35 protein-coding genes and 1 pseudogene (1 of these 36 cut by a window edge) are annotated in these 57,671 nt (G+C 48.1%); 13 read left to right on the forward strand and 23 right to left on the reverse strand.

The annotated features are described in order from the left end of the window. From FC99_RS06925 to FC99_RS06935, 3 genes are all read left to right on the forward strand, one after another. A partial coding sequence (locus FC99_RS06925; RefSeq protein WP_082617807.1) for a carbohydrate ABC transporter permease occupies window positions 1-876 on the forward strand: 876 nt, incomplete at its 5' end. Continuing rightward, window positions 876-1,706 carry a carbohydrate ABC transporter permease gene (locus tag FC99_RS06930; RefSeq protein WP_048732908.1) on the forward strand — a complete coding sequence of 277 codons (831 nt, stop codon included), beginning with the start codon at window positions 876-878 and terminating at the stop codon, window positions 1,704-1,706. The genes FC99_RS06925 and FC99_RS06930, both read left to right, overlap by 1 nt. Further along, complete coding sequence (locus FC99_RS06935) at window positions 1,703-2,944, forward strand: ABC transporter substrate-binding protein (RefSeq protein ID WP_048732909.1); 1,242 nt, start codon at window positions 1,703-1,705, stop codon at window positions 2,942-2,944. The genes FC99_RS06930 and FC99_RS06935 overlap by 4 nt, the downstream gene beginning before the upstream one ends. A 95-nt stretch (window positions 2,945-3,039) precedes the next feature. Here the strand turns inward: FC99_RS06935 and FC99_RS06940 are convergent, their stop codons facing one another. The 5 genes from FC99_RS06940 to FC99_RS06960 form a co-directional block, all read right to left on the reverse strand. Beyond that, complete coding sequence (locus tag FC99_RS06940; protein WP_048732910.1) at window positions 3,040-3,570, reverse strand: hypothetical protein; 531 nt, start codon at window positions 3,568-3,570, stop codon at window positions 3,040-3,042. 21 nt (window positions 3,571-3,591) lie between these two features. Continuing rightward, window positions 3,592-4,299: a hypothetical protein gene (locus tag FC99_RS06945; RefSeq protein ID WP_156166892.1), complete on the reverse strand. Its 708-nt coding sequence runs from the start codon at window positions 4,297-4,299 to the stop codon at window positions 3,592-3,594. Window positions 4,300-4,316: 17 nt separating this feature from the next. Then, window positions 4,317-4,865, reverse strand: coding sequence for a hypothetical protein (locus tag FC99_RS06950; RefSeq protein WP_048732912.1), 549 nt, complete (start codon window positions 4,863-4,865; stop codon window positions 4,317-4,319). A 147-nt stretch (window positions 4,866-5,012) separates the two neighbouring features. After that, complete coding sequence (locus tag FC99_RS06955) at window positions 5,013-5,957, reverse strand: helix-turn-helix transcriptional regulator (RefSeq protein WP_235805878.1); 945 nt, start codon at window positions 5,955-5,957, stop codon at window positions 5,013-5,015. A 72-nt stretch (window positions 5,958-6,029) separates the two neighbouring features. Beyond that, window positions 6,030-7,031: an NADP-dependent oxidoreductase gene (locus FC99_RS06960; RefSeq protein WP_048732914.1), complete on the reverse strand. Its 1,002-nt coding sequence runs from the start codon at window positions 7,029-7,031 to the stop codon at window positions 6,030-6,032. Window positions 7,032-7,189: 158 nt separating this feature from the next. Here FC99_RS06960 and FC99_RS06965 point away from each other — a divergent pair, with 158 nt between their 5' ends. Beyond that, window positions 7,190-7,741 carry a TetR/AcrR family transcriptional regulator gene (locus FC99_RS06965; RefSeq protein ID WP_048732916.1) on the forward strand — a complete coding sequence of 184 codons (552 nt, stop codon included), beginning with the start codon at window positions 7,190-7,192 and terminating at the stop codon, window positions 7,739-7,741. Between the two features lie 59 nt (window positions 7,742-7,800). Here the strand turns inward: FC99_RS06965 and FC99_RS06970 are convergent, their stop codons facing one another. From FC99_RS06970 to FC99_RS06980, 3 genes are all read right to left on the reverse strand, one after another. Beyond that, on the reverse strand, window positions 7,801-8,553 hold the full coding sequence (locus tag FC99_RS06970) for a PBECR4 domain-containing protein (protein WP_048732918.1): 753 nt from the start codon (window positions 8,551-8,553) through the stop codon (window positions 7,801-7,803). 448 nt (window positions 8,554-9,001) lie between these two features. Then, the gene (locus FC99_RS06975) at window positions 9,002-11,461 is read right to left on the reverse strand and encodes a phosphoketolase family protein (protein WP_048732920.1); all 2,460 of its coding nucleotides are present in this window, start codon (window positions 11,459-11,461) and stop codon (window positions 9,002-9,004) included. 829 nt (window positions 11,462-12,290) lie between these two features. Next, entirely contained in the window at window positions 12,291-13,511 is a 1,221-nt protein-coding gene (locus tag FC99_RS06980; protein ID WP_048732922.1) for an RNA-guided endonuclease TnpB family protein, read from the reverse strand. Window positions 13,512-13,772: 261 nt separating this feature from the next. On the opposite strand from FC99_RS06980, the pseudogene FC99_RS14410 reads away from it, so the two are divergent. Next, window positions 13,773-14,404: pseudogene (locus FC99_RS14410) on the forward strand (glutathione S-transferase C-terminal domain-containing protein). Between the two features lie 262 nt (window positions 14,405-14,666). Here FC99_RS14410 and FC99_RS06990 read toward each other — a convergent pair. Together FC99_RS06990 and FC99_RS06995 are read right to left on the reverse strand one after the other, a co-directional pair. Continuing rightward, window positions 14,667-24,476 (reverse strand): MBG domain-containing protein, encoded by a 9,810-nt coding sequence (locus tag FC99_RS06990; protein WP_048732924.1) that lies wholly within the window; start codon window positions 24,474-24,476, stop codon window positions 14,667-14,669. A 67-nt stretch (window positions 24,477-24,543) separates the two neighbouring features. Next, a complete protein-coding gene (locus FC99_RS06995) occupies window positions 24,544-24,978 on the reverse strand; it encodes a hypothetical protein (RefSeq protein ID WP_048732926.1) in 435 nt (144 codons plus the stop codon). Window positions 24,979-26,179: 1,201 nt separating this feature from the next. Here FC99_RS06995 and FC99_RS07005 point away from each other — a divergent pair. Then, window positions 26,180-27,109 carry a tyrosine-protein phosphatase gene (locus FC99_RS07005; protein WP_048732930.1) on the forward strand — a complete coding sequence of 310 codons (930 nt, stop codon included), beginning with the start codon at window positions 26,180-26,182 and terminating at the stop codon, window positions 27,107-27,109. Window positions 27,110-27,233: 124 nt separating this feature from the next. On the opposite strand, the gene FC99_RS07010 is transcribed toward FC99_RS07005, so the two are convergent. From FC99_RS07010 to FC99_RS07030, 5 genes are all read right to left on the reverse strand, one after another. After that, window positions 27,234-28,733 (reverse strand): hypothetical protein, encoded by a 1,500-nt coding sequence (locus tag FC99_RS07010; RefSeq protein WP_048732932.1) that lies wholly within the window; start codon window positions 28,731-28,733, stop codon window positions 27,234-27,236. Between the two features lie 14 nt (window positions 28,734-28,747). Then, the gene (locus tag FC99_RS07015) at window positions 28,748-29,692 is read right to left on the reverse strand and encodes a hypothetical protein (protein ID WP_156166893.1); all 945 of its coding nucleotides are present in this window, start codon (window positions 29,690-29,692) and stop codon (window positions 28,748-28,750) included. A gap of 30 nt (window positions 29,693-29,722) precedes the next feature. Continuing rightward, window positions 29,723-30,400, reverse strand: a complete 678-nt coding sequence (locus FC99_RS07020; protein WP_048732936.1) for an SWIM zinc finger family protein — start codon at window positions 30,398-30,400, stop codon at window positions 29,723-29,725. 133 nt (window positions 30,401-30,533) lie between these two features. Continuing rightward, the gene (locus tag FC99_RS07025) at window positions 30,534-30,821 is read right to left on the reverse strand and encodes a VOC family protein (RefSeq protein WP_235805880.1); all 288 of its coding nucleotides are present in this window, start codon (window positions 30,819-30,821) and stop codon (window positions 30,534-30,536) included. A gap of 139 nt (window positions 30,822-30,960) precedes the next feature. Then, window positions 30,961-32,181 carry an RNA-guided endonuclease InsQ/TnpB family protein gene (locus FC99_RS07030; RefSeq protein WP_056986502.1) on the reverse strand — a complete coding sequence of 407 codons (1,221 nt, stop codon included), beginning with the start codon at window positions 32,179-32,181 and terminating at the stop codon, window positions 30,961-30,963. 428 nt (window positions 32,182-32,609) lie between these two features. Between FC99_RS07030 and FC99_RS07035 the strand changes: the two genes are divergently transcribed. The 3 genes from FC99_RS07035 to FC99_RS07045 all read left to right on the forward strand — a co-directional run bounded on the left by FC99_RS07035 (window position 32,610) and on the right by FC99_RS07045 (window position 35,198). Continuing rightward, complete coding sequence (locus FC99_RS07035) at window positions 32,610-33,560, forward strand: tyrosine-protein phosphatase (protein WP_048732942.1); 951 nt, start codon at window positions 32,610-32,612, stop codon at window positions 33,558-33,560. Window positions 33,561-33,737: 177 nt separating this feature from the next. Beyond that, window positions 33,738-34,097, forward strand: a complete 360-nt coding sequence (locus tag FC99_RS07040; RefSeq protein WP_048732944.1) for a hypothetical protein — start codon at window positions 33,738-33,740, stop codon at window positions 34,095-34,097. Between the two features lie 243 nt (window positions 34,098-34,340). Beyond that, the gene (locus tag FC99_RS07045) at window positions 34,341-35,198 is read left to right on the forward strand and encodes a hypothetical protein (RefSeq protein WP_048732945.1); all 858 of its coding nucleotides are present in this window, start codon (window positions 34,341-34,343) and stop codon (window positions 35,196-35,198) included. 221 nt (window positions 35,199-35,419) lie between these two features. Here the strand turns inward: FC99_RS07045 and FC99_RS07050 are convergent, their stop codons facing one another. The 4 genes from FC99_RS07050 to FC99_RS07065 all read right to left on the reverse strand — a co-directional run bounded on the left by FC99_RS07050 (window position 35,420) and on the right by FC99_RS07065 (window position 38,527). After that, on the reverse strand, window positions 35,420-35,983 hold the full coding sequence (locus tag FC99_RS07050) for a hypothetical protein (protein WP_048732947.1): 564 nt from the start codon (window positions 35,981-35,983) through the stop codon (window positions 35,420-35,422). Between the two features lie 30 nt (window positions 35,984-36,013). Then, window positions 36,014-36,580 carry a hypothetical protein gene (locus FC99_RS07055; RefSeq protein ID WP_048732948.1) on the reverse strand — a complete coding sequence of 189 codons (567 nt, stop codon included), beginning with the start codon at window positions 36,578-36,580 and terminating at the stop codon, window positions 36,014-36,016. Between the two features lie 221 nt (window positions 36,581-36,801). After that, window positions 36,802-37,575, reverse strand: a complete 774-nt coding sequence (locus FC99_RS07060) for an ABC transporter permease (RefSeq protein ID WP_048732950.1) — start codon at window positions 37,573-37,575, stop codon at window positions 36,802-36,804. Window positions 37,576-37,591: 16 nt separating this feature from the next. Next, a complete protein-coding gene (locus tag FC99_RS07065; RefSeq protein ID WP_048732952.1) occupies window positions 37,592-38,527 on the reverse strand; it encodes an ATP-binding cassette domain-containing protein in 936 nt (311 codons plus the stop codon). A gap of 152 nt (window positions 38,528-38,679) precedes the next feature. On the opposite strand from FC99_RS07065, the gene FC99_RS07070 reads away from it, so the two are divergent. Further along, entirely contained in the window at window positions 38,680-39,198 is a 519-nt protein-coding gene (locus FC99_RS07070) for a MarR family winged helix-turn-helix transcriptional regulator (RefSeq protein ID WP_048732953.1), read from the forward strand. Window positions 39,199-39,588: 390 nt separating this feature from the next. Here the strand turns inward: FC99_RS07070 and FC99_RS07075 are convergent, their stop codons facing one another. Beyond that, window positions 39,589-50,517: an MBG domain-containing protein gene (locus FC99_RS07075; protein ID WP_156166894.1), complete on the reverse strand. Its 10,929-nt coding sequence runs from the start codon at window positions 50,515-50,517 to the stop codon at window positions 39,589-39,591. Window positions 50,518-51,512: 995 nt separating this feature from the next. On the opposite strand from FC99_RS07075, the gene FC99_RS07080 reads away from it, so the two are divergent. Then, the gene (locus FC99_RS07080; protein WP_048732956.1) at window positions 51,513-51,797 is read left to right on the forward strand and encodes a hypothetical protein; all 285 of its coding nucleotides are present in this window, start codon (window positions 51,513-51,515) and stop codon (window positions 51,795-51,797) included. A 362-nt stretch (window positions 51,798-52,159) separates the two neighbouring features. On the opposite strand, the gene FC99_RS07085 is transcribed toward FC99_RS07080, so the two are convergent. After that, entirely contained in the window at window positions 52,160-52,804 is a 645-nt protein-coding gene (locus FC99_RS07085) for an FMN-dependent NADH-azoreductase (RefSeq protein ID WP_082153185.1), read from the reverse strand. 101 nt (window positions 52,805-52,905) lie between these two features. On the opposite strand from FC99_RS07085, the gene FC99_RS07090 reads away from it, so the two are divergent. Beyond that, complete coding sequence (locus FC99_RS07090; RefSeq protein WP_048732957.1) at window positions 52,906-53,832, forward strand: helix-turn-helix transcriptional regulator; 927 nt, start codon at window positions 52,906-52,908, stop codon at window positions 53,830-53,832. Window positions 53,833-54,037: 205 nt separating this feature from the next. Here FC99_RS07090 and FC99_RS07095 read toward each other — a convergent pair whose 3' ends face one another. Both FC99_RS07095 and FC99_RS14020 read right to left on the reverse strand, forming a co-directional pair. Further along, window positions 54,038-56,584, reverse strand: coding sequence for an AAA family ATPase (locus tag FC99_RS07095; RefSeq protein WP_048732959.1), 2,547 nt, complete (start codon window positions 56,582-56,584; stop codon window positions 54,038-54,040). 443 nt (window positions 56,585-57,027) lie between these two features. Further along, window positions 57,028-57,396, reverse strand: coding sequence for a hypothetical protein (locus FC99_RS14020; protein ID WP_048732961.1), 369 nt, complete (start codon window positions 57,394-57,396; stop codon window positions 57,028-57,030). Between FC99_RS14020 and FC99_RS14025 the strand changes: the two genes are divergently transcribed. After that, window positions 57,368-57,671, forward strand: partial view of a hypothetical protein gene (locus FC99_RS14025; protein WP_048732963.1) — the 5' portion only. It continues 200 nt past the right edge of the window; the window shows 304 of its 504 coding nt (coding positions 1-304); the start codon lies at window positions 57,368-57,370; its stop codon lies off the right edge, out of view. The genes FC99_RS14020 and FC99_RS14025 overlap by 29 nt on opposite strands.

Below are 57,671 nucleotides of genomic sequence, written 5' to 3' on the forward strand. Positions count from 1 at the left end.
GTCAAGGCCGTCCTTTATCTGGCGCCGTTACTGCTAATCACCCTGCTGTTCACCGTCTGGCCGTTAGTCAATGCCTTTCTGATGAGCAGCTATACCAAATATAATTACTATACCAATCAGGTCCGCGCGTTGGGGTGGGCCAATTTTACCTACCTCTGGCACGACCCACTTTTTCATCTGGCCGTCCGCAATACCTTGGTGCTGGTACTGCTGGTCATGCCGATCACGGTCGCTCTATCCCTGTTGATTGCGCTCGGCCTGAACCACAGTCACCGACTAGCTGGTCTGTTACGGACAATCTACTTTCTCCCATTCGTCACATCGACCGTCGCCATTGGTCTGGTCTGGAACTGGATCTTTCGCCTCGATGGCGGCCTGTTAAATGCCGGCTTAGGTAAATTTGGTCTACACGCCGTCGATTGGCTCAACGATCCCCACTACGCGCTACTGGCGCTCAGCATCGTCTGCGTGTGGCAGGGACTAGGTGTCAATATCATTTTATTTTTAGCCGGACTCAACCACATCGACCAACGCTATGCGACCGTGGCCGAACTGGATGGCGCTAACGCTTGGCAACGCTTTACTCACGTGACGTGGCCCTTGCTACTCCCAATGACCATCCTGATTGTGGTCAACACCAGTGTCACCAATTTTAAAGTGTTCGACCAGGTCTACGCGCTCTTTCACGGCTCGGCTGGCCCCGGCAACGCCGATTTGACCATGATGTACTACCTCTACCAGAAGTTTTACGTTGAAAATCAGGTCACCATCGCTGCAGCCAGTGGAATCGTGCTGTTCGTCTTCGTCGGTGGATTGACACTACTGACCTATACCATTTATCGGCACCGGCAACACCAGTTAGGCGGGTGGTCATAATGTCGAAACGCCTTCTAAATGGCATCCGTACGTTCTGCCTGTTACTGGGCGCGGGACTCATGCTCCTGCCCTTCATCTGGATGCTGCTGACCAGCCTCCAACCGGCCAGCACCACGCTCAGTGTGCCGACCAATTGGCTACCACAATCCCTGCAGTGGCACAACTACCTCAACGTTTGGCAAGCGGCTCCCTTTGCAAGCTACTGTCTAAATTCACTGCTAGTCACCAGTGTTACGACGATCGGTCAACTGCTCACCAGCATTCTGGCGGCGTTTGCCTTTACCCATCTTCAATTCTACGGCCGCCGTATCCTCTTCGGCCTGCTGCTAGCCCTGATGTTGGTGCCGGGTGAGCTCCTGCTGATCCCAAATTTTGTTACGCTGGCCCACCTGCACTGGATCAACACCTACGCCGCCCTTATCATTCCATGGCTGGCTAGCATCTTCATGTTCATCACGCTCCATCAAGCCTTCCGCGCTCAGCCTAAAACGCTGTATTACGCGGCGCACATCGACGGTGCCAGCGACTGGCAATACCTGTGGCACGTCCTGGTTCCCACCAATCGGCCCATCATTACGGCCGTGGCGTTGCTACAGGTCATCAGCTCATGGAACGCCTTCATGTGGCCTTTAATCGTCACCAACGACGACCGGCTACGCACGTTACCCGTGGGCCTCATGGTGTTCACCAGCGAACAGGGCACCAACTATCCGCTGTTAATGACCGCGACCGTCTGCGTTATTTTACCCTTGATTCTGCTCTACTTTGGGCTTCAAAAATATCTGATTCTGGGAATCACCACGTCCCCATCGAAAGGCAAGTCACTATGAAATTATTCCGTTACTTTTTAACCAGCCTCAGCGCCGTCCTGTTGCTGGGAACATTAAGCGCCTGTTCCCAACCCCAAAAGGCCGCCAGTAACCGTGTCATCATCACGTTTTGGCACGGGATGACCGGTGACCACCAACAAGCACTTAACAAAATGATTCAGGACTTCAACCACTCTCAATCGACCTATCAGGTGGTCGGGAGCTCGCAGGGAAACTTTGGCAACGTCCAGCAAAAGATCACGGCGGCCGCAAAATCCCACACGCTACCCACGATGGCCCAGACGACCTACACCAACGTCCCCGACTACGTTCACGGCAACTTCATCGTCCCGTTGAACGCCTACGTTGACTCGACCAAGCTCAACCAGGTGGTCCCGAGCCTGCGCCAATCCAGCCAGTATCAAGGGAAAACGTACGCCTGGCCATTTTCCAAGTCAGCCCGGATTCTCTTCTACAATCGTGACCTGCTCAAGAAGACCGGTCTGAGTGTCCCTCGAACCTGGGGCGACCTGCAACGCGAAAGTGTCCAGGCCAAGACTCAGGGACTGAACGGACTCGCCCTCGATCAGGGGTTCACGGCGGAGCTGAACAATTTAGCCACGCAAGCGGGCACACCGTTAATGACACCGCATCCCCAACTGACCAGTCCCAAAATGATTGCGGCCACCCATGTGATCACGGACATGCTCAAACAGAAAACGGCCACGACGGCGGGCACGGACGGCTTCGGCAACGTCAAATCTTTCAAGGGTAAGACCCTCTTCTATAGCGGCTCATCCGCGGCACTCGGCATCATGACCGCCAGCACGCCCAAGGGCCTTCACTGGGAAACGGCTGTCCTGCCGAGCTATCACGGAAGGTCCGCGACTAGCATTTCCGGCAACGACCTCGTACTCTTCAAGTCGGCGTCTAAAGCCCAACGCAAGGGCGCGGCGGCCTTCATGAAATTCCTGTTGACTGAGCGAGAAACCGTAAAGTGGGCCAAGGCCACGGGCTATTTGCCACTGACGAAGACGGCGTTGAAGAGCCAAGACTATCGCCAATATTTGGCCAAGAATCCAACGGCTAAAGCGGCGATCAAGTCCCTTCCCATCGGCTTTCAAGACAAAGCGTTCTATGGCTACAGCACGCAACTGAATGCGGTCAATCAGACTGTCAGCCAGCTGAGCACGCTGGAAGTCACACCGGAGAAGGGATTGGCCCAACTCAAAGCCCAATTAAATCGCGAACTGAAATAATAAAAAATCAGGACAAGCCTCCCGCATGAAGGTTTGTCCTGATTTTTTTAGGATCACCGTGTAAGTCGATTGCTTAGAGCGACGTTATGGTGGTGTTATTTATCCGCCCACAATACAGTTCCCTTAGGATTAAAGTATTTGGCCATCTTCTTCGAGGAGTAAGAGTATCCCCAGCGTAATGGGGCTGAATTTGAGTAAATTTCTTTAAGTGCCTTAACTTTTCTACCTTTGTAGGTCTTCGTTACTAATTGCTGGCCTTTCATGCTGCCCATGTCATTGACACTTGTCCAGCCAGTCTCTAATCCCCACCAAGGGCCCGTGCCGATAACACCCTTGCTGGTCTTAAAAGCATAAACCCAGTTTTGATTTTTCTTAGTCACCTTAGGCCACTTTTTGTTGGGGTTAAAGTAATGTAGCTTGTCGCCATCATTAGTCTTGGCCGTAATCTTTTCCTTGATGTAATGGCCCTTCTCGTAACGATACCAGGTCCGCCGCATATTTTTAGGATACGATTTCAGCAGTGTCTGTTTTGACGCTTGGGCAGTGGTCGCAGGCGCCACGGCTACTAATGCTACACCAAAAGTGGTCGCCGCAAGTAAAATGCTGGCTGTTTTTAGTAGTTCCATTGATTTTCTCCTTACTTCTGGCTAGGCTAGAGTCTGAATTAGACTTCCTAGAGTGGATCCAAATGTCTCCATTTTAGTCACTGACAGTTGCCAGTTATCCTCAGTAACTTGCCAATTTTCCAGTTGATTGGCCATTGCAGCCAAATCTGCATTCTGAGACTTGCTAAACCGGCCCTCAAAAAGATTGTAAACCTTTAGCAGTGCTGTTCTGTCCATCTTAATTTCATCTACTTCATCGCCGTACTCAAATCCAGCCTGTAGTCGACCACCCATATCCTTGTAACCATCGTAGGGACCTACTGCTCCATCCTGCAGCTGCGTACTAGCTGACATCATAGCCCGGTTAAACGAAACAGAATCATTGGCTAAAATCTTCGCCTTATTCACCGGTGCCTTACCCGCCGTCAGATACTTCTTGTAGATCCAACCAGACTTTTTGCCAGACTTGATATAGGCCAAGGTGCCCTTCTTGCCATTGTTCTTAATGACAGCTTGCTTCGTCACGTACCAGGTCGTGTACTTGTAATGCTTCATCACATAGTGGCGTTTGCTCAGCTTGGCACTCGTGTAGATGTTTCCCTTTTTCCCGTGATAGGCCTGCTTAGCCACACTAGTCGTTGAAATGACCTTCACCCGGCGCTTGGCACTAGCCGGTGTCGTTGCGGCTGGAATAACTAGGGATAAACTTAATGTAGCTAAGACGCTTGCTTTAATAAATTTTTTCATCATATTTTCTCTCCCATATTTTAGTTATTTTCAGCCCACAGCACAGTCCCTTTAGGATTGAAGTGCTTGGCCATCTTCTTCGATGAATAAGAATATCTCCAGTTAACAGGTCTCGAGTTCGCGTTAAGCTCCTTAAGCACCTTAACCTTCTTGCCTTTATAGGTCTTGGTCGTCACCTTTTGATTGAGCACAGCACCCATATCATTTACCGTCTTCCAGCTGTCTAACATCCACCAAGGACTAGAACCAACAACCCCATTACCCATCTTAAAGGCAAAGGCCCAATCTTGATTTGTCTTGGTAATCGTAGGCCATTTTTTATTCGGGTTAAAGTAATGTAGGACGTCACCAGTGTTCTTCTTAGCGGTAATCTTCGTCCGCGCATAATGACCCTTTTCGTAGCGATACCAAGTCCGCCGCATATTCTTGGGATATGACTTCAACAGCGTCTTCTTTGCCGATTGAACCTTGGTTGCTGCTTGGGCGCTAGTCGTTGGTGTCGTGACGATTGCCACGGCCCCCATTGCTCCGGCCACTAACAGTGAGCCAATCAATTTTGACAATTTCATCCATAAATCTCCTCCTAATGCTTCTATTAATAATTGGTGCCAGCTCATAGACCTCATTATACAAAACAGGGGCGACATAATATGTCATTTCAAGCGCCGCTACGAAAAAAAACGCCTAATAGTTTAATAACTACTAAGCGTTTTGTCCTATTCATATTGTTCTAAGGTGGCTTGCAGCATCGCCCGCATCCGGTCCACCAGTGAAACTGGCGACAAGACCCGCAGTCCGGCACCCTGACTGAGGAGCCACAGGACGGCCCCGTCAATTTTTACGTAAGCTTCAATGACGCAACTGCCGTCCGGATAGTCTCTAATCACGCGTGACCCCGGAAAATGGTCGAGGGCCGTCTGGACGTAATTGTAATACCGAAACCGAATCCGCGTGAGCGACCCAGAGTCCAATAGGTACGCGTAATTGCGATGTTCCTGTAGGGAATAGCGTTCGTCATAGTCGAGCTTTTCGCCTGGCAGTTTCTCCTGAATCGCCTGGATTCGGTCCAAGCGGTAAAGCCAATACCCGGCGTGTTCTTCGCTCAACATCGCCACGTAGAAGTAGTAGGTCTCGAAAAACAACGCCACTGGCTGGGCATGGTGTACCCGCGCATGCGTCTCGCCCGGTCGACTACTCCGGTAGGTGAACACCATCCGCTGATTCTGCGTGATACAGCTAGCCACCTCCCGCAACACGTGCAAGAGCGGTTTACTGCGGGATAGCGGAACGTAACTCCCCCGTGAAAGGGTCAACTGCTGGTGCATAGCGGTCTGCATGGCCGGCGACAGCCCGGAACTGAGGTAATCGAGGGTCCCCGACAGCTCCGTTTGCGTCAGCGCACGCGACCCTAACAGAATGTTACTCATCGCCAACACCATTCCGGCATCGGTCTCCTCACTCCGTCGTGACAAACGGTAAGTTCCGTGCTCTTCAATTAGGTCCCCGGCTGTGTATTCCGACAACGCGCGGCGAATGTAGGCAAAGTCCCGTTGGCTGGTCCGCGCGCTAACGGCGTATTTGGCGGCGATTTTCTCCGCTCGCAACGTCTTTCCCGCCATCAACTGGACCATTAATTCCGCAATTCGCTGATTACTCTGCACGCTATTCACCCCGCTCATCAATTTACACAATATATCAGTAATTATGGGGCGAAAACGGGTAAAAGTAAACCGCTAAAAGTGAATCAGGACTTTCCCCTTGGGGTGACCGGTGGCAACCAGCTTCAGTGCCTCATTGATGTCGGCTAATTTAAAGGGCGTCGGGTCGACTGCTGGCATGATCTGCGCCTCTTCTACCAATCGAGTGATGGTCCGTAACTGCTTGCCATCACTTCTGACAAAGATAAACCGGTACTGGCCGCCAACCTGTCTGGCCTGCCGATCGAGTTTCAGGCCAGCGAGGGTAAAGAGCGTTGTCTTCCAGAACGATAAACGATGGTCCTTAGCGAATTGCCGGTTAGGTCCCATCCGCAGGGATAGTAGCCGGCCACCGCGCTTCAGTACTTGCAGTTCATGGGCGTATTCGCTAGGGCCAATGGTGTCGATCACGTAATCCACGGGGGCAAGTTTTTCCCAGTAGTTTTCTTTGTGATAGTCAAAATAGGTCGTGACACCTTGCGCCAAAAGTTGTTCTTTGGCCCGGGCGTTGCCACTAACACTGACTTTCATGCCCATCGCCTTGGCCATTGGAATCGCCATTTGACCAAACGAGCCGGACCCACCGGGAATCATCACCGATTGACCGGGCCGGGCACCCAACTCCTCGTGCAAGCCCTGGTAAGCCGTCAAACCGGTTAAGGGAATTGCGGCACTGTGGTCGAAGTCCATTCCCGCTGGCATCGGCGCCAACGCCTGCTGGTCGACCGCCACGTATTCGGCAAAGGCGCCGATTTTACTGAGCGGCAAGCGCGCATAGACTTTGTCACCGACTTTAAAATCAGTCACCTGTGATCCCACGGCCGCCACGACGCCGGACAGTTCGTTACCCATGGTGACTGGCCGGGCGTAATCTTGAATCAGCTTAACGCTACCAGTCCCAATCAACATCTCCAGGGGATTGACGGCAGCCGCTTTGACCTGGACGAGGACCTCGGAATCGGTAATCTCCGGCGTTGGCACTTCCCGGACGACGAGTTTGAAATCTTGTTGGTACCTGTCTAATTGCGCTGCTTGCATAGTTAAATGATCCCCCTTGGATGTGGTGGTAACTTATTTTAATTTTCGTAACTTTTGTCAAAGTGTAATTCATTTAGTAACAAAAGTCAAATAAAGTTACTTTTGGCCATTTTGTGCTACACTAGATAGAGAGCTATTCAAGGAGGTTACCAACACCTATGGCACAACTGACTCGCACTAAAATTATCGCCGTCGCTGAAGACCTCATCACGCAAACCGGCGACGCTGCCGTCACCTTAGACCAAATCGCGCAGGAATTGGGCATCACCCACGCCGCCCTCTACAAGCATTTTCAGAACAAACGGGATCTGTGGGAAGCCGTCTCCGCGACCTGGTTCCAACGGACCATCATCGCTGAGATCACTGTCGATGCCATGCTACCGCCCGCGGAACAGTTACACGCGTGGCTCTGGGCCTTCGTGAACGCCAAGAAACGGGCGTATAACACGAATCCCCAGATGTTTACGCTCAATACCCGTTACATTGACAACAACCCCACCGCCCTCCGTACAGTGCTGACCAGCGCCTATCAGGTTATCAACGGTATCTTAGGCTACCACGATGCCAACTTTGAACGCGCGGAAACGATTCTAGCCGCCTTCTCGACCTTCACCCTGCCAAATTTCAAGGAAAGCTGGAACGCGCCGGACTATGAACACCGCTTTGAGCTGGCTTGGAAGTTAATTGCACCGGGGTTGAAAACATTTTAATTGATCATCATAAAAAGTGCGCTCGGAAGACTTCCGGACGCACTTTTTTTGCTATCTAACTAAAGGTTGAGGCGTCCCCCACAGTAGGTGAAATTCCTGTCAACCGCAGTGCGACCGACACCAAATTTATGCTTCTGAAATGTGCCCTGTTCCCTAGCTATATAATGAATATAGTCATCTTCTGCATTTTCTGGTAATAACTGGGTAAATTCGCCCGTCATTAAATCCATATCAACAATTGCAATAACATCAAAAAGCTTAGTCCCAAGGTTATTGAATTTCCCTTGCTGATTTTGCAAGTTAAGTAATGAGAGCGGAGTATAGTGATAATCTGTCTCAGTAAGAGCGATTCCCATAATATCTTTTCTAGTCCTTAACAAATGGTCATAGTGCAGTTTAAGAAAAACACCACTACTCGTCAATTCTAGCTTCGACTTGTTTAGTTCCCGAATGGCCGTAATAACCTTTAGTTTTTGAAAGGTTGACCCATCATTCTTGACCTCTATAAAATCCATTGATAGTTTATTACTGATAGCTTTCTCCCAGAATCGCTTGGCACCACCCTGATACTTAATACCACAGAGGTGCATGAAATTATTTTTTCCAAATCTAACATCCAGCCACTTAACCTGCTTACCAGTCTCATAAAAGAAGAATCGTGACTTCCCAATTAGATTTTCTAAAATGAATTGTTGTGCTTGATATATTTTAGGCAATTCATTAATAAATTGCCTCTTTTCTTTTAATGTTAATCGATGCGTTCGAACCACGTCTGCTTTTTTCTCCAATTTAAAGGACTCTCTCTTAGCCATTTTTCTCCTCATAAGAAAAGACCATTGACATCCAGTTAATCTGATGTCAACGGCCCCATTAAGAACAGGTTTTTTGTCCCCAGCGGACGGGGTCAGTAGCAGAACTACTGACAAAATTATCTGGTTTTTTTGTCCCCAGCGGACGGGGCTAGTAGCTGAACCACTAGCAAATTTATCTGGTTTTTAGGTTGCCTGACCAACCAGAAACTAAAAAATTTCTCTTAGTCTCTATGTGAAATATACAGTATTTGATTCGAAAAGTAAACCAAATCGCACATTTTTAATGACTTCTACTACGTTTCAATTAATACCTCTGATTGGGATGGCATTTGATACGGGACTGTCTGGAATTAGATGGCGAACTAGATTCAAACTCCAGTTACAAAAAAAGAGGCCAGCTCATTTCTGAGCTGGCCTCCCGAGTTTTAATTAACGTTGAATTAAAGAATTACTTCTTTAATGGCGTCCATTGCCACTTCGTAAATTCTTCGATATCGCGACCTTCGTCACGAGTGATCTTCATGTGCTTAGCTAAGATGGTGTCCATCTTGGCGTCGAAGGCTTTACCGGCGGCTTCGTCGATAACACCCTTGGCGATCAAGGTGTTAACAGCGTCCTTGGCTTGGTGGAACCGGTCAAGTTCGGAGTAAACACGCATGTCGTAAGCAGTGGTGATGTCACCGTCTTCACGGTAACCATGAACGTGTAAGCCTAAGTGTTGACGTTCGTAGAACATTGATTCGATCAAGTCTTCGTAACCGTGGAAACCAAAGACAACAGGAGTCCCGGATTGGCCGAAGAATGAGCTGAATTCAGCGTCGCTCAAGGCACGGTCATCGTTAAGAGGCCCGTTCTTCTTTTGCAGACGTTCTAATTCAACAACGTTTACGTAACGCATCTTAACGGCTGGGAAAGCATCGTTGATCAAGTCAACAGCTGCCAACGTTTCGATGGTTGGTTCAACACCAGCGGAAGCAAAGACGATATCAGCATCTTCGCCTTCAGCAACAGTGGAAGCCCAGTCGATAGTCTTCAAACCGGTGTTAGCCAGTTCTTCGGCTTCGGCAACGGAGAACCATTGTTGACGAGGTTGCTTGGAAGCAACGATGTGGTTAACCTTTTGACGGTCCTTGAAGGCACGGTCAAAGACAGCTAACAACGTGTTCCCATCAGCTGGCAGGTATTGGCGGATGAAGTCAGACTTCTTTTCAGCCAAATGAGTTAACATACCTGGGTCTTGGTGGGTGTAACCGTTATGGTCTTGTTGGAATACAGTTGAAGTTGAAACCAGGTTCAATGATGGGTAATCATTACGCCATGGTTCAGCAGCAGCCTGACGGATCCACTTGAAGTGTTGCGTCGTCATTGAGTCGACAACCCGCAAGAATGATTCGTAAGACGTGAACACACCGGTACGACCAGTTAAGGTGTAACCTTCAAGCCAACCTTCAGCTTGGTGTTCTGATAATTGAGCATCCAAGATACGGCCTTCTGGGGCTTCGTATTGGTCATTTGGTTCCTTGACCTTACTCATCCATTGACGGTTCGTAATCTTGAACATTTCCCAAAGACGGTTAGACATCGTTTCGTCAGGTCCGAAGATCCGGAATGACGTTGGGTTCTTCGTAGCAACGCCAGCGAAGAAGGTTGACAGAACGTTCATATCCATGTTCTTGTTGCCATCTGGCAATTGAGTCCCACGGTTACTTTCGTTGATGTCGTTAGCGAAGTCTTTCCAGTTAGGCAGGTCGAGCGTGTCGGCCTTGGCACCGCGAACACGGCCACCATTGGCAACTGGGTTAGCAGCCATCCGCTTGTCGCCCTTAGGAGCGAAATCAGCGACTTCTGCCTTCAATGAACCATCCGTGTTGAATAATTCAGTAGGCTTGTATGAGTTCATCCAAGCTTCGAATTCTGGAAGTTCGTCAAGCTTACCTTGTGCTAAGCCAAGTGGAACTTGGTGAGCACGGAAGGAGCCTTCGATTGGTTCGCCGGCTGGGTTCTTTTGAGGACCGCCCCAACCCTTAGGTAAACGAGCGATAACGACTGGCCAAGCTGGGATAGTCCCATCTTCGTACTTGCCGTTTTCACGAGCGTCCTTTTGGATTTGTTGAATGTCAGCGATAGCTTGGTCAAATAACTTAGCAGCTTTTTCGTGGTAAGTCATGTAATCATGGATATCGTCATTTTCAAGGAAACGAGGTGACCAGCCTAAACCTTCGAAGAACTTAGCGATGTTTTCGTCGCTCATCCGTGAGAAGATCGTTGGGTTGGAAATCTTGAATCCGTTTAAGTCAAGAATTGGTAATACGGCACCATCGTTCTTAGGGTTCAAGAACTTGATGGAGTTCCATGCAGTCATGGCTGGGCCAGTTTCAACTTCCCCATCACCAACAACCGTAAAGGCGATTTGGTCTGGGTTGTCTAAGACAGCACCAGTAGCATGTGAAAGTGAGTAACCAAGTTCCCCACCTTCGTGGAGTGAACCAGGCGTTTGGGCAGTCATGTGGGAACCAATTCCACCAGGGAATGAGAACCGCTTGTACAGACGTGACATCCCTTCAAGGTCCTGAGTGATTTCAGGGTAAGCATCCGTGTACGTGCCGTCCAAGTAAGAGTTCGTTACCATTACTTGACCACCATGACCAGGGCCACCGATATAGAACATGTTCAAGCCGTACTTGTTGATCAAACGGTTGGCGTGAGCATACAGGAAAGTTTGTCCTGAAATGGTACCCCAGTGTCCGATAGGCTTAACCTTAACGTCGTCCTTTTGGATCGGTGTGTTCGTTACTGAGAACAATGGGTTGCTCTTCAGGAAGATCATACCACCGGAAAGGTACGTTGTAGCGCGCCACCAAGCGTCAACTTTTTCCAAGTAAGACTTGGAATCAAAATCTACTGCCATGAATTCTACACTCCTTCGTGTCGTTGAGTTGCATCTTCTAAATTAACATCAATGAGTCAGAGTCAATTTGTATTCTTTAACTATACTAAACTTTTCGAAAAAGTCAACCTTTTTCTAAAGTGGTACGACCCAATATCTGAACAAATCACTTTTCATAGCCAACACATTTTGTAAATTCCGTACCAAAATCGACCGTTTGAGTTCGCCCACGACCCTTCTATCGGTTGCCACGACTTGTTTTCCCAGAAACTGAATTCGAAATCCGAATTTCGTTCTCAGTATACCAGATTTTCACCGTGAAGCATCGTGGTTTACTCGTACCTGGGGAATTTTCTTTGCGGGAATTACCCATTTTCATTTTCAAATTGGACCGATTTACCCGAAAAAAGACTAAGCCGATGAGCGACTTAGTCCGTTTTCAATCCAGTTTTTCTAATTTTCATCTTCAACAGCTCGCGCTAACTTGGTCGTGAGCCGCTGTAATTGCCGCTGATAGTTCAGGAATAGCCCGGTAAACTTGCCGTCACTGTTGGCGTCCCACGGTTTCGGCGAACCACAGTAGTGCAAAATGACCGTGTTGGCCATCACCCAGTGAATGTCGTGTTGACTCAGGCTGCGGGTCTGGTAAATCAGATATTTTCGTGTGTCGTAGTTCCAGATTTCCTCGGGAATTTCTACGATATCTGACCCGTCAATTGCTCCTGAATTAATTCAGAGGCTTGTCGCTCACGTGTCTGACAACACAGTAGTCCAACATGCCCGTTAGGCACTCCTACTCGTAGTGGCAACATCATCGGGTAATTGACGGCTACCCGTTTAACTGCCAGGTTTACCCAGCAGTCATTAGCTTCTTAATCTTTGGGTGCTTGGCGCCGCTCAACCAATCCTGTCCCAGCATCTCAATATTCATTGCTCCTAATCGGTCATCGTTACAACGATATTGGCATTGGGCACACCAATACTCGTGAGTATCGTGATGCCGATTGGTTTTCTCAACCAGTCCACACTTGGGACAGCGTTGTGAAGTGAATGCTGGACTCACCTTCAAAACAGTACTTTGAATAGCCTGAGCCTTGTACGTTAAGAAAGATTCTAATTGAAAAAAAGACCAAGAACGATGGCTGTTGCGTAAGGACTTGGGCAAATCGTCAGTATTGAACGTCACATTAGTTAAGTCTTCCAGGACAAAAAGGGTATGCGACCCATATGCTACAACGAGTGTCTTAGCTAGCCGATGATTCACATCGGTCATCCAGCGGTTCTCTCGTTGAGCCAGTTGCTTCAGTTTTTTCTTGGCAGACTTGGTTCCCTTACTTTGTAATTGCCGACGAATCTCTAGGAACTTTTTTCGCTTACGTAAAATCTTTTGACCGTCAAAGAATATCGTTTTTCCTTCACTATCAAAGGCAGTTGCTAAAAAGCGTAATCCACGATCAATCCCTACGACTTGAGGATTACCTTGCTGGTCAAAATCAGAAACCTCTTTGGTAATACCAATATGAAGGAACCACTTGCCTCGGTTGTGGATCAACTTGGCAGTCCCTAGCTTCCAGTCTGCCGTAAAGTATTTCTCAAATCCTTTGTCGGTGAACCCTAACTTAGTCCGCTTACCCAGAGTGGTTATCGATATTTGCCGCATCTTATCCACGAAAGAATAGTTGCCCTGGCGAACCAAATCCGCTTGTGGACGATGAAACTGGATGGGTTTTACCAACCAGGTCAGGTCTTTGGGAACTTGGACCCACTTGTTTTCTTCGTTCTTGTAGCGATAAGGATGTTGCTTCATTTGTTCTTGAACTGTCTTGTAGCGAGCCACAACTGTCCGAAATACAGACTGGACCATCTGACTATTGAGTGCTGATGCTTGTCTAAATACTTTGTACAGGTGATGATTGATTTTTAACCAACTCAGCTGAAACTCATGTTCAAAGATCCATTGACTGACAAGATTAGCTAGCCGTTGATATTCGTGGCTCATTGCTAGAAATTGATCTGCTTGATTTGTGTCCGGATAGAGTCTCAGTTTGATTGTTCGTCCCAGCTTAGTCAATAGCTACCTCCCCTGAAGATTGGGTTAAGTATACCATGATTTGTTCTCGAAAAAGGGGAACACATGTTTTAGAAAACGTTAAATTCTTGCATTCACCCCGCGATTAAAATCGCAGGTTTTCTGCTTACTCTTTAATAACACAAATTATGACCCCAGCCAATCGTCTTTCGTGGTGATAGCTTATCCAAGACAATTTGCCTAGGTAAATTGTCCCTCACCAGCTATACTGAAACCATTACAGCTAAGGAGTGTGTCTCGACTATGAAGTTAACGTTATTTTATGCGGCCGGTGCGAGTCCCATGGCACCCCACATTCTGCTTGAAGAACTCGGTCTACCTTATCACTTGGAAAAGGTCAATTTGGATAACAAGACTTGGGGCCAGGGAGACTACAATCACTTGAATCCCAAGTCCTACGTCCCCGCCCTCAAGGTCGATGACCAGCCATTATTGACGGAGTGCGCCGTGATTCTTGAATTTGAACCCAGTCGACTCTCATGCCGCAATACGCGACACCGGCCTACTGGGAGCAGCGAGTTTGGCTCAACTACATTGCAACCGAGCTGCACAAAAACTTCATTTCACCCTTCCGACATGGAAACTGGTTGCCAAACACGACCGACTCCAAAACGTTGGTGTGGATACGGGTACAGCCCCGATTGGCCTTCGTGGAACAACAACTAGCTGCTGGCGGGCCCTATTTGTTAGGTGACACCTTCTCCGTAGCCGACCCCTACCTCTTCGTCATGACAAACTGGATGCAACGGCTCGGCTATAGTTTTGATAGCCTCCCACAGTTGGCAAAGTTCGACAGCCTTATGCGGCAACGGCCAGCCGTTCAGCGGGTCTTTGCGCAGGAAGGTCAGCCACATTCTTTGGTGGACGGGGAATAGAAATCTGTTAGATTATCAGTCATCTTAAACCTAGTTAACCTCGAAAGACATCGACCAACTCCGATTTAGAGTCGTCCGATGCCTTTTTAATTAGCCGTTTATAATAGTGTGATCTATTCTTACTGATTTCATCTTCTGAAAATATCTCATTCATAAATTCTTGTCAATTAAGCAAAAAATGCGGAAGCAAAATCAGAAAGAATCTGACTTTACTTCCGCATTCTTCAATCGAGATACTTAATACCTGTTAACTCCTAATCAGCTAGTGACGCTTACGAACAAACGGCGTTACCAGCAATGACAGTAACAACGCACCCAAAGCGGTCAGGAAGCTCTCGTCTTGTTGTCCCGTTTGTGGCAGTTCGGTTTGCTGTTGCTTCGTTGACTTCCTTTGAGACTGCATCTGTCCGGTTACCGCAGCATCACGGGCATCCCCCGCACTAGCCATTGCTGGCGACTGCGCGTGACGATTCGTGTCACCGGACTGTGCCTTCAGGGTCGTTCTTTGCCCGTTCAGGCCTTGGTGCCGACTTGTACCGACATTCTTCAGCACTTTCTTCACAGGCTTCTTCCGTGACGTGACGTGGCGCTCACTCGTTTCACCAGCCGGTTGACGCGTAAAGGTCGGTACCGTCCCTGACTCATCAAACTTAACAATAGTCTCACCACCCATGCCATCCGGCAAAATCGCGAGTAAGGCACCGGGCGCAATCGTTCGCTGCTCGATGACGTGCCCGTTTCTGAGCTCACTGATAATTCGTTTGCCGGTGATTGGCTCGTAGGTATAGATGACTTCACTGCCATCTGGCCATTGCTTGGTAATCTTCACGGTCTTATCAGTATCACTCGTCGGCACACCGCCGTAGCTAGCTGGATAGTGTGTAAACGTTGGCATCGTGGCTGACTGACTAAACTTGATAACCGTTCTGCCACCAGCACCATCCGGTAACGTGACTTCCGCATCACCGGGCGCAATCGTCCGCTGGTCAACGAGCTTACCGTTTTTCTGCTCGCTGATCGTCCGTTTGCCAGTTGCTGGATTGGCGGTATAGGTTGTCTCGCTGCCATCCGTCCACTGCTTGGTGACTTTGACGATGTTCCCAGCGGCGTCTGTCGTGGTGGCCGTCACATTGCCAGCCTTGTCAGTCGTTTTCTGCGTCGTATAGTGGTCAAACGTTGGCATACTTGCTGGTGAGCTAAATTTGGCAATCATTTCACCACCAGCATCATCCGTCAACGTCACTTCTGTCGTGCCTGGCGCAATCGTCTGCTGGTCAACTGTCTGACCGTCTTTTTGCTCGCTGATCGTCCGCTTGCCAGTCGCTGGATCAGCGGTATAGGTTGTCTCACTGTCATCCGTCGTCCATTGCTTGATGACTTTGACGACATTACCAGTAGCGTCCGTCGTGGTGACCGTCACATTACCAGCCTTATCGACGGCTTTCTTCGTCGTGTAGTGACCAAACGTTGGCGTAGAACCTGGCTGCCCAGCATCGACGGTAGTTTCACCGTCATCACCACTCGGCAACGTGGCCTTCGCGGAATTTGGCGCAATCGTCTGTTCGGCGACTACCTTGCCATCTTTCTGCTCAGTAACTGTGCGATTGCCAGTGTTGGGATCGTAGGTATAAGTTGTGGTACTCCCGTCATGCCACTGCTTCGTAGCCTTGACAACATCACCATTAGCATCTTTCGTGATCGTCGTGACGTTCCCCGACTTATCAGTATCTTTCTTAGTCGTGTAGTGGTTAAACGTTGGCATAGAGCCCGGCTGCCCAACATCGACGGTAGTTTCACCGTCATCACCACTCGGCAACGTCGCCTTCCCAGAATTCGGCGCAATCGTCTGTTCGGCGACCACCTTGCCATCCTTCTGCTCAGTAACCGTGCGATTGCCGGTATTAGGATCGGCGGTATAAGTCGTGGTACTCCCGTCATTCCAGTCTTTCACGACCTTAACGACAGCGCCCTTAGCGTCTTTCGTGGTCGTCGTGACGTTCCCCGACTTATCAACATCTTTCTGCGTCGTGTAGTGGTCAAACGTTGGCGTAGAGCCCGGCTGTTCAACATCGACGGTAGTTTCACCGCCATCGCCACTCGGCAACGTCGCCTTTCCAGAATTCGGCGCAATCGTCTGTTCGGCGACTATCTGACCATCCTTCTGCTCAGTAACCGTCTGATTACCAGTGTTGGGATCATAGGTGAAGGCTGTCTTACTCCCATCTGTCCACTGCTTGATAACCTTGACGACATCCCCCTTAGCATTCTTCGTGGTCGTCGTCACGTTGCCTGACTTGTCGACATCCTTGTCCGTCGTATAGTGGTCAAACGTTGGCTGCTTGGTTGTCGGATTGAGATCAACCACACTGACTGTATTGTCATCATCAGGCAACGTTACCTTCGCAGCATCCGGCGTGATGGTTTGCTGATCAATTATCTGACCATCCTTTTGCTCTTGTACGGTCCGCTCATCCGTTGTTGGATTGTAGTGATAAGTTGTCTTGCGGCCATCCGCCCACTGCTGATCGATCTGGACCACATTACCATCCGGATCTTTTTCAGTGATCGTCACGTTGCCTTTAGAATCAACATTCTTACCTAAGACCTTCAGCTGACCAGGAACGACCGTCACCACATAATTGGGATTGCCAGCGACTACGTCAATTGCGTAGGTTCCGACCTTTTGACTATTCGGTTCTACGTAACGCAAGTCTAACGGCGATTGGTCATTGACCAGTGAACCCTTCACCAATTCTGCCCGATTCTCGGGATTCTGTTGGCCAGCAAACATCTCTTGGCTAGCCACACGAACCGTCACCGGCCGCTTGCCAACACTTAACTGACCCAGACTAAATGTCGTGAACTTATAGTTTGGATTTTTCTTAGCTAGTTTGTCCTGTGCTTGCTTCGTTAGCTGAACCGTGTAGTCACCGGCTTGTAAGTCGGCCGGTGCAACTACTTGCTTCTGCGAATTGATAACTTCTAAGTCACTCAGAGCGAAATTAGAAGCCATCCGCAGGAAACTAAGTCTCCCCATAAATACTGGCATATTTCCATAAATAACGTGTGAGTTGTCAAGCCCGACTTGAGCATCGGCCGGCTTAATCGTGAACTTACCGGGTAAAACAACCGTCGTGTAATTCTGATTAGTTGCCGTCCCAATAATCTCATACGTTCCAACCACTTCACCGGACTCACGTGTCAATTTGACACCTAGCGCGGATTCTTGGTCGCCTCTTACTAATTGTTCAGATGGATCTAACAAAGTTAGTGTTGGATCAGCATGACCAAATACCTTGGATTGATCAGCCGCGGTGACCGTGACCACCCGCTTCACAATCTTTAACGCCCCGGAATCGACGGTGCCTTGATAGTTCCGGCTGGCTACTGACCCATTGATGACATAGCTACCGACGTTTTCGCCAGCAACTCGCGTCAAGGTCACGCCCAGAGCACTTTCGTCATCGTGGTTGACCAAGACTTGGTCGCTAGCCGACGTCAAAGTTAATGTCGGATCAGCATTACCATAGGTCTTGAGCTGACTGTCAGCCGTCACCGTCACTTTACGTTTAGTGATGATAAAGGTCCCCGGTGTGACCGTGACCGCGTAGTTCTGGCTGGCCGCTGTCCCGTTGATGGCATACTCCCCGGTGTCTTCACCGGTCTCCCGCGTCAACGTTACGCCTAGAGCAGCTTCGGTGTCGCCATTTACGACGACATCTTTAGCATCGGTCAACGTCAACAGCTCATCGGCATCGCCATAGGTTTTACTTTGGTTAGTAGCGGTGACCGTGACGGGCCGTGGTGTAACGGTCAGCACACCATTGGTTACTGTGACTGCAAAGTTTGGATTGGTGGTGTTTCCGGAAATGGTATAGATGCCAACATTAGCTGCCGTCCCACAACTTAGCTGCAGGTTTAAATCAGCCGGTTGTTGGCTAGTTGTCAGCGGCGTGTTAGGGTCAATCTTCCAGGTTAATTTGGGATTGGCATCCCCATAAACCTTCTGCTGGTTGTCAATCATTACGTTAACCGGTCGTGGGTCGACGAGGAGATCAGCCTTAGTGAACGTGACCACGTAATTTTTGTCGTTAGCGGTTCCAGTAATGGCATAGCGACCAATAGTCTTTCCGGCCGTCCGGCTCAAAGCAACCTTCAAATCGCTTCGCATATCCTTAAACGGCAACCGTGTTCCTGTCGCAACTTGCCAGGTGTTTGTCGGATCAGCATCTCCGTAAAATTTACGCTGGTTAGCGACGATAACTGAGAGGGGCCGCGGCGTGATGTTCAGCTGACCATCCGTCACAACCACTGTATAGTTATTGTTCGTTGAAACGCCCTTAATCGTGTAGGTGCCAACATCTTTACCAGGGTCTCGCGTCAAAGTTACCAAATCTGCCAGATCTTGACCGGCCGCAAGTGACGACTCCTTAACAAGCTGACAGGTCAACGCTGGATCTGCTTCACCATATACTTTCTCTTTAGAATCGACTAAAACTGAAACTACACGTGGATTGATCAAAAGAGTTCCATCGATAAAGTGAACATCGTAGTTAGCGTTATCGAAAGTCCCCGTAATTGCATAGTAACCAACTGCTCCGCCTGATTGCTGATTCAGCTTTACATTTAACACCTTCCGCACATCACCATCAGCTAATCCTTGCTTGGAAACAATCTGCCAGGTCAAAGTTTGATCTGTCGAGGTAGTGGCATCATAAACCTTGCTTAGATTGTCAATCTGAACCGTAATGGCTCGTTTATTGATTGTGAATGTACCCGGTGTCACTTTGAAGGTGTAGTTATTACTCTTGGATGCACCGTTAATCGTATACTCACCGACACTTTTACCGGTATTACGTGTCAAAGTTACCAAGTTTGCCAGACTCTGGTCAGCTGCAAGAGACGAACCGTCAGCGAGGTGACAGGTCAACGCTGGATCTGCTTCACCATACGTTTTTTCTTGGGGGTCAATTATAACGGAAACCACACGTGAATTGATCGAAAAGTCCCCATCGGTAAACTGAACATCATAATTACTATTGCCGTAAGTCCCCGTAATTGCGTGGGATCCTACGTTTTCGCCCGTCTTTCGGATCAGCTTTACGTGTAACATCTTACGCGTATCACCATCAGCTAATCCTTGTTTGGAAACAATCTCCCAAGTCAAAGCTGGATCTGTCGTGGTAGTGGCATCATAAACTTTACTTTGGTTTTCAACTTGAATCGTAATGGCTCGCTTGTTGATTGTGAATGTACCTGGTGTTACTTCAAAAGTGTAGTTCTTGTTCTCTGAAGTGCCATTGATTGTGTAATCACCAACCTTTTCGCCAGCACCACGTGTCAAAGTTACCAAATCTGCCAGACTTTGGTCAGCTGCAAGAGACGAACCGCCAGCGAGATGACAGGTCAACGCTGGATCTGCTTCACCATATACTTTCTCTTTAGAATCGACTGAAACTGAAACTACCCGTGGATTGATCAAAAGAGTTCCATCGATAAAGTGAACATCATAGTTAGCGTTTTCGAAAGCCCCCGTAATTGCATAGTGACCAACTGTTTCACCTGCTTGTTGATTCAGATCTACATTTAACTTCTCACGCGTATCACCATCAGCTAATCCTTGTTTGGAAACAATCTGCCAAGTTAAAGCTGGATCTGTCGAGGCAGTGGCATCATAAACCTTGCTTAGATTGTCAATCTGAACCGTAATGGCTCGTTTATTAATCGTAAACGTCCCTGGCATCACCGTCACAGCATAGTTCTTATTCCCTTCAGCTGTTCCAGTTATATCTTTATCGTACGTACCAACATTTTCGTTATCGGTACGGCTCAGATTTAGGCCCAGGGACGAGAATTCATCTGTCCCTATAAGCGGCGTCTCTGAATCAAGTTCAGCCTCAAAGTCAGGATTTTTATCCCCATATGTTTTCTCAGCTGCTTTCACATTTAACGTAATCGGGCGTGCCGTAATCGTAAACGTCCCCGGCACCACCGTCACAGCATAGTTCTTATTCCCTTCAGCTGTTCCAATTATATCCTTATCATACGTACCAACATTCTCACTACCGGTACGGCTCAGATTTAGGCCCAGGGACGAGAATTTATCTGCCCCTATAAGCGGCGTCTCTGAATCAAGCTCAGCAGCGAAGTCAGGGTTTTTATCCCCATATGTTTTCCCGGTTGCTTTCACATTTAACGTAATCGGGCGTGCCGTAATCGTAAATGTCCCTGGCACCACCGTCACGGCATAGTTCTTATTCCCTTCAGCTGTCCCAGTTATAGCTTTATCGTACGTACCAACATTCTCACTACCGGTACGGCTCAACTTTAGGTCCAGGGTCGAGAATTCATCTGCCCCTATAAGCGGCGTCTCTGAATCAAGCTCAGCGGCGAAGTCAGGATTTTTATCCCCATATGTTTTCCCAGCTGCTTTCACATTTAACGTAATCGGGCGTGCCGTAATCGTAAATGTCCCCGGCATCACCGTCACATTATAGTTAGATGTTGAAACACTCGATCCTGAAATTCCGTAATCGCCAACACTCTCACCAGTGGCTCGGCTTAGCTTCACATCATCAGCAGTCAGTTTATACCCATCAGCAAGCGTCGCATCATCCAACTTTAACGTTGGGTCATCGTCACCATAGATTTTCGACAGCTTACTTGCTTGAACCGTCACTGGCAGCCGCGCAATCGTGAAGATTCCCTTGTTGACCTTAATCTTGTAATTACTGTTCAAGGTCGAGTTGGCTATATCCTCCGTAATGTCATAAGCACCTGCGTGATCGCCAGTAGTACGATGCAGCTTAACACCTAGTGAGCCAATCGAATCGCCATTGACTAAACCATCCGCGGAGTTGCTGGTCAAATCAAGGACTGGATCCTTCGTCGCTGACACGTTGTACGTCTTACCGTGATTCTGAGCCGTCACCGTAATTTCACGTGGTGTCACAGTTAATTTAGCCGTACCAAATGATGTAAACGTGTAGTTTTTATCCTTAACCAATTCATCTTGAGCTGCTTGTGTATAACGAATCGTGTAGTCGCCATTGGCCTTTAACTGCGTAATGTCAGTCACTACAGCATCGCCATTATCGTTATCAACAACTTCAAAATAGCTTTGGTCAATCGCATGGTCCGTATCCGCCTGACCTAAACTCCCAACAAAGGCTGGCAAAGTGCCAACTGTACTAGAGGTTGCATTTTCACCACCATACTCAACCGTGGCCGCCTTAATGGTAGCTGCGGTCGCCAACGGATTAATTGTCAACATCGCTGAAACGTATAAACCAATTTCGCCGTTGTCGGGGTTTAGGTTCTTTAAATAAGTCCGCCCAGCGTCGGTGAGATTAAAGAAGTACTTGCCGACATTTTTCGGCGTAACTGGCGTACCATCTGCTGTATTCGTGCTGGAGTAGGTGTAATAGGCTGAATTACTAAAGTCAGCAGTTTTCTCTACCCCATTTGTCCAAAAATCGGGACCAAAATTAACAAAACCATTTGCCGGAATTTCAATTGGATCCCCATAGTTTTCAGACCAAGACGTAAAGGTTGCTAAGCTCTTTCCAGCATCCGTATTATTAGTCTTTAAATCCGTCAAATCAGCATCAAATGAGACCAACAGGTTTTGAACCTTCTCTAACGCCGCATAGCCAGTCTGGCCATTATTATAAATGTCGGTCGCAGCCGTTGCCGTTTTGGCATTTTCAAAGGCCGTCTTCGCAAGTCCGTTAGTTTTAGAAACACTGGTATAAATGTCACTGACTGATTGCAGTAAGTTCTTCGCATCAGCTTGTTGGGCCTGTGTCAAACCCGTAATTCCCATAAATTTACTGTACAATGCTTGCGCTTGGGTATTATAATCGTCCGCTTTGGTCTGATTAGCCGTCGCTTGATTTTCCCAGTACTGCAAAGTAGTTTCTGTTGGTAGCAGCAAGCTCCCACTCGTTTGTGGCTTCGCTTCATCTGTTGAATCAGTAGCACCAGCATTCCCAGTCGTTGACCAATAGTAATCATCACTGTTGATAGTTTTACCACCACTTGAAATTGCATTCCCTTTTGCGTCAACTAATGGTTGCTGGTTTAAGTCCGTCGAAATTGACTGACCTGTACCCACCGTTGCTTTCGTTGTTACTGATTGACCATCAACCGTTGTCCCAGTAGTCGTGTAATAGTGACTGATTGGTGTAGCAGTATCTTTCGTCGTAGTACTGGATGTTCCCGTTTTCGTAGTCCCTTGATCAATTGGCAACGTATCATCCGCCGTTTTAGCCCCATCTTTTGGTGCTGCTAGGGTTACTGTTGTTGGCGTATACCCCGGTATCTGGACCAAGGTTGGCTCACCCGCAACTGCGACCACTGTCACCGGCTGCAACCCGTCAATCGGCTTTAGTGTCTGCGCATCAATTGGCGTTACTTTCGCCGTAAAGGCCAACCGTACGGGAACTGTCACCTTTTGACTGTCACCATCTGTGACCGTATACGTGTAGTATGTATCATCCGCAACGCCTGAACCATCGATCTGCTTGGCCGTCCCAATGCTGGTAGGAGTTTGGTTCCCATCGACCACATAAACGTTACCGGCACTATCCGTCGGTAAAACTGAGACTAAATTAGGGTCTACTAGCCCCTTAGCAATAGCTCTTGTCGCCGCATCCTGCGTGGAGAAGACAGAAACTGTATCCCCAATGTTCGCAATCGCTGACGCATCTGTTTTTGTAAGAAGCGCATTGTCATCAGCAGAATCAACTAAATTGACCGTTAGCGGAATTGTTTTTGGCGTATAAGTAAATTTATCAATCCGAGCAGAATAATCGTTCCAACTCCCACCAGTAGAGGCAGCCACTGAAATCGAATAACCTTGACTCGTATCCGAAATCTTCCGCACTAACTTTGCTTTCCCTAGTGTAGCCGTCAACGTCTGAGATTCTGCATTGTAGTCCATAGTAAAATCATTTAGAGGATTATCCTGACGCTTATTCAGACCAGCATCACTGGCAGCCATCCAATCCGTGTCAGCAGCCGGCTGTAACTTACCATTAGCATCCGTTGTCCGCCAACCAATGTACGGGGCAAATTCATAGCCACTTTTAGGGTCATTGAAACTATTATAACCAGAATTATCGTATTGATCATAAACAAGGCCAAACGCATTATAAAGATTTTGTAGCCCAAGCATTCCACCCGAACCACCCCTAGTCGCTTCTGCCGGATTGCCTGGTGCAAAGATGAAGCCAACACTATCGGCTGCTCCTTCAGACTTGCTCCCAATTCCTAACGCACCAGACAATGAAAAGTTATGACTGAAGTCGATTTCATGTTCAAATGAAACATGTGCGACTTGGTGACCAGTTACGTTAGTTGAGTCACCTGGTGAAGTATAAACTTTATGCGCATCATTACTCGTCAGTGCAACGAAGCCATCCTTTCCAATCGTTGCTACATGTGTATTGTCCTTAGTGTCGTCATCGGCATCACTGCTGTTACGATTTTCGACCGTCGCCGTAAAATGGTCCGCAATCTGACTAGCATCCAAATTAACTTCTGAGGTATCAATCCCAATATTAGTTGGGTTATTCTTGTCCTGCGAAAGAACCGGATACTTAGTGTTCGGCTCTGTAGCTGATTCTTGTGCCGTTGTAACATCATCTGCCGTTAACGATGCACTTTCAGCAACTGGTTTTTGCTGTTGACTACCATCAGTTAGCTGGCCACTTTTATCCCCGTTCGAAGCTAGATCTTCATTTGGTAATTGGCCTGACTTATCACTTGGCTCGGAACCTACAGCTGGCTGTGGTGTTGGCGCAACCGGTGTCGTTGGTGTCTGCGCACTCTCTTTAGCTGCTGGCGCTGGTTCAACGCTTGGCTGACCATAAGACTTGGGCGCGACCAAGCTCGAATCAGCTGTCGTTGCCGCGTGAACGTTAACGACGCCGGTGCCTTCGGCTAACGTTAATGCCGAAAATGTGACGATCAGGCCGCCGAAGAGTCGTGTCTTTACTTTCCACCCCGTGTGTCCCTTATATAAAATAAAATTCTTTTTAACTTCCTGATCAATTTGCCGTTGTTTCAAAACCGAAATCCCCTTCCCACGTTGTGTCAGGGCAAGCTCACCGCTGAATACCGCTTACTTCAATAGCTTAGAAACCTTTTTTTGCTGGCGTTTTGCCGCATTTCACTGCGCGGCGTTTTGCCAAATCGTAATAATCATCCGCAATAATTTCTCGTTCCAAATATGCTGGATTACCCATCAAACTCAGGGCACTTTGCCACCAGTAGAGATCGCGCTTTTCAAAATAGTCGTCAAACTCAGCTGACAACGCCGTACACTGGTCGCGCTCAATGAAGAGCATCAGCTCAATCAGATAATCCAAATTGGCCTGCGACTCAACATAAGTATCAATCTCCTCGTTGATATTCGGCTTATTCGCTGATAGATACGGCGAAAGTCTGGCCCGCAACGTATCCGAAACGTTCAGCGTATTCTGTAACGACATAATCGTCTTACGTAAGTCCACGATGCGATTGTTAATATTCGCAATCGTCTTAGAATAGGCTTCCCTGTAAGTAGTCATGGAAGTTCCTCCAATTATTTATGTAGGTTTTTATAAAATATCGGTCGTACTGGGCCCACAATTCAATCCAATATTTTCCGGTTTTAACTCCAAAAAAAGTCACTAACTGTGACAGCCAACGTCGCCAAGCCTAAACCTGTTAGGCCAATCTCTGTCAACTTATGACCATCACTTTCAGCCGCCATTCATGATACCGTTTTCATTTCCAAAGATTTCATTTGCCTTTCAGTTACTCTCATTTATCAGCCACAATACCCGTCATTTTAACGATTTGTAGGATTTCCGTATCGTCCCCAGCAAGCGCCCATCCCGGTTTAAATTTACAGCATTTGGACCCCACCGTTCCTAGAGTGATCAGCCCTTTCATAAATACTTTCGTAGTACCTAATTATAGTGTTGCCCAAAACAATATTCAAGGGGTATACATTTATCGAGATGTTATTGTTACACCATTTACTTTCAGTGGCATTATCCCTAAACATTAGGCTGATCATCATCATTTTCGGCACAACGAGAATCACCGCATCCTTCTCGTTTTCTGAAAACCAACTGTTGATAATTGGTCGCACAGCCAGCCAATTCACAAGCAATTTCTAACTAAAAGTCAGAACATACACGTAGGCTACCGTCGACACGGTATTCTGTGCACGGCAAGTCACTTTTGACATTTACTTTTTCTCAAGCCCGCTGTTAAAATTCATAAACAATATCTGGAAATAAGCCGAGATCATACAGTAGGCCGATCGCAACTAAAATCAGGCCCATCACTGAGTTTTATTCATTATTGCTTAAATTATACACAGCGGATATCGTTATTTAGACGGTCACTGTCGTTATAAAAATCATAAATTCCAGTAAAATTATACAAAAATATTCCAACCACAATCCATGAGTAAAATGACTGGGCCTCATAATTCGAGTCCCAGCCATTTTGTTCGTTAATTACAAATAGATGTCCCCTGCAGCTCGCCAATTTTCACACCAACCCAGCCAGTCCTACAAGCGCCAGATTGATTATTATATTTACAAACCTCTAGCCGGTCCACAACAGCCGGAAAGGCACCAGCTCACTGCCCTTCAGCGGGTAATTGCATGGCAGAACGACCATTTTACCCGATACTTTTACACAATCAACATCATCCCTTTACATCCACTGACTATCCTAGGGGCTGTACCAAATTCAGAGGAGGAAGTTCACGAAATGAATAAAAGATGGAGCACTTTAGTCACGGCAATGCTGTTAGCAACGACACTCGGTTGGCAACAACCACTTGCGACAGTCACTGCCGCCGCTAAGACGACAACCACGCAGACAACGAAGAAGCCTAAGAGAAAAACCGTTGTCTCAACGTCCACTCACATTAAACTACAAGGCGCATCCAACGCCCGTGACCTCGGAGGCTACGTTAACTCAAAGGGCCAAAAGATCAAGATTCACCGCTTGATTCGGTCCAACAGCCTGTCCACATTAACTAAGGCTGACCAGAAGAAGCTCGTTAAGACGTACCACTTAGCGACCGATGTCGACCTGCGAACCATCAGTGAGCAGAAGCAGAGCCCGGACGTGCGCATGAAGGGCGTCAAGCTGGTCAAGGCCAACGTCTTCAAGGAATTTCCGCCACTGCCTGACTTCTCCAAAAAGAACGCCGCAAATAAGATGATGGAAAAAACTTATCACGACGCGGTTACCACGGCTCAGGGACGAAAAGCCTACAAATCCCTATTTCATCAACTACTGATCAATCCTAAGAACAAGGCCGTTCTCTGGCACTGCTCCGCCGGTAAGGACCGCGCCGGCATGGGCACAGCCTTCGTCCTCTCTGCCCTCGACTTCAGCAGAGCCGCCATTACCAAGGATTACTTGAAGTCTAACGCCTACCTCGTCCAAACGAACAAAGTAAATCTACAAAAGGAAGAGGCTGGCTGGAAAGCCCAAGGCAAGACCTTGACCCCTACCGTCATTGCCAACTTCAAAGATGAAAATGGCGTTCAAAAAGCCTACCTGAATGCGATGTACAAGGCAATCGATGTCAAGTACGGTAGCATGTCAAAGTTCCTCCACAAGGGGCTTGGCTTAACCAACGCTCAATTGAAGCAGTTGCAAGCTAACTACCTGACGCCAGCTAAATAAGTTTTTGCTTTAAGGCTATAGAAAAATGCGACATCTTCATAATGGAGGATGCCGCATTTTTGTCCACGCCACTCGCCAACGAGCCACGTTCAAATTTCAGAACGCCTTAGAATCCCAACTCTCCTCACTCTAGAAGAGCATTGGTACTACAGCAAATATATTCAAAGACGGCTTGCATCATTCCCTCGTCTAACGCGTCCAGGCTACCAATCGCATTCGCTCTCAAAAGCGTACCTAAATAAAATTGAAGATAACGTAGGAATACCGGTCTTGTATCCAGATTTCGATCATCCTGAAATAGTGCAATTAAGGCTGCTGCAAGACTATCCCGTGTCCAATGCTTAACTTGGCGATGGAATTTTTCAATCATTATTTGGTGAATCTGTAAAATCGCCTGCCGATAAGCCATCCCATCCGCCACAGTCAGCGAGGATCCAAACTGTTTCTCCATTCCAGTCAGCCGCTCCTGAGCTTGCTTCAATTCTGAAGTTTCCTGCCGATCCGTCAAACTCTTTTTCAAAACTAACTTGGCATCCGGATTAACTGCGGTTGCAACTGGCTGTCTATGCAACGCATCCAATTCTTGATGAGCTTTAACCGTATCAATCGTATAGTTCACCCTAGTAAAAATTCTATCAGAAATTGCCACACTCTCTTGACCGCGCTGAACTGCTAAGGTGACATTTTGTCGTGCCAACGGCCACATCACCGCAGCCTTAACAATCCCGCGATTACTCATTTTAAGCAATGTTGCATACTGCCTGTCACTAATTAGCTCCTGGTTCAAGCAAAACTTAAGGTACTGATGAATCACTTTCGACAAGGCAATCAGCCCATCCGTAGTGAGTCCACTGGCAAAGGACCACAACGAACTCACGTACAGATCAATTTCCTCAATTGAATACAAATGTCTCCCATCATCCATGAACTCGGCCCACTCAAGTAAGGCGCTGTAAATAGGTTCTCTCGTCAAAAACAAGCCATACGCTAATTGTAATTGCGCTGGACTATGCCGCTTCGCGATTAGCGCAATAAATGTGTTGAAATCAACATCTTCTATAAAGTGGGCAAACATTTCCGTCTGATCGATTGGCAGCAACTTCACCGGGTCACAGTCAAGCCAATCAGCTGCATCTAAACCATTTATCTCTACTGTTCGACCATCATCACTATCACTAAACGCAACGACATCTGGACGTTTTTGCGTAACGAGTTGCTCAAACTCGACTGCCAAGCCCGGTTTGGCCAAATGATGCGCTTCTAGATAGCCACAGAACAAATGAACTACTTTTGTCATTTCGGCTAATTCACCAATATTTGTGTCCAAAACAGCCCCCAAACCAGTCAAAACACCATCCGCTAAAGATTCAGCCGTCATCTGGGCTAATGTCCGGTTAAAAATAGCGAATTGAATTGTCACGATACCCTCTACGAAGGCCTCTAACGCATCGGCATCATTGTCAAAGATTTCTAATGCGGCTGAATCTTTTGAAAACCCCGAAATTTCATTCACTTCTTTAAGTAATAAGTCACTGTTACGTTGCCGTGATGAAGCTGGCCGTATACTATGCAATCCCTTGGTAGCAGTGTAAATAGTCCGCAACATTTCATCATAATTCATCATTTTTCTCATCTTCTCTATTCTCGTTTTTTATTATCAAACCGTCTCAGTTCATCCATCATCGCCGGTCGCCGTACATACTTTACCCGCCACTCCTGCACAATCCGGGTTGCTTCGGCATAACCGCTTGGATAGTCTGTCATTTCATTCAGGATTGCGGCCAGCTCACGGTAATGCTTGCGGTCACCGGTCTTTTCGGCCATCTTTTGCACCGTTCGGCTGTATTTAGCGACGAGTTGATCAGAGAACTTTGGGGCCAAGAGGTGCGCGTAGGTTCGCACGCCATTGAGTCCATGCTCCGACATAACCGCCGCCAGTAATTTCTTGTTCAAATGGTCTTCGGCATACAGTGGTTCTTGATTTACTGTTACCGGTAGTGCCTTGAAGAGTTGATCACGTTTCATCGGCCACTCTTCTGCGGAGTACTGTTGCTTCAATTCCCGGTAACAATCGATATCAGCTGGCGCATAGGCCGTTAGCAATAACCACAATTCGTGGCGGTAGTCCTCTGTCTGTCCTAATTTTTTATACAGCGTTTTCAACCGTTGGCTATACGCCAGCACGACACCACTCAATCCGCCGGCAAGTTGCTTCCCCTCACGCAAGACACGGATTGCCGCCGAATAATCCTGACGCTGCACGCAATCGTTAACGTAGTATTGTAGCACGTGCTGATAGCGAAGATTGGCCAAACAAAACTGCTCGATTTCTTCAGCGGGTCGGCCTAGTTCGGCCATTACTTTTACGTGGGACGTTGCCCATTTTTCAGCTAGATAGTCACGATCCCAATCGTCCTTAAGCTGCTCCGCATCATGTAGCTGTTGGGCCGTCCACTCCAGCTTCTCTTGCAAGAATTCCGGCTCCTTGAATTGGGAAAATAGGATGTCCGTAACTGCCTCTTCAAAGGCGCCCATATCCTCGGTCGCTCGCTTCTGGAACCATTTCAACGCTCGTCGCTTCAATGGTAGATCTGCCTGGACAAGGATAGCTTCTCAAGTTTCAAAACAAAGCTGACTGATTCGCATCATCGCGCCGTCTGAGTCATCAATATCTACATAAACTGATAGTTTCACAACAGCGTTGATTACGCGAAATGCCAAACTCAACTGCTGATCATCAATCAACGACTGAACGTCTTCGCAAATAAAGGTACTGAGGTCCTCTTCAAATCGTTCGGCGTTTTCATAGTCAATAAAATCATCGTTATCCATGTAGGCTTCAAAGATGTCCCCAATTTGTGTCTGATAGCCACGGAAGGTCTCCTTAACTGTATGCTTGACCGTTCGTAGTTCAAACCGTTTCGTCAGCTGAGCATCCCCGCACAACACCTGCGTTAGAAAATCCCGCACCTGTTTTTCAGTGGCCGCCGCGACTAACCCTGCGATAGCATCAGTATCTGCTGGCTGCGGCGTTGGTTCCTCATCCATGTAAAATAGGACGGCCGCCATATGCTTACAGTTCTCGCCACCAAGCGCATACGGACAGTCACAGCTTCCATTGCGAATATTGCCATCTTTGTCGAAATCAATTTCAACATGGTAGCGCTCTGATCCGAGGACAATAGCCGTGATTTTGGTCGTTGATAAATGAACATTAGTGACCATCCCACGCTCATAATAATCGCGACCCCGACCGATAATCTGTGGTTGAAATAATTCTGACCAATCCATGTGTGACGCCTCTTTCGAACGTATTTAAGTTCACTATAGCAAATGGCCGATTCGAAAACAAAGGCTAGTCCAATTCCATAACGTGTAAAAAACGGTAATGCCCTTGGTAATCAGGATACCACCGTTATGCTTACTATTTAGCAGCCCGTAACACCGCAATGTCAATCTTCTTCATGCCCATCATCGCCTGGACCTGTCTGGGTGTCTGTGTCAACTCACCCATATTCTGTGGGACAATTTGCCAGGAGATGCCGAAGCGGTCCTTGGCCCAGCCACACTGCTCGGCGTCCGGGACGTGCGATAGTTTCTGCCAATAATAGTCGATTTCAGCTTGATCAGCACATTCGATGGTGAAGGAAATGGCCTCGTTGAAGCGGAAGCTGGGGCCACCATCGAGCGCCAAAAATTTCTGCCCGTTCAAGTCAATTGCCCCTGAATAAATTCAGCGGCTTATCGCTCACGTGTCTGGCAACACAGTAGTCCAACATGCCCATTAAGACACTCCTACTCGTAGTGGCAACATCATCGGGTAATTGACGGCTACCCGTTAACTGCCAGGTTTACCCAGCAGTTGTTAGCTTTTTAATCTTTGGGTGTTTGACACCATTCAACCAGTCTTGCCCAAGCATCTCAATATTCATTGCCCCTAATCGATCATCGTTACACCGATATCGGCATTGGGCACACCAATATTCATGAGTATCATGATGGCGGTTAGTTTTCTCAACTAGGCCACACTTCGGACACCTCTGTGAAGTGAAGGCTGGATTCACCTTCACGACGGCACTTTGAATAGCCTGAGCCTTGTATGTTAAGAACGATTCTAGTTGAAAGAAGGACCAAGAACGGTGACTATTACGCAAGGGCTTAGGCAAATCATCCGTGTTAAACGTCACATTAGTTAAGTCTTCCAAAACGAAAAGCGTATGCGACCCATATGCCGTAACGAGTGTCTTAGCTAGCCGATGATTCACATCGGTCATCCAGCGGTTCTCTCGTTGAGCTAGTTGCTTCAGTTTTCTCTTGGCAGACGTGGTGTTCTTACTTTGTAGTTGTCGACGAACCTTAAGAAATTTTCTCCGCTTACGTAAGACTTTTTGACCATCAAAGAATAGTGTTTTCCCTTCACTATCAAAGGTAGTTGCTAGGAAGCGTAACCCGCGATCAATCCCTACGATTTGCGGATTGTCCTTGGAATTAAAATCGCTAACTTCTTTGGTAATGCCAATGTGTAGAAACCATTTTCCGCGGCTGTGGACTAGCTTAGCAGTGCCTAGCTTCCAATCTCCATGAAGATAGTTCTCAAAACCTTTGTCAGTAAAGTTCATTTTCGTTCGTTGACCTAAGGTGGTAATTGAGACGTGGCTCAGCTTATCCACAAAAGAATAGTTTCTTTGACGAACTAAATCTGCCTGTGGTCGACGGAACCGAATTGGTTTCACCAACCACGTCAAGTCTCTAGGAATTTGAATCCACTTGTTGTCTTCGTTCTTACAACGGTAAGGATGTTGCTTCATCTGTTTCTGAACAGTTTTGTAGCGAGCTGCGACCGTTCGAAAAACTGACTGCACCATCTGACTATTCAGTTGTGATTCCTTTCTGAGCGTTTGGTACAGTTGATAATTTATTTTTAACCAGCTTAACTGAAACGCATGGTCAAAAATCCATTGACTGACAATATTGGCCAATCGTCGGTATTCCCGGCTCATTTCTAAAAACTCCGCTGACTGTTCGGTATCTGGATAGAGTCGTAATTTAATCGTTCGTCCTAGCTTAACCAATAGCTACCTCCCCTGAAGATTGGGTTAAGTATACCATAATTAGCTATCCGAAAGGGGAACATACGTTTTAGGAAGTATTAAGTTCTGGCATTCATCCCGCGATTAAAATCGCAGGTTTCCTGCCCGGACTTTAATGAATGGCTTCCTCACAATTATTATCAGCAAACCACAGACTTGGGACAATTTTATTCATAACGGCCTCCTGTGAAATCTCGTTTTGCGTTAAGATTACCTGATTTGGGAAACGGATTCAAGTACGGATTCCCTAACGCGCTCATTACCGCCAAACGTGAGCTATAGCCTCGTTTTATAACGATTTACATAGTCGATTTTGGTGGTGCCTGCTATCTTTACACAATCAACACCTCACCTTTACATCTGCTTAGTATTCTAGAGACTGTACCAAACACAGAGGAGGAATTCGCATTATGAACAAAAGATTAAGCACTCTAGTTACCGCCTTACTGTTGACCACCACTTTGGGTTGGCAACAACCTTTGTCGACTATCACGGCCGCTGCGAAAACGACCCAAACGACTAAGACCACTAAGAAAGCCAAAGCACCAAAACATGCCAAGGCTAAAACTGTGGCCGGAAAGTCAACGCATATCAAGCTTCAAGGTGCTTCCAATGCCCGTGATTTAGGCGGTTACGTCAACCAAAATGGTCAAAAGATCAAGGTGCACCGCTTAATTCGTTCTAATGGCCTGTCCACTCTGTCTAAGTCCGACCAAAAGAAGCTGGTTAAGACTTATCACGTTGCCACCGATGTTGACCTGCGGACGATCGTTGAACAACAAAAGAGTCCTGACGTACAGATCAAGGGCGTCAAGCTGGTCAAAGCCAACGTCTTCAAGGCCTTCCCAGCTTTCCCAGACTTCTCCAAAAAGAACGCTGGCGATAAGATGATGAAGAAGTCTTACCACGACGCTATCACGACTGCCCAAGGTCGCAAAGCTTACAAGTCCCTATTCCATCAATTATTGAAGAACCCTAAGAACAAGGCCGTTCTGTGGCACTGTTCAGCCGGTAAGGACCGCGCCGGGATGGGCACAGCACTGGTACTTTCCGCCCTTAACTTTAACCGAAAGGCAATCACCAAGGACTACCTAAAGTCCAACACTTATTTGACTAAGACCAACGCTGAAAACCTACAGAAGCAAGAGGCTGGCTGGAAGGCTCAAGGCAAGGCCCTGACACCAACCGTCATCGCCAACTTCAAAGATCAAAACGGCGTGAAGAAGTCCTATATCGACACCATGTACAAAGCTATCAACACGAAGTACGGTAGCATGGATAACTTCCTCCACAAGGGTCTGGGCCTATCCAACACACAATTGAAACAACTGCGCAACAACTACCTGACACCAGCGAAGTAAATTAAATACCGAGCATCCCAGAGAGCGACCAGTTTCTGAAGATAGGAACTGGTCGCTTTCACGTCCTTTGGTCAATTACTATGTTTTTCCAAACATTATTCATGCTAAAAACAAATTTCCCCCAGCCATGTTATATTTAAAAAGTTCCAACTGGGACAAACTGGGGAGGTTTTATTTATGAATAAAGCAGCATTGATTTTAGGAGTAGCCGGGATGGCAACAACTTTGGGGTTCGGCACAGTCGTTGGGTCCGCCAGCACACTGACGGGCGCCGTTCAATACCACAAGTATCATGGCACAACGACCATCAAGAAGAACTATCGCCATTTTAAGCTGACCAATCACCAACCAAACAGCGACTATAAAATCATCAAGGTGACGAGCTGGAAAAACGCCAAACTCAAAGCCGGCAGTAAAGTTAAGATTGACCTTATGGCAACTCAAGGAACACAATATAACTGGTACCGGATCAAATCCACGGCCAAACACGCCACCCACCGTTACTGGGTCTATGGTCAAGCCTTGCAAGGCAACTAATCTAAACTTTACTTCAATACGACCAATCTCTACCTAACCGAGATTGGTCGTTTTTTCTGTACGTCGTATGACTTCCCTCCCACTAGAAAGAACCCCAGCTGACCACTTAGGTGTAAAATATAGTTACAACTGTTAGTATTTCTACAGCGCATTAGTTATTCTGCGTTGGAACTAACCGGTTTAATTTTTTCGAGTAACCATGACAGTACCTCTGGTCACTCGGCATTTAGGGGAGATTTTTATATGAAAAAGTTGTTACTAGGGGTCGCACTGGTTGCTACCAGTATCCTCGGCCTTACAGGTACCGCACAGGCGGCGACCAAGAGTTCATCACCATATCTACCGGACAATAGCAAGCCGGGTACGACGCAGTACGTCCGTCTAAAGAAGACAATGGATGTCGGTTTTTACCAGAAGTCCAACGGTCACTATAAGAAACTGCTGAAAAAGAAGGGATCTCTGCTCGAGGTCATGGGCATCAACCGCAACGAAGTCAACGGCGAGTACGTGCCAACGGTTGGCCTCACCTCTGGCGCCGTTCACTACAGTCGCGCCAAAAAGCTGAAATATTCAACGATGGATAACATGCACGCTAAGCTCATCCCCTATACCAAGGCTAATTTCAAACCGGTTAAACTAAAGGCACCCGACAGAACACTTCTATTTCAATCTGGAACTGGCTTTAAGCTAAATGCCAAAAAAGACAATCTAGTCACGACCCCCGCTTTCTACCTAACGCTCGACAACTATCTACAATACTATAGCGCAGCGGACCTGGCCAAGGTTGCACCTAGTGGCCTTTACAAAAATGTTCGTGGCATGAACGTCTGGAAACCAACCGCCTCGGTCAAGGTCAGCAAGGTAAGCGTCAAGGGCCGGACCACCACCGTTGATTACAAGAAGCCACTCAAAGGCATGCCTAACAAGAAAATCAGTAAGGGCCACTACCACCTAAAAATTGTACACAACACGAAGAAACACCACGCGACCTTCTTCCCTGATGGCTATACCGAAGAAGCCATGTGGACGACGTATAAGGTTAATGGGAAGAATTACTATGTCGGCGAGTCGATTGAGGTTAAGGACTATCTCGACGAATAGTGGTTCTTCATTAGCCTAATGATATATCAAAAACAGCTAAGCCCGCCTAATGGGACTCAGCTGTTTTTTCTAACCTCAATTTTGTTCATAAAAGGACTAGACGCATGGTTATCTCTCAGGTCCACACTAAGCCATCATATAGACGACATAGGCACCGCCCTTTGCTGCAACCTGGCTACTGACCTTTGTGGATTTGATTGTTTTTTCAGCTAGCCGTCTAATTAATCAGTGAAGTCTTCGGTTGCACCGGTAGGGTTGAAGGCTTTCGCTTGGCCCTTGGTCTTGTAGTAGTGTTGCAGATGAACTTCGCCGCTTCCCACATTCCACATGGCGTAGACATACAGTGACTTAATGGTCTTGCCTTTATAGTGGCGGTTGACGACTTTATAACCTTCTGTTCCTGTTTCCCCCAGTGCTGATGACTTGGTGTGGTTTACCCATTCTTCATCAATCAACCACCCTTTATTCATAAACAACATGGTATTGTACTTTCCCGTCTTGATACCCGTCAGATTTTTATTCAAGTTGGCAGCCTTTATTGGACTATAACCAGTCACCCACTTTTTCCCATTAAAATTCCGATATGAAGTCTTATTGGCCGCAATCGTGTACCGATTATAGTGACCGTTCTGGTAATAGTACCAGGTCCCTTGAAACTTCTTCGGGGCACTAGCCAGACTCATCTTAGTACTGGCTTGGGCATCAACCGTGGGATTCGCAACGGCCAAGACTGCGCCAAAACTAACTGACGCCAAGACTGCGCCCATCATGTTGGTAAATTTCATTGTCATATTCCTCCTTATTTTCCGAATGGTCTATTTGTGTAGCGCACCAACTGGATTGAAGAATTTGGCTTGGGCCTTAGTTTGGTAATAGTGGTCCGCTAACTTCTTTTGACCGTAGCTGTTGACGATACGCTTGTTGTATAGTACTTTGACGGATTTGCCCTTGTAGGTCTTGTGAATCACCTTATAGGTTCCGCCCCCATTGGTCGCGAACATGCCGTAAGCCACGACCTTGGTATAGCCGTCCTTAACACTCTTGGCGCTCGTCCAATGAGACTTTTTATTGCCCAAACCTTGTCTAAATTCATCGTCTTGGTTCTTAGTCGTATGTAGCGTCCCGGTCCATTTGACCTGTTTCTTCCCAAAGGCATCAAAGTAGTTCTTAACCGTCATTTTCTTGGCCCCGATGGTCATCGTCTTGTAGTAGTAACCATCATTTTCCTCATAGTGGTACCAGGTTCCGCGAATACTCTGCGGAAATGCGGCCAAACTGACTTTCGCTGCTTGCGCTTGAACCGTGGCGGGACCGGTGACAGCCGCCGTAGCGCCAAGCGTGGTTGCCACGATAGCGGCTCCCAAAATATGGTTCATTTTCATTGCTATTTCCTCTTTAAATAAACTACGTTAGTACCTCATCCTTCATTAATTGCGATTAGCAAATGTTTGCCTAACTAAACTTCAGTATAGCAATTAAGGGTGTCATAATATGTCGTTTGGGACTGTGACAGCCTATATTTTCCAAAAAAAATTAACTACCGGCCGTATATCAAAAAAGGTGGTCACCCAACAACAGGCAGACCACCTTTACTCTTACCAACCTAATTCCGGTCATACGCCCAAACCGCTAGTGGCGCAAAGACCGCAACAACGGCAACATCAAAGACCAGCACCAGTAAGGCTTCGTGCGTCCAACTCCCGGTCGCCAGGATCTGGCGAATCGCGGTGATCACGTAGGTTACCGGATTCAAGTGCGCCACGAACCGGAGTGGCTTCGTCAATGAGTGTAATGGCACGAAGGCATTTGACATAAAGGACAGCACCAGCATCGTCATCAACGACGCACTTTGAACGGCACCCGCACTCTTTGCCAGCAGGCCCAGGAGCGCAAAGATCCAGGACAACGCCCAACCCGTGAAGATGGCCAAGAGTCCAATCGCGACGACCCAACCAAACCCAACAGCCGGCCGCCACCCCATGAGGTAACCGGTAGTCAACGAGGTAATCGTCGCAATTAGCAAGCGTAAACTATCAGCAAACAGTTGACCCGCCAACGGAGCGATGTGCGCCATCGGCAACGACTTGAAGCGGTCGAATACCCCGGAGTCGAGGTCTTCTCTGATTTGAGCGCCCGATCCCGACCCCGCCGACAACATCGTTTGAATCAAAATCCCAGGAACGATGGTTGGCAAGTAGGCTTGAACGCCACCGGCAATGGCGCCACCGAATAAATAGCCGAACATTAGCATGAACAGGACGGGCTGAATCACCACATCCATAAAGTTATCCGGGTTGTGAACTGTCTTGAGTAAGTTCCGATAGGCCATCGTAGCCGTATTCATAATGACGTTGCCGCCATGCATTTTTACATCCATCTTGCATCCCTCTTTCTTAGTTCTTGCCGACCGTGAGATCCATGAAGACATCGTCCAGCGACGGCTCTTGCACGGATAAGTGGTCGATTGCGATTTTAGCTTGCTTCAATGCCGCCAAGATCGGCGTTAAATCTGTGACCTGATTCAGCCGCACGCTCAGTCGTTGTCCGGTCCGTTGAATGGTGTTGGGCACCTTTGCCGTCAGAAGTTTTACCGCCGCCGACACCTGGGTGGCCTGACCGACCGTGAAATTCAACTTGGTCCCGCCAACCTGTTGCTTGAGCTCGGCTGGCGTCCCCATCTTCACGACCTTGCCGTGGTCGATGATGGCCAGGTTGTCGGCCAATTGGTCGGCTTCGTCCAAGTACTGCGTGGTCAAGATCACCGTTGACCCCTGCTTCACGAGCTTGCGAATCGTTTCCCACATCTGCGTCCGGGTCCGCGGGTCCAGCCCGGTCGTCGGTTCATCCAGGAAAATCAGGGTTGGCCGTGTAATCAGGCTCACGGCGAGGTCCAGCCGACGCCGCATCCCCCCGGAAAAGTTTTTTAAAGCCTTATCGGCGGAGTTTTCGAGTGAAAATTCGGTCAGGAGCTCCGTTGTCCGTTGCTTGGCGTCCTGCCGTGAGAGGCCATTTAAGCGGGAAAAAATCATCAGGTTCTCACGCGCCGAAATGTCTTCGTCGACCGAGGCGTACTGTCCGGTGAGGCCAAACATCGACCGGGCCAGGCGCCCCTCCTTAACCGTGTCGTGACCGAAGATTTTGACGTGGCCCGCGTCAGCTTTAAGCAACGTGGTCATCATGCGCAACGTCGTGGTCTTCCCGGCACCATTGGGCCCCAGCAACCCGAAGACCTCCCCTTGCCGCACGTTAAACGAAATATCATCCACGACCGTCTTCTGTCCAAACTTCTTAGTCAAATGGCTTACTTCAATTGCATTAATTGCTGACATGTTAATCCCCTCTTAGCTCTCTTCTTTTTAATCAGGTCCCCCTGACTAAAATTATAATAAGGCCCCCTGATGAAATTGTCAAGAGTTCGCTCAAAATAGATAATGCCACTTCACCTGGTTGTCAGGTATAATGGCAATAGGGAGGCGGTTCTATGCCTGATTTAACGAAACAAAAAAATGCGGCTGGCAAACTGATTGAATTCGGCATGGTCAGCCACACTGCGGAGGAAGTAGCCCACCGCAACCACTTGGATAAAGAGGACCATCCGCTGCGTTTTCAGGGACAAGGCAAGGTGCTACTGGCCTTATCGCAAGACGATGGCCTCTCGCAAAAGGAACTGGCGACCCGGCTAAATTTAGCGGTGCAATCGACAGCTGAATTTGTTAATAAACTGGTCAAAAAGGACTTAGTCACTAAGGAAAAGTCGACGACGGATCGGCGCAAAACGATCATTCGCCTAACTGACTTGGGGCGCGAAACCGCGGCCACCGAAACGGCCAAGGTGCCAGCGTACTTAGAAACGTTGACGGACACGGAGTTAGAGCAGCTCACAGCGATTTTAACGAAGATCAATAACAACCTTTACGACGAAATCGACACCATGACGCCCACGCAATCTAACAAGTTCAAGGCGACCGTGGCGGATCACCTGCGCGACTGGTTCCTCTAACGCCAAACGGTCTCCCATTCAGGGATTGACCGTTTTTTTTAACCCAGTCAATTGGTGTTAATTTGCCGCACACCGGCTGACAGGGATTCCGCCTGCTGTGGGGACGCTTCAGCCTGAGGAACGGGCTTCTCGCTCGCCCGGCTACATCCCTGTCCTCCTCCGGCTCAGGTTATGTTCTATCACGACAACGGTCGGAAAACGTGGAGGTTTAGCGCTTTCGGTCCAATCGATAACGTCTGTTACAGGCATTATCTCCGTCGCCTAAGTACACCGTGTAAGCCGAGAGGTCGGCAGATATTAAAACGCACATGCCCAAAAAGGCCGTCCCCCGATTCGAGGGACGGCCTTTTAGTCTAGCTATACCGTTGCTTATATCTTGAGTGACTCAAGTTAATGTGAGCGCCGACGAACAAATGGTGTGATCAACAGGGCCAAGAGGATTACTCCCAGTTGCGCCAAGAAACTCTCATTCTTTTGGCCCGTTTGTGGTAATTCTGTTTCCTGTTGATTTGCCTGTTGTTGCGCCGTCTGCTGTCGAGACTGACGACGTTCCGTTACGGCAGTGGCGCCCGCATGGCCTGCGCTAACTGCCTGAGCAGAACGATATCCCGTTGCATTAAGCAGTGCCTTCGCAGCGCCCGCTTGCTTCTGCAGGTTTCTGGTTGCACCGGCGTTCTTCAATGACTTCTTCGACGTCTTCTTCCGTGACGTGACCTTGCGACTATTTATCTTGTCAGCAAGCTGACGCGTAAAGATCGGTTCCGTTTCGGACCCATCAAATTTAACGGTAGTCGTACCACCCATTCCGTCAGGTAAAATGGCATCCACGTCACCGGAGGCCATCGTGCGTTGCGCAACGAGTTTACCCTTCTTCAGTTCACGAACAGTCCGTTGACCGCTCATTGGGTCATACGTATAGATGACTTGAATACCGTCAGGCCATTGCTTGGTAACCTTCACGGCCTTCTTATCGGCATCGTTGTTCGTCGGGACACTAACGCCCGTACTGTGGCTCGCTGGTGCATGCGTAAATGTTGGCATCGCGTCTGCCGACTGAGCGAATTTGACTGTGGCCGTACCGCCAGCACCATCTGACAATGTCACTGCCGAAGCACCAGAAACGATTGTCTGCTGATCAACTGTCTTCCCGTCTCTTTGCTCTGCCACCGTCCGTTGACCAGTCGTTGGATCGTAAGCATAGATTGTTTCACTACCATCGGTCCACTGCTTGGCTACTTTGACGATGTCGCCATCGGTGTCTTTCGTCGTGGCCGTAACATTACCAGCGGCGTCTTTCGTGGTTTGCGTCGTCTCGTGTTCAAATGTCGGCTGCGACCCCGGTTGCCCAGTATGAACGATGGTCTCAACACCGTCACCACTCGCCAAGGTTGCTTTCGAGGAATCAGGGGCAATCGTCTGCCGATCGACCAGTTTCCCGTCATTTTGCTCCGTCACCGTCCGTTGCCCGGTGGCTGGATTGTAGGCGTAAATCGTCTCGCTCCCATCGATCCACCGCTTGGTTACCTTGATGACATTGCCATTGGCGTCTTTCGTCGTGGCAGTCACGTTACCAAATTTATCAGTTGCGGTCTGCGTCGTGTCGTGGGCAAAGGTTGGTTGTGACCCTGGTTGCCCAGCGTTGACGATGGTCTCAACGCCATCGCTACTCTTCAACGTGGCCTTCGTCCCATCAGGCGCAATCGTCTGCTGGTCGACAATCTTACCGTCTTTTTGTTCCGTCACAGTCCGGTTGCCAGTCGTTGGATCATAGGTGTAATCCGTTTCACTGCCGTCCGTCCAGTGCTTGGTAACCTTGACGACATTGCCATCGGCGTCCTTCGTCGTATCAGTCACGTTACCGGCCTTATCAGTTACGGTCCGCGTTGTCTCATGGGCAAACGTTGGCACTGCGCCTGGCTTATCAACAGTAACTATGCTTTCAACGCCGTCGCCACTCTTCAACGTGGCCTTCCCATCCGCAATCGCCTTCCGGTCGACCGTCTGACCGTCTTTTTGTTCCGTCACTGTCTGTTGACCGGTGGCTGGATCGTAAGTGTAAGCCGTTTGACTGCCATCCGTCCAGTGCTTGGTGACTTTGACGACATTGCCAGTGGCATCCTTCGTCGTATCAGTCACGTTGCCAGTCTTATCGGTTGCGGTCTGCGTTGTGTTATGAGCAAATGTTGGTTCTGTGCCTGGCTTATCAACAGTAACAGTGCTTTCAACGCCATCGCCACTCTTCAACGTAGTCTTCGGCGCATCTGCGGTAATCGTCTTCTGGTCGACTGTCTTACCGTCCTTTTGTTCCGTCACAGTTTGCTTGCCAGTCGTTGGGTCGTAAGTGTAAGCCGTTTGACTGCCATCGGTCCACTGCTTGGTTACCTTGACGACATTGCCATCGGCATCTTTCGTCGTCGCGGTGACGTTACCAGCTGCGTCCTTCGTGGTCTGCGTCGTGTCGTGTTCAAACGTTGGTTCTGAACCTGGTTGCCCAGCATCAACCAGCGTGTCGATACCTTCACCAGCAGATAACGTTGCCGTCGTCCCATCAGGTGAAATCGTCTTTTGGTCGACCGTCTTACCAGCTTTTTCCTCAGTCACAGTCCGGTTACCAGTCGTTGGATCGTAGACGTAAGTTGTCTTACCGCCATCGGTCCACTGCTTGGTAACGTTGATGACATTACCATCGGCATCTTTCGTCGTGGCAGTCACGTTGCCAGCCTTATCAGTCGTGGTCTGCGTCGTGTTGTGGGCAAACGTTGGTTCTGAACCTGGTTGTCCAGCATCAACAAGCGTGTCGACACCATCGCCAGCGGATAACGTTGCTTTCGGCGTATCAGATGTGATTGTCTTAGTATCAACAGTCTTACCATCTTTTTGCTCCGTAACGGTCCCGTTACCAGTCGTTGGATCATAGGCATAAGTTGTCTTACTGCCATCGGTCCATTGCTTGGTAACGTTGATGACGTTGCCAGCGGCATCTTTCGTCGTGTCGGTAACGTTGCCAGCCTTATCAGTCGCGGTCTGCGTCGTGTTGTGGGTAAACGTTGGCTCAGTGCCTGGTGCCAATACAGCAACAAAAGTTTCAACAAGCGGTTCAACGCCGCCACCATTCGTCAAGGTCTCCTTTGTAGAACCTTTGTCGAATGTCTTCTGGTCGACTACCTTGCCGTCTTTTTGTTCCGTCACACTCTGCGTCTTCTCAACTGGATCATAAGTGTAGGACGTTTGGCTACCATCAGTCCATTGCTTAACGACCTTGATGACATTGCCAGAATTGTCTTTCGTCGTCGCAGTAACGTTGCCAGCATCATCCTTCGTTACCTTCGTCGTATCATGTTCAAACGTCGGTTGTGACCCTGGCTCCCCAGCATTAACGATGGTTTGAACATCATCACCAGTCTTCAACGTTGCCTTTGTACCATCAGGCGCAATCGACTGCTGGTCGACTGTCTGACCGGATTTTTGTTCCGTTACATTCCGGTCTCCAGTAGCTGGATCGTAGGTGTAGGTCGTTTGACTATCATCTGGCCATTGCTTAATGGCCTTAATAACATTGCCATTGGCATCTTTCGTTATGGTCGTATCACCATTGGTCTGCGTCGTGTCGTGTTTAAACGTTGGCGCTGCGCCTGGCTTTTCAGCATCAACAAGAGTTTCAACACCATCACCAGTAGCCAACGTTGCTTTCGGAGAATCAGGTGTGATTGTCTTCGTATCAACAATCTTACCGCCTTTTTGCTCCGTCACCGTCTGCGTCTTCTTGACTGGATCGTAGGTGTAATCAGTTTGACTGCCATCGGCCCACTGCTTGGTTACTTTGATAACATTGCCAGCATCGTCTTTCGTCGTGGCAGTAACGTTACCAGCAGCATCCTTCGTGGTCTGCGTCGTGTCATGTTCAAACGTTGGTTGTGACCCTGGTTGCCCAGCGTTAACGATGGTCTTAGCATTGTCACCACTCGCCAATGTCGCCTTACCATCAGGTGCAATCGACTGCGTGTCGACTGTCTTACCGTCTTTTTGTTCCGTCACTGACTGATCTCCAGTAGCTGGATCGTAGGTGTACGTCGTTTGACTATCATCCGGCCATTGCTTAACGACCTTGATGACATTGCCATTGGCATCTTTCGTTGTGGTCGTATCACCCGTGGTCTGCGTCGTGTCATGTTTAAACGTTGGCTGTTCACCTGGCGTCTCTACATCAACAGTGGTTTCAACACCATCACCAGTAGACAACGTTACTTTCGGCGCATCAGGCGTGATTGTCTTAGAATCAACAGTCTTACCGTCTTTTTGCTCCGTCACTGATTGCTTACCGGTGGCTGGATCGTAGGTGTAATCAGTTTGATTGCCATCGGCCCAGTTCTTGGTTACTTTGATAACATTGCCAGCATCATCTTTCGTCGTGGCAGTAACGTTACCAGCATCGTCCTTCGTTGTCGCAGTTGTGTTATGTTCAAACGTTGGTTGTGACCCTGGTTTCCCAGCATCAACGATAGTTTCAACGTCACCAGCAGATAACGTTGCCTGCGTATCTTTAGGCTCAAGGTCCTTTTCGGCGACTGTCTGACTGTCCTTTTGATCCGTTACTGTCCGCTTACCAGTCATTGGGTCGTAGGTGTAAGTCGTTTGGCTGTCATCGGTCCATGGCTTAACTACTTTGACAACATTACCATTGGTATCTTTCGTCGTGATAGTACCATCAACCGCGGTCTGCGTGGTGTCATGTTCAAATACTGGCAGATTGGTTGTCGGATCAAGCGCAACGACAGTGCTCGTATTGGTACCCTCGCCATCAGATAGCGTGACCTTAGAACCAGGGGTAAGGTCCTGTTGGTCAACCTGTGCCCCATTCTTTTGCTCCGTCACCGTCTTGTTACCAGTGGCTGGATCATTGACGTAAGTCGTTTGGCTACCATCAGGCCACTTCTTATCAATCTTAACCACGTTGCCGGCCGAATCTTTTTCAGTGATTGTCGTACTGCCATCGGGACCAACAACATTGCCCAAGACCTTCAACTGACCAGGAACAACGGTCAACGCATAATTTGAATTGGCGGATTTTGCCCCAATTGCGTATGTCCCAACTTCCTTGCCATCTGGTTCTTCGTAGCTCAAGTCTAACTGCGGTTGAACATGGACTGGTGAACCATCAACTACTACCGTTGACTGGTTTTCGGGAATTGGGTCGCCTGCATTCATGGCCTGGTTGTCCACTGTAACGGTGACTGTCCGTTTTGCAACGGTCAGAGTACCGGTACCAAAGTCGGTAAAGTCATAATTAGGATTGTCGTCGGCCAATCGCGTTTTTGCGGCCTGCGTCAATTGAATCGTGTAGTTGCCGCCAGCTTGTAAGTCAGCTGCAACTACAGACTTGCCGGTTGCATTGTCAATAATTTCAAAATCAGTCTGTTCGATTGTGACATCAGGACCAGTAACCGTTGCCGTCAATTGAGGCAGCGATGGATCATCATACGTAGAGTTAGCATCACCAACTGCCACGCTAGCGGCTACTTGGAAAATCTTCAACGCCCCATTCTCAAGAGTTACCTTGTAGTTCGCTGAATTAGCATTCCCAGTAATCGCATACGTCCCAGCATTAGTTTCAGAGATTGAATTTAAGGTAACACCGAGTGCATCCTCGCTGTCGCCATTGGCTAGCTTATCAGTTGCTGCAATGCTGAAGCCATTCGCACCGTGCGCCTTACCATCATAAGTGGCAGTGACATCATTAATTTTTACCGTAATTGGCTTCTTGGTCACAGTCAATGCATCTGTACCAAAGCTAAGGTTGTAGTTACCATTAGCCTTACTCAAATTATCTTGAGCAGTCTTCGTCAATTGTACTGTGTAACTGCCACCAGCTTGTAGTTTATCAGCAGTTACCACAGCTTTTGTATCTGTATTGACAATCTCAAAATTGTCCGCGCTAAGTTCACTAGCCGTTGCTCCATTAACTGAAATTAACAAGCTTGGCAATGAATCACCATAGGTCACACTAGTACCCTTAACGGCCACGTTACCGTCCGCTTGGTCAATCTTTAGCGTTCCATCTTTAAGTGTCACATCATAGTTCGTTGAATCAGCTTTTCCAGTAATCGCATACGTCCCAACATTAGTTTCAGAGATTGGATTTAGGGTAACACCCAGTGCAGCATCGCTGTCGCCATTGGCTAGCTTATCAGTTGCTGCAATACTAAAGCCATTTGCACCATGTACCGTGCCATCATAAGGGGTATCAACATTATTAATTTGAACCGTAATTGGCTTCTTGACCACAGTCAATGCATCTGTACCAAAGCTAAGCTTGTAGTTACTATTAGTCTTACTCAAAGCATCTTGAGCAGTCTTCGTCAATTGTACCGTGTAACTACCACCAGCTTGTAGTTTATCAGCAGTTACAACAGATTTTGTTTTCGTATCGACAATCTCAAAATTGTCCGCGCTAAGTTCACTAGCCGTTGCTCCATTAACTGAGACTGACAAACTTGGCAATGAATTGCCATAAACTACATTGGTACCCGTTACGGCCACATTGCCGTCCGCTTGATCAATTTTTAGCGTTCCATCTTCAAGCGTTACATCATAGTTCGCTGAAACAGCATTTCCAGTAATCGCATACGTCCCAGCATCGGTCTTAGAAATCGGAGTCAGAGTAACACCGAGTGCACTCTCACTGTCGCCATTGGCTAGCTTATCATCCGCTGCAATGCTGAAACCATTCGCACCGTGCACGGCACCATCATAAGTGGTAGTGACATCATTAATCTTCACCGTAATTGGCCGTTTCGTGACAGTCAATCCACCCGCAACAAACTTAAGGGCGTAGTTAGGGTTAGCCTTGCTTAAGGCGTCTTGAGCGGTAGCGGTCAATTGTAACGCGTACTTGCCACCTGCTGGTAACCGGTCAGCACTGACGACAGTCTTTGTAGCATCCACAATTTCAAAGTTGCTTGAGCTGAGTTCACTAGCGGTCCCATTAACCGTTACGCTAATGTTTGCTGGCAAGTTGTTACCATAAACCACGCTAGCATCGGCAACTGTGGCCGTCCCAGCAATCGGTGCAATCGTGAAGGCCCCCTCGTTTTCAAAGAAAACCTTATAATTGCCATCAGTAGCGGCCGTCCCAGTAATCTTATAGGTCCCGGCGTTGTCCCCAGTTTCTCGAGTTAACGTCACGCCTAAGTTATCCTTCGTATCTGGGGCAACCAATGTGCCGTTGGCCTCACCGGTGGCAGTGGTTGCTGGAATGGTGAACGTCAAGGCTGGATCGGTCGCAACACCATAATCCTTGCCACCATCTTCAATGTGAACCGTAATTGCCCGTTGTGTAACGGTCAATGTGTTCTCACCAAAGCTAAGGTTGTAGTTAGGATTGGAAGTCTTCAAGTCGTCTTGAGCAGCCTGAGTCAATCGAATTGTGTAATCGCCACCGGCCTGTAACTGACCCGTAGCAACTGCGTTTGTTTTGTTATCGAAAATTTCAAAATCAGTATTATCCAGTGTGGTCTTTAACCCCGTATCGCTGTTGGTTACCGCAAATGTTGGTAACGCATCACCATAGCCCACAGTAGCGTCTTTGACGTTAACGCTGGCGGCTTTTTGAGCGATAGTCAAAGTGCCATCTAGGACGGTAACATCATAGTCCTTTGCCGCTGAGGAACCCTTAATGGCATACGTGCCAGCGTTGGTTTCAGCAGTTGGCGTCAGCGTCACCTTCAAATCAGCAGGCGTGTCAGTACCAGCCAACTTGTCACCATTCGCAATCGCGAAGCCTAATTGATCAACCTGATAGGGCGTGCCGTCATAATCAGCGGCAACATTATTAGCCTGCACCGTAATTGGCTTTGGGACAATGATAAAGGTTCCCTGATTAATCGTCACGTCATAATTCTTGTTTGCCGTTGCAGTACCGGTAATCGCGTAGGTGCCAGCATCTTCGCCAGTGACCCGCGTCAGGCGGACACCCAGAGTAGAAACATCATCACCGTTGACCATAGCAGCCTTCACTGAATTATTGTCTAGACTCAGAACTGGTTTGGTACTGCCATCATCATAAGTCTTGCTGACATTTGCGGCAGCAATCGTAACTGGCCGTGCAGTCACGGTCAGAGTAGCTGTGCCAAAAGTGTCGAAGTTGTAATTTTTATCGTCCTTCAAGGCGGTCTGAGCAGCATCGCTATAACGAATCGTGTACTTGCCACCAACTTGCAACTGGTTGACAGCAACTTTACCATCAGCATCGTCGATTTCAAAATCATCTTGCGTCAGGTTAAGCCGGGGATCGTTATCACCAGCCACCGTACCCAGGTCATATTTGACGCCGGCCAGCTTTCCATCAACGCCACCATATTGCAGACTGGTGTTAGTGATGGTTGGCTTGGCATCGACTGGATTAATCGTGAGCGCTGCTGACGTGTAGAGACCAGCATTGGTGTTAGTTGTCAAGCTCTTAAGATATGTCCGTCCAGCATCCGTCAGCTTGAAGTAATAGGTCCCGGCATCTTTAGGTGTGACGTGGGTATCTGAGTCTGTGGCACTAACATAGTAATAGAAAGCTGGATTGTCAAAACCAGCCTTTTGGTCAGCGGTCAGCGTTGCCCCGAAGTTAGTACCAACGGTCACATCAGGGTAGCCTAAATCTTGGCCGTAGTCCTTTGACCAAGAAACAAAGGTCGCCAGGCTTGCCACCGCGGCATCATTAGTCGTCGTCAGGTTGTCCAGGTCATTTTGGAACGTCGTCATGGTGTCGTCCATGTTAGCCAAAGCACTATACCCGGCTTGACCCTTTTCAAAGATTGTCTCTGGATCTGTAGAATCCTCGGCGGCCTGTAAAGCAGCCTTAGCCGTGGCATTACTCGTTGAAAGGTCGGTATACATATCATTAACAGAATCCAACAGCTTCTTTGCCGCGTCCTTCTGCTCCTGTGTAATCCCCGTTAAGCCGACAAATTTATCATAAATAGCTTGCGTTTTCTTTTGGTAGTCGTCTGCTTTGGCTTGGTTGTCAGTAGCTTTCTGTAGCCACTTATCAAGCGTGGCCTTCGTTGGAACCAAGATACTCTTAGTATCCTGAGGCGCTGTAGAATTCGTGGAATCTGTCGCAGCGGCATTAGAAACCGTCGACCAAGTGTAGGCTGGCGTGCTACCGGCAGTGATAGCTTTACCATCTTCACCGATTGGTGTTGCATTGAGAGTATCCGTGACGGATTGATTCGTCCCTACCGTTGCATTGGTCGTAACCTTTGTCCCGTCCATCGTCTCACCGGTAGCGGTGTAATAGTGTTCAATTGGGTTAGCAACATCAGTTTCTGTCGATGGTGTCGTACTCGTGTTGATTTTCACAATATCATTGGCAACCGTTTCGCCGGTAGCAGGGGCATCCAGAGCAACGGTCACAGGGGTATAACCAGGAACTTGAATCACAACTGATTTACCGGCAACCGTGGTCACTTGAATAGGGTCCATGCCAGGAATCGGGTCCTCAGTCACTGAATCAACTGGCGTAACGTTGGCTGTAAAGGCCTGACTGATAGGTAAACTAAACGCTTGGCTAGCATCCCCAGTCACCTTGTAACTGTAGTACGCCCCATCGGCAATACTTGAATCGTCATTGATATAGTGAACCGTCCCATTACTTTTAGCAGTTTGGTCGCCATCGACAACATAAACGTTGCTAGTCGTACTTGCAGGAATCACTGTAACCAGATTAGGATCTAAGGTTGGATCTGCAGCTACTGCCCGTTCCGCTGCCGCCTTCGTAGAGAATACAGAAATTGTGTCCCCAATGTTGGCAGTGACTGGGGTCTTGGTACTTACAGGTGTGTCTCCGGGCGTAGAATCCGCCACTGTGACATCTACTGAAGCTGTCTTTGGTGTGTAGGTGAAGCTGTCGATCCTGGCGGAGTAATCATTATAGCTATCACCGGTAGAGGCAGCAATTGAGATTGAATATCCCGTTGTAATATCCTTTATCTGCCGGGAGAAGGTTGCTCCTCCAATAGTCACTGATAACGTCTGCGTGGCAGCGACATAGTTCGTTGTAAAATCATTAAGTGGGGTAGTCTCCCGGGGATTCAAACTTAAGTCACTAGCGGCTTTCCAGGAATCAGCACTTTCAACGCCCTGTAGTGTCCCATTCGCATCCGTTGTTCGCCAGCCGAAGTAAGCCCCATTACCGGGATCTTTTAAATCCGAATTAGAGTAGTCATCATACACAAAGCCAAAGGCATTATCCAAGCTACCTAAGCCTAACTGCCCACCAAGTTGACCTGTCGTTGCTTTAGCAGGATCTCCAGGTGCAAAAATAATACCAACACTGTCAGCGCCACCAGATGTCACAGTCCCAATTCCCAAGGCGCCTTTCATATTAAAATCGTGATTAAAATCAATCTCATGTTCAAAAGAGACATGGGCGACTTGATGACCTGTTGTTGGCATTTTTAACCCTGATCCAGAATAAACAATATGGGATACTTTATCTGTCAATTTTACCGATCCATCATCACCAATCGGTACTACTACTTTGTTTAGAGTTCCATTAGGCTGGAGATTGGCTTTGCTACGACTTTCAACCGTATCAATAAAGTGATCCTTGATTTGGCTACCGGATAGCGTAACTCCAGATTCATCCGTATTGCCAACCTTAACTGTCTGTCCTGGCGTTAAGGTTTGATATTGCTTATCAGTCGGCGTATCTGCTGCCGCGTCGTTAAGAGAAAGACTCTCTGGTACAACACTTCTCATAGAAGCTAGATAAAATAATTGGTTATAGCCGGCCTCTTGACCTGCTGGTACTGCCTCTGACACTTTAGGTGCAGCTACTTCTGGCGCTGGTGTTGCCTCTGATGCCTTAGGTGCAACTGGTTCTGGCGCCGGTGCTGCCTCTGATGCCTTAGGTGCAACTGATTCTGGCGCCGGTGCTGCCTCTGATGCCTTAGGTGCAACTGATTCTGGCGCCGGCGCTGCCTCTGATGCCTTAGGTGCAACTGATTCTGGCGCTGCTGCTGCCGATGACGTCTTAGGTGCAACTGATTCTGGCGCTGCCTCTGATGTCTTAGGTGCTGCTGGTGCTGCCGCTTCTGACGCTGGTGCTGCTGATGATGATGCCCCTATAACAGCAGTCCCAGTAGTTTTCGGCGCGGACGACGAAGAAACCTCCGCAGATGGCGTTTCCGTTGCCGCGTGGACATCAACCGTTCCCGTACTTTCCGCGATAGCTACTGCGGACAAACTAACTAGTAACGTCCCAAATAAACGGGTCTTGATTTTCCAGCCCGTGTGCCCCTTGTATAAAATGAAATTTTTCTTTGTCATTTGATTTGCCGCTTTTTGTCTCAAACTTGACCTCTCCCTTTTCAACGGTGATGAACTCTCACGCGCTCAAGAACCGATTCATCTAGCCTTGAATCTCAATCCTCAATCCCTATATTCAATGGCCCACGACCCCTAACAACCAGTTAGTAAAATTACCTTTCACTGATTAGTCTGCATATAAGCATTACGGCTAACCAGTAATAGTATTAACATAAATCAGCTTATCCATTTAAAGAGGGTCCCACGGCCTTCCTTATCATGTAAAATTCTGCCCTTTATCCACTTTTGGCTATACGCTTAAAGTATGCGGGTTTAGCAACTAGTCATTTGCCTGCCGAATTTGCTCATTAGTTGAATATAACTGGTTTATAGTTAATCAGCCCAGCACCATGTATCAGTGACCAGAACCGTTTCGTCTACTAACCTTTTCGTGGCTGTTTTAATCATAACCACATTATAAGTGCGAAGTGGCTAACATTCAAGGCGTTAATTCTTCACGGGAGATAATAGTCACAAATAATCTAATATGTTACCAAGGGTTATGCATTTCAATGTATATTAATTACCGTAATCGAAGCTGTCTGTCGGCCCACCTACTAAAATTCCTTCATATTATTCCTGCCTAAATCTGTTGCCAACCGCTTTTGCGTGCCAATCCGTATAAAACGTTCAGAAGAATTTCAAAAATAAAAATGGCTATGTCTTCCGAATCAGGCACAACCATTTATAATTCCCATCTCAATAGCACGATATTCGTCATTAAGCCGTCTTTCTCGACTCAGCGGATTAATCCAATCATTTCGCCATGTTGCCAGTTCTCACACTCATCATTAGCCAGCTTGGTAGGCAGCTCCTTTTTGGCCCAGTGCACCTCGCCAGTAGAGTACCATCCCCCACTGCGAACAATCACCTCCATCGGGCCCCCTTTGTTTTATTGACACCGACTAGTATACTTAAAGTACGTAGTGGCGCTTTGATCTGAAAGGGGATTTCCCATGACTGAATATTTTCTGGTTAACCATCAGGATTATTTTGCAACCGGCTTTATTATTAACAACGGCGGCGCATACGTCGACACAGCCGCTGGCCTTGACGTTGCGGCAGCGGTGAAGACAGCTGATCCGGCGAGTGCCAAGACCGCGCTATACCATCAAGTCTTGACCCATCCTGCCGCCGGTAGCGAGCGCGACCAACTAACCGAACAGGAACAAGCTCAGTTGACCCAAAAGCTCGATGAGAATTTTAGCTTAATCAGCACGGATAACTTGGAAAGCTGCTAAACTACTAAATACGAGGTGATCATAATGACTGATAACGTTAAAAAGAACGAGACTAAAACAGACGACAATCCGTTTTGTCATGCTGGGATGACCTGTGCCCCCGGTTGCGGCTGCGCAAGTGCCGATGGCATCTGCCACTGCCCAATGATTTCTGACCGCAAATGTGCTTGCGACGGCTTCTGTGGCGTTCCTAAGCACTAGAAAATATGGTAATGTACAGCTAAAAGTGGCGATGTCTATAAAGGCACCGCCACTTTTTTGACTTCTATTCAGCTTTCCCCGGCACAAGCATACGCTTGCCACCCAACACGCACTGGAACTCAACGGAATTTAACCTCAAGACATATCCCGAATTTCTATTCTTAATAAAACTTAGCAAAAGCTGTTGTCAATTCTGCATGACCTTCCCTAACAGCCTGACTAACATCGACACCGTGTGTTTGGGTGCCTTGCACTCGAACCACGTAGAAATCATCAAACCCCATAATTTCAGTAAACATCTTCTCCAGGTACATCCGGGAAAATTCCATTGACGTGTACCGGTCATTACGCGTATAGACCGAGCCGCTAGCCTGTAACATCATCACCTTGTAGTTATCCGTCATCAGGCCAACCGAACCCGCTTCCGTATACCGAAACGTTTCGCGCGCCACCAAAATATTATCCAGATAGTCCTTTAGCTTCGACGTCACGTTAAAATTGTGCAGCGGCGTGGCGATTACGATACGGTGATGCGTTTTAAATTGTGCTAGTAATTGTTGATTAACTTCGTAAACATGTTGTTCAGCAACATTTAAACTAACGTGGGTTCTTTGTTTTTCCCAGATACCCAGCAACTCTTCTGTCGTCGCCTGCGGGATCTCAGTATCATACAGATTCAAAACGTCGACCGTCTCATCTGGAAACGTCGCTCGAAACTGAGCTAAGAAGTCTTGTGCCAGTTGAATCGAGTAGTGAGCGGCATTCCGAAAGTCAGGATGGGCATTAATCAATAAGGTTTTCATCATCAGTAGGTCCTCATTTCTTTTATCTTGCAACAAGGTCTATACTAAACGTCAAAGGTGACAATTACCGTCACCATTAAAGATTATTTGGAAAGGAATCTCGTATGGAACGCTCTGAACGTTTAAACCAAGAATTGATTTTCTTAAGTTACAAGAATGGCTTCCACATCAAAGATTTAACGACGACCTTTGCGATTTCCAAGCGCACCGCTCTACGCGACATCCAATCCCTAGAACAATTAGGACTCACCTTTTACGTTGAACCCGGGCGTTACGGCGGCTATAAACTGACTAAACGCCAACTCTGGGTTCCCGTGCTATTAAATATTCAAGAGATCAACGCCCTCTTCTTTGCCATCAAAGCACTGAGCCTGCTATCAGCGACACCTTTCGAAAAATCCTACACCACCATTTACCAAAAACTCATGGCGACTTTACCACTAGCCGAGCAACAGAAAGTAACGCGACTACAAGAAGTCGTCAATTATTATGCGATTCCTAACCTCGATGGTCCCAAACTCTTACAGCCGCTGTTAAACGCCATTTTGAATGAAACCGTCGTGGCCCTGCAGCTAAAGGACCAACCAACACCGCGCCAGTTCCAGCTATTCGACCTTCTTTTCCGCAACGGTGTTTGGTTTGTCAGTGGCGTTAACCTAGCCACACAAGACTGGAAAATCATTCGCTGCGACACGGTAACTGCGCTCAGTCCCACTTACCAACCAGCCCCATTCAGTTACGAAGCCCTTAAGCAACATCAGGCCGCCTACGACCAACACCACCATAATATTGCGTACCGGTGTCAGCTGACTCCCCGTGGTCGCGAAATGGTTCAGCGTAATCACTATGCAAATATGCAGCTGGAAACCATCGACGGCCAAGACTATTTGTCCGGTGGCTACAACCAAGACGAGTATGAGTACATGATTCAATATTTACTGTCCCTTGGCACTAATGTTCGAATTTTAGAACCTGAATCCTTACAAACCGGCTACTTAGCTGCGATTAATAAGATCAAGGCCATGTACTAGTAAAAAAGTATCACTAAACTAGGCTCTTACTAGTCATTGAAATGAGCCCTCAAGGTTGGATTTTCTGTCCAAAACTGAGACGAATAATCTCAGTTTTGGATTGTTTGTCTCTCGGGGCTAAATGGAGTTGACTGCCTTTTGTCGCACGTTTCGACCATATGCAAAATGGGTCTAGGACTGTTGTCCCAGACCCTCTTTTGCATGGCTAGATCTCACTAACTAAATGGAATTTTTCAAAATGTGCCTTCAGGTAATCCAGCGTCAGACTCTTAGTCGTCTTGATCAACTGCTGTGGATCACCACTAGCCATCAACCGGCCACCGGCTTGCCCACCCTTGGGGCCGAGATCAATCAGATAATCGGCGTTGGCCATCAGATCAAGATCGTGCGTGATGATGATAATCGTGGCTCCCTTGACCTTCAAGCTGTTAATCACGCCCAGTAGTGTCTGCACATCTTGCGGATGCAGGCCGACGGAAGGCTCGTCGAAGATAAACAGGGTCTTGCTTTGGCGTTTATTCAAGTGACTCATGAGCTTTAACCGTTGGGCTTCACCACCGGACAGGCTCGGCGTGCTTTCGCCTAAATGCAGGTAACCCAATCCCATTTCGTCCAGCAATTGGAGCTGTTTTTCAATCTTAGGGACCGTTTCAAAGACGCTTAACGCCTCACGGACCGATAAGTTCAGCAGGTCGACGATATTGTAGCCGTGCCAACGAATCTGTTGAATCTCGTCCTTATACCGCGCGCCGTGGCAGTAAGGGCAGACCTCCTCCATGTCCGGCAAGTACTGAATATCGAGGGTAATGGTGCCCAGTCCGCCACACTGTTCACACGCCCCCTGCTTGTTATTATACGAGAAGTAAGCGAGACCAAATTTCTTGGCCTTAGCTTCTGGTAAATTAGCAAACAGGCGGCGCAAGTTATCCATGATGGTGGTGTAGGTGGCAATCGTCGAGCGGGCATTCTTCCCAATTGGCTTGGCATCCACGGACACCACGTCCTTCAAATGGGTCTCCAGGGTCGTCACCTGCTTGGGCAGGGCGACCTTGGCATTGGCTGCCTGAATGGCCGGAACCAGACTGTCCAAGATCAGACTCGTCTTACCAGCGCCAGAGAACCCGGTAACCGCGGTAATCTCGTTTCCAGGAATGGTCACGGCAATGTCATGTAGATTAAAGTAATTCTGCACCTCAAAATGCGTGGTGAGCTCGCCGGCCTTCTGGCTAGTGGGCACCTTGTCGTGCATGATTTTAGCTTGCCCAGAAATGTAAGGTCCAATCAATGACTGGGCATTTTCCGTTAAATCTAGGGGCGTTCCCTCGGCAATGATTTGACCACCGGCATCCCCCGACCCGGGACCAATCTCGATCACCCAATCGGCCGCCGCAATGATGTCGACTTCATGATCGACCACGACCAAAGAATTTCCTTGGGCAATCAATTCTCTAAAGATACGGATGAGCCCCTTAACGTTGTCGGGGTGTAACCCAATGGAGGGTTCATCCAACACGTACAGAACGCCCGTCGTCTCCGTCCGGATGGTCTTGGCCAATTGAAGCCGTTGAAGTTCTCCGGTCGACAGCGTATTGCCGTTCCGCGATAAGGTCAGATAGTCTAGCCCAAGTTCCAGCAGGGGACGCAACGTATCCGTCAAATTCTTGAAGAGCACATCAGCCATGGCTTTCATCTCAGCGGGCAACTCATTTTGCGCCGCAGTTTGCCACTCAGACAGTGAGCCCAGGGTCAGGTCAGACACCTCTGCAATATTTTTACCCCCAACTAACTGTGTCAAGAGCTCCGGATTCAGCCGCGTCCCGTGACAGGTTGGGCACACGGAGAAGTGGAAAAATTCATTGACCTTCTTGATGGCCCGTTCACTCTTCACCGTCTTCAGGGAATCGTAGACTGCCTCGTGGGCGTTCTCATACAGCGTGTTGTCGGTATGGAAAACCCGTCCGGTCGAGGTCCGAAAATCTACGGGATACTGTTTCTTGGCGCCGTTGAGGACAATGTCTTTCTCCCGATTGGTGAGGTCCTTGTAGGGCACGTCGATACGTACTCCCAGCGTCTCTGCCACCGTCGGCATAAAGTTTCGGCCGGGCAAATGCCATGAGGCCACGACCCCTTCTGCCAGACTGAGACGCTCGTCGCCAATCAGCCTGTCCTCGTCTAAGGTCTGAACCGTCCCCGTCCCATGACATTCTGGACAGGCACCGCCGGAATTGAAGGCAAAGTCTTCGGCGGATTTCGCCATGAACTCGACCCCACACTCCGGACAGGTCACGATTCCCATCTTGCTGTCGGCGCCACCCGGTAGATCCATAGCCTGGGCAACTTTCAGACTAGGCGCAATCCGGTGACCGTTGGGGCAAACCATCGAGCCAAGGCGCGAGAAGATGAGGCGCACGACGTTAAATAACTCACTCATCGACCCAACCGTTGAGCGCTCGGAAGGGACTCCCGGCCGTTGCCGCAAAGCGATAGCGGATGGAATGTGCCGCACTTCCTGGACCTGCGACCGCTTGCTCTGCCCGATTCGCCGTCTGGTATAGGTGGATAGTGCCTCCAAGTACCGCCGCGACCCCTCCGCATATAAAATCCCCATGGCCAATGAACTCTTCCCGGATCCCGAGGGACCTGAAATCGCCACAAACTGATTCAACGGAATGTCCACGTTAATATTTTTTAAATTATGGACGTTCCCACCACGTACACTAATATGTTCACGTTGTTTTTCACTTGTTGTCATACTTGCCCACCTTTGTTTTTAGTTCTGTTCACGATAGTTATCATTTTAAACTATCCTGTAACGGTACAGTCAAGTCTGGCAGTAGAAAACTAGGTATTCTTTCTGGCTCGCTTGTAACAACGCTATTTACTGTTGATTTGTCTGTTACAGGTTCGCCTTCTACTGAAACTGTATGTGTCCGACCGCAACAACACCATAACTTACAACAAAGATCATTTCTATCTCCCGGCATCTCCCGGTATCTCCCGGTAGACTTATTTGCTAAGAATTTGGTGCACCAGTACATATCTTGTTGCGGGACCTGCGCCGACCTTCTCGACACTGGTAGCAGCATCGTCCAGTACAGCAATCACTAGACTCTATTCCATCTTCGACAGGTCACACGAAAAAGCCGCCCCCAAAACATAGGACGGCTTCAAATCAATAGATTATCTTACACACGGTTATTTACTCTTGCGGTACAACTTAGCGATTCCTACCGTTCCAATCAATAGGACCAGCCCACCAAATAGTAATGAGAGGCTACTCGTGTCATTTAATTGTGGAATCAATGATTTTTGTCGAGTACTCTTTGGGGACTGTACTGCTGACTTAGAAGATGTCACCTTGGCTGGCGCACTAATTTGGTCAGCAGATGCGCCCTTTTCATAGCCAGTAGCTACTGGCTTGCTGGAAGTGTTATCCGCCTGTGACATTTCAGTTTGGTTGCCGCCATTGTTGCTTAGGTCACCATCGCCACCGTCCTGGTCATTGTTGGAGCTAACTACCGGAGCATTGGAATCAGTGTCACTTGAACTGGAAGAACTTGGCAAACTGGAAGAGCTCGATGGATTCGATGAACTCGTGGAGCTTGATGAACCCGGCAAACTTGAAGAACTTGCGGAATTTGAAGAATCGGAAGAACTTACAGAGCTCGATGAATCGGACGAATTAGACGAGCTGGACGAGTTTGTCGAGCTTGAGGAACTCGATGAGCTGGAGGAACTTGATGAGTCGGAAGAACTAGACGAGCTGGAGGAATTTGATGAACTTGACGAACTTGTCGAACTTGAGGAGCTTGAGGAGCTTGATGAACTCGAAGAGCTTG

The organism is Levilactobacillus koreensis JCM 16448 (assembly GCF_001435525.1).
Classification (GTDB): domain Bacteria; phylum Bacillota; class Bacilli; order Lactobacillales; family Lactobacillaceae; genus Levilactobacillus; species Levilactobacillus koreensis.

What these genes read in the sequence shown, in the direction of transcription:
- FC99_RS07045 (WP_048732945.1), top strand. Translation starts at nt 34,341, where the DNA reads ATGAAAAAGTTGTTACTAGGGGTCGCACTGGTTGCTACCAGTATCCTC.
- FC99_RS06950 (WP_048732912.1), bottom strand. Translation starts at nt 4,865, where the DNA reads ATGAAATTGTCAAAATTGATTGGCTCACTGTTAGTGGCCGGAGCAATG.
- FC99_RS06940 (WP_048732910.1), bottom strand. Translation starts at nt 3,570, where the DNA reads ATGGAACTACTAAAAACAGCCAGCATTTTACTTGCGGCGACCACTTTT.
- FC99_RS07095 (WP_048732959.1), bottom strand. Translation starts at nt 56,584, where the DNA reads ATGACAACAAGTGAAAAACAACGTGAACATATTAGTGTACGTGGTGGG.
- FC99_RS06975 (WP_048732920.1), bottom strand. Translation starts at nt 11,461, where the DNA reads ATGGCAGTAGATTTTGATTCCAAGTCTTACTTGGAAAAAGTTGACGCT.
- FC99_RS06965 (WP_048732916.1), top strand. Translation starts at nt 7,190, where the DNA reads ATGGCACAACTGACTCGCACTAAAATTATCGCCGTCGCTGAAGACCTC.
- FC99_RS07020 (WP_048732936.1), bottom strand. Translation starts at nt 30,400, where the DNA reads ATGGATTGGTCAGAATTATTTCAACCACAGATTATCGGTCGGGGTCGC.
- FC99_RS07050 (WP_048732947.1), bottom strand. Translation starts at nt 35,983, where the DNA reads ATGAAATTTACCAACATGATGGGCGCAGTCTTGGCGTCAGTTAGTTTT.
- FC99_RS06935 (WP_048732909.1), top strand. Translation starts at nt 1,703, where the DNA reads ATGAAATTATTCCGTTACTTTTTAACCAGCCTCAGCGCCGTCCTGTTG.
- FC99_RS07090 (WP_048732957.1), top strand. Translation starts at nt 52,906, where the DNA reads ATGGAACGCTCTGAACGTTTAAACCAAGAATTGATTTTCTTAAGTTAC.
- FC99_RS06930 (WP_048732908.1), top strand. Translation starts at nt 876, where the DNA reads ATGTCGAAACGCCTTCTAAATGGCATCCGTACGTTCTGCCTGTTACTG.
- FC99_RS07010 (WP_048732932.1), bottom strand. Translation starts at nt 28,733, where the DNA reads ATGATGAATTATGATGAAATGTTGCGGACTATTTACACTGCTACCAAG.
- FC99_RS07060 (WP_048732950.1), bottom strand. Translation starts at nt 37,575, where the DNA reads ATGGATGTAAAAATGCATGGCGGCAACGTCATTATGAATACGGCTACG.
- FC99_RS07075 (WP_156166894.1), bottom strand. Translation starts at nt 50,517, where the DNA reads ATGACAAAGAAAAATTTCATTTTATACAAGGGGCACACGGGCTGGAAA.
- FC99_RS07065 (WP_048732952.1), bottom strand. Translation starts at nt 38,527, where the DNA reads ATGTCAGCAATTAATGCAATTGAAGTAAGCCATTTGACTAAGAAGTTT.
- FC99_RS06970 (WP_048732918.1), bottom strand. Translation starts at nt 8,553, where the DNA reads ATGGCTAAGAGAGAGTCCTTTAAATTGGAGAAAAAAGCAGACGTGGTT.
- FC99_RS07055 (WP_048732948.1), bottom strand. Translation starts at nt 36,580, where the DNA reads ATGAAAATGAACCATATTTTGGGAGCCGCTATCGTGGCAACCACGCTT.
- FC99_RS06945 (WP_156166892.1), bottom strand. Translation starts at nt 4,299, where the DNA reads ATGATGAAAAAATTTATTAAAGCAAGCGTCTTAGCTACATTAAGTTTA.
- FC99_RS07085 (WP_082153185.1), bottom strand. Translation starts at nt 52,804, where the DNA reads ATGATGAAAACCTTATTGATTAATGCCCATCCTGACTTTCGGAATGCC.
- FC99_RS07080 (WP_048732956.1), top strand. Translation starts at nt 51,513, where the DNA reads ATGACTGAATATTTTCTGGTTAACCATCAGGATTATTTTGCAACCGGC.
- FC99_RS07070 (WP_048732953.1), top strand. Translation starts at nt 38,680, where the DNA reads ATGCCTGATTTAACGAAACAAAAAAATGCGGCTGGCAAACTGATTGAA.
- FC99_RS07005 (WP_048732930.1), top strand. Translation starts at nt 26,180, where the DNA reads ATGAATAAAAGATGGAGCACTTTAGTCACGGCAATGCTGTTAGCAACG.
- FC99_RS06960 (WP_048732914.1), bottom strand. Translation starts at nt 7,031, where the DNA reads ATGCAAGCAGCGCAATTAGACAGGTACCAACAAGATTTCAAACTCGTC.
- FC99_RS06995 (WP_048732926.1), bottom strand. Translation starts at nt 24,978, where the DNA reads ATGACTACTTACAGGGAAGCCTATTCTAAGACGATTGCGAATATTAAC.
- FC99_RS07040 (WP_048732944.1), top strand. Translation starts at nt 33,738, where the DNA reads ATGAATAAAGCAGCATTGATTTTAGGAGTAGCCGGGATGGCAACAACT.
- FC99_RS07035 (WP_048732942.1), top strand. Translation starts at nt 32,610, where the DNA reads ATGAACAAAAGATTAAGCACTCTAGTTACCGCCTTACTGTTGACCACC.